The following is a 57,671-nucleotide window of genomic DNA, read 5'->3' as shown; positions in this document are numbered from 1 at the left end:
ACACCCGCAGCATCTTGCTCCGGCTCGGGTGACGCAGCTTGCGCAGCGCCTTCGACTCGATCTGCCGGATCCGCTCGCGCGTGACCGCGAACGACTGGCCGACCTCCTCGAGGGTGTGTTCGCTCCCGTCTCCGACGCCGAAACGCATCTTGAGGACCTTCTCCTCGCGCGGCGTGAGCGTCTTGAGGACGGACTGCGTCTGCTCGCGGAGGTTCACCTGGATCACGGCCTCCATCGGGGAGACCGCCGAGCGGTCCTCGATGAAGTCCTTCAGGTGCGAGTCCTCCTCCTCGCCGATCGGAGTCTCGAGCGAGATGGGCTCCTGGGCGATCTTGAGGACCTTGCGGACCTTCGCCACCGGGATCCCCATCTTGCGCGCGATCTCCTCGGGGGTCGGCTCGCGGCCGTACTCCTGGACGAGGCTGCGCTGCGTGCGGACGAGCTTGTTGATCGTCTCGATCATGTGCACCGGAATGCGGATCGTGCGCGCCTGGTCCGCGATCGCGCGCGTGATCGCCTGCCGGATCCACCAGGTCGCGTACGTCGAGAACTTGTAGCCGCGGCGGTACTCGAACTTGTCCACCGCCTTCATCAACCCGATGTTGCCTTCCTGGATCAGGTCGAGGAACTGCAGGCCGCGGTTCGTGTATTTCTTGGCGATCGACACGACCAGGCGCAGGTTGGCCTCGATCAGCTCGCTCTTGGCCTTCTTGGCCTCGCGCATCCCGCGGTGGATCGACTGCGCGACCGACGCGAGCTCCTCGCGCTCGCAGCCCATCTCCTCCTCGATCCCCTTGATGTCCGCGCGCAGCCCGTCGACCTTCCGGCGCACCTCGCGCTTGAGCGACGCGTCGCGGTACGACTTCGCGCGCGTGTTGAGCTCCTGGATCGAGCGGTGATGGCGGCGGATCTTCAGCTCCGCGTCGAGGACCGCCTTCGCCAGCGCGTCCACCTGCGACGGTGCGAGCTTGAGATTGCGGAACTCGCGGGCGACCTTCACGCGCAGGCGCGCGATCTTCCACTCGGCGTTCCGCCAGGCCTTGCCGCCCGGCTTCAGGCGGCGCCCCGCCTTCTGCGCGGCCTCGATCTGGCCGATGTGGCGCACGATCTTCGAGATCACGCCCTTGGCGCGCTCGAGGCGGACGCGGGACTTGTCCTCCTCGTCCTCCGCGCCGGTGAAGACGTTCGCCGAGACCTGGTTCTTCTTGATCCGCTCGCCGATCGCGCGAATCTCCGCCAGCACGTACGTCGAGCGGGAGAGGGCCTTGAGCACGAGCCGCTCGCCGCGCTCGATGCGGCGCGCGATCGACACCTCGCCTTCGCGCGTGAGCAGCGGGACGGTGCCCATCTCCCGGAGGTACATCCGGACCGGGTCGTTGGTCTTCTCGAGGGGGGACGCCACCGGCTCGTTCTTGCCGTCCTCCTCCTTCTCGGCGGGGACGTCCTTGGACGAGACCGCCTTGCGCTCGGTGTCCTCGCCCGTGGCGACCGCCTCGCGGCCGTCGGCGTCGACGAGGGTGATGCCGTGGGTCTCGAAGACGGTGAAGACCTCCTCGATCTCCTCGGGCGAGGAGCTGACCTCGTCCGGGAGAACCTCGTTGATCTCCTCGTACGTGAGGTACCCCTTTTCGCGGCCGTTGGCCACGAGCTGGCGCACCTCGTCGTACTTCTCCTCGACCGACGAGAGGCTCTCGCGCTTCTTCTTGTTGCTCATCGCTCCTCGCTCGTCCTATCTCTGCAACGCGTCGATCTCGCGGGCGAGGCGGAGCTTCGCCGCGAGAAGGTCGTCCACCGCGTCGGGCGCGGCGTCCTGGATCCTGCGGGCGACGTCGCGCCCCTCCCGCCGCAGGCGGCGGCGGCGAAGGGTCTCGAGGCACCCGGCGAATTCGTTGTCCGACGGCTCGGCCTCGTCGTGGAAGGCGATCCGCGCGACGAGATCGCGCAGGTCGTCCCGGTCGAGAGCGGCCATCACCGACGGTGGGTCCACCGAAGCTCCGGCCCCCTCGAGATCGAGGATGATCTGCACGATCGGGGCCACGCGATCCGCGTCGAGCTCGGAGGGGTCGAGCCCCTTTCGGGCCTGGTCCCGGCAGGCGGGGTCGCGGAGCAAAAGGGCGACGATCCGGGACTCCAGCGCCGACACGGCGGCCTGCGGCTCGGCCCGGTGCCGGATGGCGGCCTTTCCGTGGCGCAACGCGCCGCGTAGCTCCTGGAGGACGAGCTCGTCCTCGATTCCGAGGACCCCGGCGATCTTCCCGGCCCATGCGGCCCGCTCGATTGCGTTCGGAAGGCTCGCCAGGCGGGGAAGGAGGGCGTTCACCGCCTCGACCTTCCCGGCGACCGTCGCCACGTCGCGGGCGGCCGCCTCCCGGGCGATCAGGAAGTCGAGATACCCCGGCGCCTGGCGGACCAGCCGGTCGTAGGCTTCGAAACCCTCCTTACGGAGATAGTCGTCCGGGTCCATCCCCCCCGGAATCGCGGCGACCCGGACCTCGAACCCACGATCGAGGAAGGTGTCCAAGGAGCGCGCCGCGGCGGAGCCTCCGGCGGCATCGCCGTCGTAGGAAACCACGACCCGGTTCGCGTACCGTCCTAGGAGGCGGGCCTGGGACGGGGTCAGCGCGGTCCCGAGCGAGGCGACGGCGTGGCCGAACCCCGCCTGGTGGAGCGCGGCGAGGTCGAGGTACCCCTCGACCAGGATCGCGAAACCCTCCTTCCGGATCGCTTCCTTGGCGAGGTGGAGCCCGTAGAGGTGCTCCCCCTTCACGTAAGCGGGGGTCTCGGGGGAGTTCAGGTACTTCGGTTCCCCGGCCCCCAGAATGCGTCCTCCGAAGGCCACCGTCCGCCCCGAAACATCCCGGATCGGGAAGGTCAGGCGACCGCGAAAGCGGTCGTACGATCCGGTGCCGGTCTTCCGAGGCACCGAGAGACCACCCGCCAGGCACTCCTGTTCCGTGAAGCGCCGGGCCCGAAGGTGGTTCGACAACCCGTCCCAGCTGTCGGGGGCCCACCCGAGATCCAGGCGCTCGGCGGTGGCGTCGTCGATTCCCCGCTTGGCGAGGTAGGCCCGGCCCTCGCGACCATCGACCGGGTCGAGCAGCCGCTCCCGGAACCAGGCCGCGGCGGCATCGTTCATTTCGATGAGTCGGCGGCGGAGCCGGTCCTCGGGTGAATCGGTCTGCTCGGGGATCTTCACCCCGAAGCGGCGGGCGAGGAACTCGACGGAGCCGGGAAAATCCGTCTTTTCGTAGAGTTGGACGAACTTGAAGACGTCCCCCCCGGCCTGACACCCGAAACAGTAGAAGAGCTGCTGGTCGGGATCGACGGAGAACGAGGGGGTCTTTTCCTGATGGAAAGGGCAGAGACCTTTGAGGCGACGTCCCGCCTGCTTGAGGGGGACATAGTCCGAAACCAGCCGGACGATGTCCGCGGCGCTTCGGACGGTCGCGACGAAGTCCTTCGTCAAGGCCACGCCCAACGGGGCACCCACGAGCCGACGACAAGGGGCGGGACCTGCCGGTCCCGCCCCGAGCCGGACAAAGGGTCTAAGCGTTCTGGCGGCGTTCCTGTGCGAGACGCTTCAGAAGCTTCTTACGCGCGGCCAGCGCCTTGCGCTTACGCTTGACGCTCGGCTTCTCGTAATGCTGGCGCTTCTTGATCTCGGTAAGGATCCCCGACTTCTCGCACTTCCGCTTGAAGCGCTTCAAGGCGTTTTCGAGGCTCTCGTCCTCGCGCACCTTGATCAGCGGCATGTTCGAACTCACCCGCCTTTCCTACCAGAATGGATGCGTGGCAAACGCGCCATCCTAGTCTCGCCCCCACGGCACCGTCAAGCGAGCGGCCGGACCGGCAATGTGGGCTTTCACGCTTCGGGCTTTATATACGGGGGGTATTCGCCGCTGTCCACACCGAGGCGTGGGAATTGCGACGATTACGACGCGGAAATCCGGTGTCCGGACCGCCGGTTGCGGTTGATCAGGGAAGCGAGCACCCCGGCCCCGTAGCCGTTGTTGATGTTGACCACGGCCACCCCGGCCGAGCAACTGTTGAGCATCGCGAGCAGCGCGGCGTACCCCCCTGCCCCCGTACCGTAGCCGGTGCTGGTCGGCACGCCGACGATGGGACAGTCGACCAGGCCTGCGACCACGGACGGCAAGGCCCCCTCCATCCCCGCCACGACCACGATCACCCTCGCCGACTCGAGTGCCTTGCGGTGGCGGAAGAGCCGGTGGAGTCCGGCGACTCCCACGTCTTCGATGCGGTGCACGGATTCCCCGAGCAGTTCGGCGGTCAGCGCCGCTTCCTCGGCAATCGGAAGGTCGGAGGTCCCCGCGGTCATCACGACGACCCCCGGCCGTCCCTTCCTCCGCCGTCCCGCACGGAGCACGAGCGCCTGCGCCGCCGCGTGGTACTCCACCTCCGGGTGCGCGGCCGCGACCGCGGCGTGGACCTCGGGACCGACCCGGGTGACGAGGGCTGTCTGACCATGGTGCTTGAATCGCCCGACGATCGCGACGATCTGCTCGACCGACTTTCCCGCACCGTAGACCGCCTCGGGAATCCCGCGTCGCAATGCACGGTGCATGTCGAGTGTCGCGAAGCCGAGCTCGTCCGCCGGCATGCCGCGCAGCCGGTCGATCGCGTCCTCGACCTTCGTCGTCCCCGATCGAACCTTGAGGAGCAGTCGGCGCAGCGCGGCTTGGTCCATGGGGTCTCCGGAACCTCGTGCGGGAAGGCCGGAATTATCGCCCACCGTGCTACATTTCCGCGACCCGGAGGGGGGATTCCTTGAGCAAGCAACACGCCGAACGCCGTTCGCACGCGAGATTCCAGCGCTCGTTCGACATCGAGGGGCAGGACGGCGCGACGATCGCCCGAATGACCGCCAGCGACCTCTCGCTCGGCGGGCTCTACTGCTCCTCCACCCACGACTTCCCGGAGATGACCCGCCTTGCCGTCCGCATGTTGCTGCCCAACGGCGCCGGCCCGGAACCGGTCGATGCGGAAGCGGTCGTCGTCCGCAGGAAGAAGCTGAAGTCCCCGACGGGGAACGGCCCTCGCTTCGAGCTGGCGTTGTTCTTCACCCACGTCGACGACGCCGGGCGCGAGCGCCTCGCGCGCTTCCTCGCCGCCGGCGCGCACTGAAGTCGCGACCGCGTCGCGTGGAATCCCGCGTCCGGCGCGGGTTTTCGCGGGTTTCGATCTTGACACCTCCGCGCGCGAAAGCTGTAATGCGTTTGCCTTCGCGGGAGCGAAGAGACCATTACGGAAGGAGGTGAAATCGAATGAACAAGGCAACCCTGATCGCCAAGATCTCGGACGACGCCGGGATCACCCGCGCCGCCGCGGCGACCGCCGTCGAGAGCCTCATCGAGGGGATCACGACGACGCTCAAGAAGGGTCAGCGCGTGACGCTCGTCGGCTTCGGCACGTTCGGCGTCAGCAAGCGCAAGGCTCGTACGGGGCGCAACCCGCAGACCGGCGAGTCGATCAAGATCAAGGCGAAGACGATCGCTCGCTTCAAGGCGGGCGCCCAGCTCACCAAGAAGCTCAACAAGTAGTCGTTCGCCCAAGAGATCCTGAAAGAAATCCCACCCAAGGTCCGGAGGCGGCTCCAAGCCGCCTCCGCGGCCTGCTCAGGCCGCGGCCTTCCCCATCTCGCGAAGGAATCGATAATGCGCCGCGATCGCCGACGCGAACGTCGGATGCGCGGAGTAGCGCACGCCGAAGCGCCGGCTGACGTCCTCGACGATCTTCGCGATCTCGGGGTAGTGCACGTGGGAGACGCGGGGGAAGAGGTGGTGCTCGATCTGGAAGTTCAACCCGCCGGCGTACCAGGCGAGTAGCCGGCTGCCGCGCGCGAAGTCCACCGTCGTCTGGACCTGGTGGCGCGCCCAGTCGTCCGCGACGACCTGGGGCTCGGGCTGTCGCAGCGGATGTTCGGCCTCCCCGACGCTGTGCGCGAGCTGGAAGACGACCGCGAGCACGATGCCCACCGCCCCCATGACGGCGAGGTAGATCGCGAGTACGGCCCCGAACGGATGCAGGAGCGAGGGGACGCCGAACGCGACGCCGAAGAAGAAGACCTTCCCGACGATCAGCAGCGCGAGGTCCTTGCCTTTGGGACGCGGGAGCGGCTGCTCGCCGAGACGACCGCGCGCCACGCGGAAGAAGTCGTCGAAGAGCTGCCACTTCACGCCCATGACCGCATACAGCGGCCAGAGATAGAACTGCTGGAAGCGGTGGAAGGGCAGGCGGCGCTGCGCGGGCGAGAGCCGGCCGAGGATCCCGATCGAGATGTCGTCGTCGACCCCGGCGAGGTTCGTGTAGGTGTGGTGGTAGACGTTGTGCTTGTAGAACCAGATGTACGAGCTGCCGCCGATCGCGTCGAGGGCGTACCCCATCGCGCGGTTGACCCACGGACGTTCGGAGAAGGCGCCGTGGTTGGCGTCGTGCTGGATGTTGAACCCGACCGCGGCGATCGCGAGGGCGGTCGAGAGGGCGGCCAGGGCGATCGTGACGGGGCCGCTTGCGACGAACACGAGGGCGACGTAGCTGGCCGCCAGCCAGCAGGCGATGGTGCCGGTCTTCGTCCAAAGGCGTGAGCCCCCGCGCGGGGAAGCCCCGGCGCGCGCAAAATAGGCCTCTACCTTGGCTTTCAGCTCGGAATGGAACTCGCTCGCCGGTGCGAACTTGGGATGCAATCATGCCTCACGGGTTGGGGACCCGGAGGCACTGTACACCGGGCCGGTCCGATCGACCCCTCGAGCCGCAGCAATGCCCCCTTCCGAGCCAGCCCCCCCGCGTACCCCGTGAGCGACCCGTCCGCGCCGATCACCCGATGACACGGGACCACGATCGCGATCGGGTTCCTCCCGTTGGCCGCCCCGACCGCGCGCGAGGCCTTCGGATCGCCGACCCGACCGGCCAGCTCGCCGTACGAGAGGGTCGTCCCGAGGGGGATCGTCTCCAGCTCCCGCCAGACCCGGCGCTGGAAGTCCGTCCCCTTGGGAGCGAGCGGCAGTTCGAAGCGCTCGCGCCTCCCCTCGAAATACTGCCGGAGCTCCTCCACCGCCCGACGAAGCAACGGATCCTCGGTCGAGGTCGGCGGTCCGTCCACGAAGCGGATCGCCGTGATCGCGCCGGCCTCGGCTTCGATCTCGACCGTACCGATCGGGGAATGCATGCGCACGTTCATCGTTCCTCCTTGATCGACTGCCAGAGGTGCATGGCCGCGTAGGCCCGCCAGGGGCGCCACCCTTCCGCGCGGGTGAGCGCCTCGCGCGCCGCGACGCCGCCGAGCGCCCGGCGGAGGACGAGGTCCCCCTCGGGAAACGCGTCCGGCCATGCGAGGGTCCGCATCGCCAGGTACTGCGCGGTCCAGGGGCCGACTCCCGGAAGCGCCAGCAGGGAATCGAGCGTCGACGGAACGTCCGTACCCGGTTCGAGACGGATCCCCGACGCCGCGAGCGCGCGAATCGCATCGGCTCGGGCGCGGAGGATGCCGTGCGCCTCGATCGCGGCGTCCTTCAGGCGTGATGGAGTCGGGAAGATCGTGGTCAGCTCCGCGTGCGGCGTCTCGATGGATCGCCCGAACGCCGTGGCCACGCGTCCCGCGAGGGTGCTCGCCGCCTTGACGCTCACCTGCTGGCCGAGAATCGCGCGCACGGCGACCTCGAATCCGTCGAAGGCTCCGGGCACGCGCAGCCCCGGGCGCTTCGCGGCGAGCGACCCGAGCACCTTCGCAATCGCGTCGGGACGGGCCCCGAGGTCGAACAGTCGTTTCACGCGAACGAGGACCGCGGGGACCACGGGAGCGAGCGACGCGGACAGGGTCACGCGAAGGGCGTCGCGGCCACGCGCGTTCTCGACGCGCAGCCAGCCGTCGTGCCTGTCGATCGAGACCGTCCGGAGATACGTTCGTTTCTCGATCGCCTCGACCCCCGTGATCGCGCGGGCTCCGAGGAACTCGAGGATCTCGTTCCACGCGTACGGGGGTCGGTACGCCAGCTCGAGGACGAGCTCGGGGCCGCGGGTCCTCGCGGTGTCGCGGCGGAGCTCCGACGGCGCGAGTCGATAACGCTCCTTGAACGAGCTCTGGAAGCGGCGAAGGCTCCGAAACCCGCTCGCGTGGGCGACGTCGGTCACGGAGAGGCCCGTGTCGGTGAGGAGCCGCTTCGCGGAGAGCAGCCGCTGGGTCTGCGCGTACGCGACGGGGCTCACGCCGAACTCCGCGGTGAACACGCGCCGCAGGTGGCGGGAGGTGACGTCGAGTCGCCTCGCGAGCCGTTCGAGCGTCGCCGGGTTCCCCTCCTCGAGCCAAAGCGCCGCCGCGTAGGCGAGCCGGCGCGGGGCATCGGCCGGCGAGAAGCCGGGGGCGAGCTCCGGGCGGCAGCGCAGGCACGGCCGAAAACCCTCCGACTCCGCCGCGGCCGCGGAGGGGTGGAAGGTGCAGTGTTCGCGCTTGGGGGGCCGTGCGGGGCAGATCGGACGGCAATAGATGCGTGTCGACGTCACGCCGACGAAGAAACGCCCGTCGAACCGGGCGTCGTGGGTGCGCACCGCGCGCCAGCAGCTTTCGGGGTCGAGGGCGTTCATGCCCGGAAGCGTACGCGCGGGTCCCCGTCGTCGCACGCCGTTTTCGGACGTCGAACGAAAAGGGGCCAGGCCCCTTTTCGACCCCCGCTACTCGACGACCACGAGCTCCGCGCCGCTCTCTACGGTCTGCCCGGGCTTGACCGCCACGCGGGCGACCTTCCCGCCGCGTGGGGCGGTGATCTCGTTCTCCATCTTCATCGCCTCGAGCACGACGAGGCCGTGGCCGGGCTCGATCGTGTCCCCTTCCGAGACCATCACCCGCACGACCTTCCCCGGCATCGTCGCGGTGACGACCTCGGGGCCTTCGCCGGCGCGGTGCAGCTCGTCGCGCCCCTCACGCGCGGGATCGGTGAGGTGGACGACCTGTTCGGCGGAGCCGTGGCGGACGAAGTACTTCGTGCCGGCCGCTTCGATCGAGACCTCGTACGACTTTGCGCCGATGAGGATGGAGTAGAAGTCCGCGTCGAGCTTCTGCGCGTCGACCAGGTGCTCCACGCCGTCCACCACCACGAGGAACTGCCCCGCCTGCCGCTCGATGCGGACCTCGTGGACCGCCTCGCCCTTGCGCGCGGTGAGGTTCATGCGCGCCACCCCCTCCGGCCGCCCCAGCGCCACGACGAGCCTCCCGCCGCGGCGCTCGCGGTTCCCCCCTTCGCCGAGATCGCCTCGGCGTGTCGGAAGTGGGCGATCGCGGCGGCGATGACGGCGATCTCGTCGAGCCAGACGTCGTCGCCCGAGCCGAGCAGCTCGGGGTGCTCCGCGACGAATCCCGTGTGCAGGTCGCCGGCCTGGAAGGCGGCGTGCCGCATCACGTTGCGGTGGAAGCTGACGGAGGTCTTCAGGCCGTCGACGCGGTACTCGTCGAGGGCGCGGCCGATCCGGGCGATCGCTTCGTCGCGGTCGGCCCCCCAGGCGCACAGCTTCGCGAGCAGCGGATCGTAGTGCACGGGGATGTCGTACCCGGCGTAGGCGCCGCCGTCGTAGCGGATGCCCGGCCCCGTCGGGGCGCGCAGCGCCCGGACCTTCCCGGGCGCGGGCATGAAGTTCCGCGCCGGATCCTCCGCGATGATGCGGCACTCGATGGCGTGGCCGCGCGGGACGACGTCCTTCTGCTTCATCTTCAGGGGCTCGCCGGCCGCGACGTGGATCATCGCCTTGACCAGGTCGATCCCGTACACGAGCTCGGTCACGGGGTGCTCGACCTGCAGGCGCGTGTTCATCTCCATGAAGTAGAAGGAGCCGTCGGCGCCTCGAAGCATCTCGACGGTCCCGGCGCTCACGTAGCCGACCGCCTTCGCCGCCTTGACCGCGATCTCGCCGATCCGCGCACGGGTCGCGGCGTCCACGCAGGGGGACGGGGCCTCCTCGATCAGCTTCTGGTGGCGTCGCTGGATCGAACACTCGCGCTCACCGAGGTGGATCACGTTCCCGTGAGTGTCGCCGAGGACCTGCACCTCGATGTGTCGCGGCCGCTCGACGTACTTCTCCAGGAAAACCGTGTCGTCCCCGAAGCTCGAGGCGGCCTCTCCGCGGGCCTGCGCCAGCAGCGACGGCAGCTCCTTCGAGCTCGTGACGACCCGCATCCCCTTGCCGCCTCCTCCCGCCGACGCCTTGAGCAAGACGGGGTAACCGATCGCTTCGGCCTGGCGCGCGACCTCGAAGGGGTCCGGGGACAGGGGCGGCGTGCCGGGAACGACCGGCACCTTGGCCTTCTGCATGATCTCCCGGGCGCGGATCTTGTCCCCCATCGCCTCCATCGCCTCGGGGGGCGGCCCGATCCAGACGATCCCGGCGTCGCGAACCGCCCGCGCGAAGTCGTCGTTCTCGGCGAGGAAACCGTAGCCGGGGTGGATCGCCTGCGCGCCGGTCTTCTTCGCGGCCTCGAGGATGCGGTCGATGCGCAGGTAGGAATCGCGCGACGGGGGCGGCCCGATGAGGCAGGCCTCCATCGCGTAGCGGACGTGGAGGGCCTTGCGGTCCGCCTCGGAGTAGACGGCGACCGTTCGGATCCCCATCTCGTGACACGCCCGGATGATGCGAACCGCGATCTCCCCCCGGTTCGCGATGAGGATCTTCTCGAACGGCGGCTTGGTCACAGCGGGATGTTCCCGTGCTTGCGCGGCGGGTTGCTGTCGCGCTTGTTCTCGAGCAGGCGCAGCGCGGAGATCAGTTTCGCCCGCGTGAGGGCGGGCTCGATCACCTCGTCGACGTACCCCCGCTCGGCGGCGACCCACGGGTTCGCGAACTTCTCCCGGTACTCCGCGACGCGCTCGGAGCGAGCCGCCTCGGGCTCGGGGGACTTGTCGATCTCGTGGCGGAAGATGATGTTGACGGCCCCCTCGGGGCCCATGACCGCGATCTCCGCGGTCGGCCAGGCGAAATTGAAGTCGGCGCGGATGTGCTTCGAGGCCATGACGCAGTAGGCGCCGCCGTAGGCCTTGCGCGTGATGACGGTCACCTTCGGAACCGTCGCCTCCGCGAAGGCGTAGAGCAGCTTCGCGCCGTGGAGGATGATCCCGCCGAACTCCTGCTCGGTGCCGGGGAGGAACCCGGGCACGTCCTCGAAGACGACGAGCGGGATGTTGAAGCAGTCGCAGAACCGCACGAAGCGGGCGCCCTTGACCGACGCGTCGATGTCGAGGCAGCCCGCGAGGACCGCGGGCTGGTTGGCGACGATGCCGACGGACTTCCCGCCCAGGCGGGCGAACCCGACGACGATGTTCCGCGCGAAGTGCTCGTGCACCTCGAAGAAGCGACCGTCGTCGACGACGCCCTTGATGACCTTCTTGATGTCGTAGGGCTGGTTGGGGCTCGTCGGCACGAGCGAGTTCATCGTGGGGTCGGAACGGTCCTCGGGATCCTCGCACGGGGAGGCCGGCGGATCCTCCATGTTGTTCGAGGGGATGTACGAAAGGAGCTCCCGGACGAGCTGCAGGGCGTCGCGGTCGTCCTGCGCGGCGAAGTGCGCGACGCCCGAGACCGAGTTGTGCGTCATCGCCCCGCCGAGCTTCTCCTTCGTGACCTCCTCGTGCGTGACCGCCTTGATCACGTCGGGCCCGGTGATGAACATGTACGAAGTGTCCTTCACCATCACGGTGAAGTCCGTGATCGCCGGCGAGTAGACGGCCCCGCCCGCGCACGGCCCCATGATCAGCGAGATCTGCGGGACGACCCCCGACGACAGGGTGTTCCTCAGGAAGATGTCCGCATACCCCGCGAGCGAAACGACGCCCTCCTGGATCCGCGCGCCGCCGGAGTCGTTGATCCCGACGACCGGCGCCCCCGTCTTCATCGCGAGGTCCATGACCTTGCAGATCTTCGAGGCGAACGTCTCGCTGAGCGATCCGCCGAAGACCGTGAAATCCTGCGCGAAGACGAAGACGGGCCGCCCGTTGACGCGGCCGTGGCCGGTGACGACGCCGTCCCCGGGGATGCGCTGCTTGTCCATGCCGAAGTCCTGGCATCGGTGGACCACCAGCGCGTCGAGCTCCTGGAACGACCCCGGGTCGAGCAGCGCCTCGATGCGCTCGTGCGCCGTCAGCTTCCCCGCGGCGTGCTGCTTCGCCACGCGCTGCTCGCCGCCGCCCACGCGCGCGGCGTCGTAGCGCCGGCGCAGTTCCTTGAGACGGGTGTCCGGCACGGGTCCCCCTCGAACGACAAACAGGGACAGGCACCGTTTTCCGCGCGCAAGCGCGCAGAAGACGCTGCCTGTCCCTGTTTACTTCTTGAGCTTCTCCCAGTCGGCCAGGAACTTCTTGAGGCCGAGGTCCGTGAGCGGGTGCTCGTAGAGCTGCATCATGACCTTGAAGGGCATGGTGCCCACGTCCGCCCCCGCGAGCGCCGATTGCACCACGTGGATCGGGTGCCGGATCGACGCCGAGAGGATCTCGGTCGTGAAGCCGTAGTTGTCGTAGATCTGGCGGATCTGGGCGATGAGCTCCATCCCGTCGTGCGAGATGTCGTCGAGCCTCCCGACGAACGGGCTGATGTAGCTGGCGTCGCACTTCGCCGCGAGCAGGGCCTGCGTCGGCGAGAAGCAGAGCGTCACGTTGACCCGGATTCCCTGCGAGCGGAACGCCTTGCAGGCTTTCAGGCCTTCCTTCGTGAGCGGCACCTTGATCACGACGTTGTCGTGGATCTTGGCGAGCTCCTTTCCCTGCGCGAGCATGCTCGGCGCGTCGAGGGCGGTGACCTCGGCGGAGATCGGGCCGTCGACGATCGAGGCGATCTCGCGCACGACGTCGTGGAACGAGCGCCCCTCCTTCGCGACGAGACTCGGGTTGGTGGTCACGCCGTCGACGATCCCCAGCGACGCGGCTTCGCGGATCTCGTCGATGTTCGCGGTATCGATGAAGAACTTCATCCTTCCTCCTCCGTCTCGGCGCCGCCGACGTCGTCGGGGTCCGGCGCGGTCTGCAGAGGCGCGGAAGTGCCCTCTTCCTCGCGCTCCTCGGTGCGAATCGCGGCGACCACGCGGTCGCCCTCGTCGGTCTGGATGAGCCGCACGCCCTGCGTGGCGCGGCCGATGCGGCTGACGCCGTTCACGTTCATCCGGATGATCTTGCCGTTCGCGGTGATCATGAGCGCCTGGTCGTCCTCGGAGACGGCGGTCGCGGCGACGACGTCGCCGTTGCGGCTCGTCGTGCGCATGTTGATGATCCCGGAGCCGCCGCGGCCCTGCAGCCGGTACTCCTCCACGGCGGTGCGCTTGCCGTAGCCGTTGGCGGTGACGGAGAGGATGTCGGGGCGCCCGGCGAGCACGTCCATCTCGACGAGCTCGTCCCCCTCCGCGAGACGAATTCCGATCACGCCGCGCGCCGTGCGGCCCATCGGGCGCACGTCGGACTCCTTGAACCGGATCGCCTTGCCCTTCGACGTCGCGAGGAAGATCTCGGACTGACCGTCGGACAGCCCCACCCCGAGAACGTCGTCCCCCTCGTCGAGCGTCAGGGCGATGATCCCGGCCCGCCGGGGGTTCGAGAACGCGCTCAGCGCGGTCTTCTTGATCGTGCCTTTACGGGACACCATCACGACGTAGCGGTCCTCGGGGAACTCCCGCACCGCCACGACGTCGCGCACCTTCTCCTCCGGCTCGATCTGGATCAGGTTGACGACGGGTTTCCCGCGCCCGGCGGAGCTGACGTCCGGGATCTCGTGGACCTTGAGCCAGTGCATCCGCCCGCGGTTCGTGAACGCGAGGATGTAGTCGTGGGTGGAGGCCGTGAAGAGGTGCTGGACCACGTCCTCCTCGCGGGTCGTCATCCCGATCCGGCCCTTGCCGCCGCGGCGCTGCGACCGGTACGTCGACAGCGGCGTGCGCTTGATGTAGCCGGTGTGGGAGACGGTGATGACGACCTCTTCCTCCTGGATGAGGTCCTCGAGAGAGATCTCGTCGGCCTGCGCGACGATCTCGGTCCGGCGGCGGTCGCCGAACTGCTGCTTGAGCGCCTCGAGCTCCTCCACGACGATCCGGAGCTGGAGCGCCTCGGAGGCGAGGATCTGCTTGAGCCGCTCGATGAGCTTGAGGGTTTCTTCGTACTCGTCGACGATCTTCTGCCGCTCGAGCCCGGTGAGCCGCTGCAGGCGCATCTCGAGGATCGCCTGGGCCTGGAGATCCGAGAACTCGAAGCGGGAGATGAGCCCTTCCTTGGCCTCGGGCGGCGTCTTCGCGGCGCGGATCAGCGAGATCACCTCGTCGAGGTGGTCGATCGCCTTCTTGAGCCCCTCGAGGATGTGGGCCCGCTCTTCGGCCTTGCGAAGGTCGAACTGCGTCCGCCGGATGATCACCTCGCGGCGGAAGTCGACGAAGTGGCGGAGCAGCTCCTTGAGCGGGAGGACCTGGGGCCGGCCCTTCACGATCGCCAGCGCGTTCACGCCGAACGTCGTCTGGAGCTTGGTGAACTTGTACAGGTTGTTCAGGATGACGCTGGCGTTCTCGTCCTTCTTGAGCTCGAGCACCATGCGGATCCCGTCCCGGTCGGACTCGTCGCGGATGTCGCCGATCCCCTCGATGCGCTTGTCGCGCACGAGCCCGGCGATCTCCTCGATGAGCTGGGCCTTGTTCACCTGGTACGGAAGCTCGGTGATCACGATCGCGTAGCGGTCCTTGCGCTTGGGCAGCTCCTCGATCGACGCCTTGCCGCGCACGATGACGCGGCCGCGTCCGGTCGCGTACGCCTGGCGGATCCCCGAGACGCCGTAGATCGTCGCCGCGGTCGGGAAGTCCGGGCCGGGAAGGACGCCCATCAGCTCGTCGAGCTCGACGTCGTTGTTCTCGACGTAGAGCTTGATCGCCTCCACGACCTCGCCGAGGTTGTGCGGCGGCATGTTCGTCGCCATGCCGACGGCGATGCCCGAGGAGCCGTTGACCAGCAGGTTCGGGAGCGCCGCCGGAAGGACGAGCGGCTCGGTCTCCGAGCCGTCGTAGTTCGGCCCGAATTCGACCGTCTCCTTCTCGATGTCGCGCACCATCTCGTGCGCGATCTTGTCGAGCCGGATCTCCGTGTACCGCATCGCGGCCGGCGGGTCGCCGTCGACGGAGCCGAAGTTCCCCTGACCGTCCACGAGCATGTAGCGCATGGAGAAGTCCTGCGCGAGACGCACGATCGTGTCGTAGACGGCCTGGTCGCCGTGGGGGTGGTACTTGCCGATCACGGTGCCGACGGTGCGGGCCGACTTGCGGTACGGCTTGTCCGACGTGTTGCCGGTGTCGTACATCGCGTACAACACGCGGCGGTGGACCGGCTTCAGGCCGTCGCGGACGTCCGGGAGCGCGCGCCCGATGATCACGCTCATCGCGTAATCGAGATACGAGCGCCGCATCTCCTCCTCGATGTTGATCGGGATGCGGTTTTCGGCGTGTTCGCTCATCTAGATGTCCAGGTTCCGCACTTCGAGGGCGTTCTCCTCGATGAACTGGCGTCGCGGCTCGACGGCGTCCCCCATCAGGATCGAGAAGAGCCGGTCGGCCTCGACGGCATCCTCGACCCGGACCTCGAGCACGCTGCGCCGCTCCGGATCCATCGTGGTCTCCCAGAGCTGGTCGGGGTTCATCTCGCCCAGGCCCTTGTAGCGCTGGATGACGAGCCCGCGTTTTCCGGCCTCGAGCAGGTGCTCGAGCAGGGCCGACTTGTCGGGAAGCTCGACCGAATCGCCGTTGTGGCGCACGCGAAGCGGCGACCGCCCCAGGTCCGCGACGGAGGGCTGCAACCGGCGCAGCTGGCGCATCTCGACGGTCTGCCACAGCTCGAGGTTCACCTTGAACTCGCGCCGGCCGAGGTTCGCCGCGCGGACGTGCAGCTGAAGCAGGCCGTGCTCCTCGTCGGGGTCCGACGCGGAGACCTCGTGCCCCAGCTCCGCGATGCGCGCCCCCAGCGCGTCCATCTTCTCCCGGTCGCCGAAGTCGGCCTTGTCCGTGATGCCGCCGTCGAGCATCGACTCGACGGTCCGGCGGTCGATCCCCATGCGCTCGAGCGCCGTCAGGTACTGCTCCTGGTCGATCAGCGCCTGGAGGAGGTGGTGGAGGCTCGTGCCGTCCACGGACTTCCCGAGCGCGGGGATGTCGAGCACGCGCTCCTCGGTGGCCTTGCGGATGACGAAGGCGTTGAGCTCCTTGTCGTTGGCGAGGTAACGCTCTTCCTTGCCGCGTTTCACCTTGTAGAGCGGGGGCTGCGCGATGAAGACGTGTCCGCGGTCGATGAGCGGCCGCATCTGCCGGTAGAAGAACGTCAGGAGGAGCGTGCGGATGTGCGAGCCGTCCACGTCCGCGTCGGTCATGATCAGGATCTTGCCGTACCGCAGCTTCCCCGGATCGAACTCGTCCTCGCCGATGCCCGTCCCGAGCGCGGCGATGATCGTCCGGATCTCCTCGTGGGAGAGCATCTTGTCGAAGCGCGCCTTCTCGACGTTGAGGATCTTCCCTCGCAGCGGCAGGATCGCCTGGAACCGCCGGTCGCGCCCCTGCTTGGCGGAGCCTCCCGCCGAGTCGCCCTCGACGAGGTACAGCTCGCACAGCGCGGGGTCGCGCTCCTGGCAGTCGGCGAGCTTGCCGGGCAGCGATCCCGAGTCGAGCGCGCCCTTGCGCCGGGTCAGCTCGCGCGCCTTCCGCGCGGCTTCGCGGGCGCGCGCCGAATCCACGCTCTTCAGGATGATCGCCTTGGCGATCGACGGGTTCTGCTCGAAGAAGGCCCCGAGCTTGTCGTTGACGAGCGCCTCGACCTGCCCGCGAACCTCGGAGTTGCCGAGCTTGGTCTTGGTCTGGCCTTCGAACTGCGGCTTCGGGATCTTGACCGAGATGACCGCGGCGAGGCCTTCGCGGCAATCCTCGCCCTGCAGCTGGATGTCCTTGGCGTCCTTACCGAGATTGGCCTGCTGGAGGAAGTTGTTGATCGAGCGCGTCAGCGCCGCCTTGAAGCCGACGAGGTGCGTGCCGCCCTCGTGCGTGTTGATCGAGTTCGCGAAGGTGTAGATCGTCTCCTGGTAGGAGTCGTTCCACTGCATCGCGATCTCGAGGAAGACGCCTTCGGACTCCCCTTCGAGAGTGATCGGCTTCGGGTGGAGCGTCTGCTTCGTCTTGTTGAGGTGCTCGACGAACTCGACGATCCCGCCCTGGTAGTGGAAGACGCTCTCGCGCACCTTCTCGCCGCGATCGTCGCGCAGCTTGATCTCGACGCCCTTGTTGAGGAACGCGAGCTCGCGCAGCCGCTGCGACAGGGTGTCGTAGGAGTAGACGAGCTCCTCGAACACCTGCGCGTCGGGCTTGAAGGTGATCTTGGTGCCGCGCCGCTTGGTGGTCCCGACCTGTCGGAAATCGGACACGGGCTTGCCGCGCTCGAAGTCCTGCCGGTACGTGCCGCCGTCGCGCCAGATCTCGACTTCGAGGCGCTCGGAGAGCGCGTTCACGACCGACACGCCGACGCCGTGGAGGCCGCCCGACACCTTGTAGGCGTCGTTCTCGAACTTGCCGCCGGCGTGCAGGACGGTCAGCACGACCTCGGCCGCGGACTTCCCTTCGGTCGGGTGCATGTCGACCGGGATGCCCCGGCCGTCGTCGATGACGGTGACCGAGTTGTCCAGGTGGATCGCGACCTCGATGTGGCTGCAGTAGCCGGCCTGCGCCTCGTCCACCGAGTTGTCCACGACCTCGTAGACGAGGTGGTGGAGGCCCATGGCTCCCGTGGAGCCGATGTACATCGCGGGGCGCTTGCGGACCGCCTCGAGCCCCTCGAGGACCTTGATGCTGCTGGCGTCGTAAACCTGATTCGTGGTGGGATCGTCGGCCATGAACCCTTTCCATGCCCGCCTTGCCTCCCATCGAGGACCCCCTCGGGTCCCTCGCGGGCGACCATGTGCGGACTCGAACGGCCCGGCTCGCGAGGCTCAGTTCTTCGAGGCCTCGCCGTTCTCCATCCGGATCCTGAGCGACGGCACCACCAGGTTGCCCGCCAACCCTTCCTTGGCCGTGACGAGCACCGCCTGGAAGCTCCCGCCGTGCAGGTACTCGGCCAGGGCGGCGCCGCGCGGCTCGTCGAGATCCGAATCGAAATCGTCCATCAGGAACAGCGGAGACTCGCCCCGCAATTCCTTCAGGAAACCGAGCTTGGCGACGCTCAAGGCTACCATGGCGGCGCGAACCTGCCCACCGGATCCGAACCGGCGGAGGTCGCTCCCGTCGAGCTCGAGGGCGAAGTCGTCGCGATGCGGCCCCGAGCCGGTGAAGCCCAGCGCGAGGTCGCGCCCCCGATCGCGATCGAGTCGCTCGAGGTAGAGCTCCGGAAAGCGGATCGGATCTTCCTCGACGACGGCCTCCGGCGACGGAAGGTAACGCAGCGTGAAGGTCTCGCCGTCCGGGAACAGCGCCCGCTCGACCTCGCCGAGCCTCGCCGCCAGCGCGGTCGCGTAGGCGCGGCGCTCCCGGTGGAGTCGCGCGGCGCTGCCGGCCAGCCTCTCGTCCCAGGCCGCCAGCTCCCGCCGCCGGGAGGCGTCGTCGCGCCCGCGGGCCTTGAGCAGGGCGTTGCGCTCGGCAAGGGTGCGCCGGTATTCCCCCAGCGCCCGTAGGAACCCGGGCTGCACGCCGACGAGCCCGCTGTCGAGGAAACGACGGCGACCGTCGGGACCTTCACGCAGCACGCGCGGCGCGTCCCCGGGGAGCGCGACGAGGTCGAGCCTTCCCAGGAAACGCTCGAGGTCGCATTCGCCGCCGCCGGCGAGCAGCCGGCGTTCGTTCCGCTCGAGCACGACGGCGAGCCGCTCCTCGCCGGTGCGGCGGGAGATCTCCCCCCCCACGCGCAACGGGCCCCCGTCCCGGGCGATGAGCTCTTCCAGGCGCCGCGTGCGGAACGAATGCCCCGTGCCGAGCAGATAGACCGCCTCGAGCAGGCTCGTCTTGCCCATGCCGTTGCGCCCCGTGACGACGGTGAGCCCCGAGGCGAGATCGACGGATATGGCCTTGAGGTTACGAAGGCGATCCGCCGTGAGTCGACGCAGCCACAAAGGCGGGGACGATCACAGATCCCGAGGCATCACGATGTAGCGGTACTCGAGCTCGCCCGGGGGCTCGGGCTGGAACTGCCCGGGCTTGTCCCCCGCCTTGCGCTTCGAGTCGTCCTCCCCGGGTCGCTTCGGATCGAGCTCCATGCGCACGCGATCCGTCGAGACGACGGAGAGGAAGTCGAGCAGGTACCTCGCGTTGAACCCGATGGTCTTCTCGTCGCCGGCGTAGTCGACCGGGAGCTCCTCGTGGGCTTCCCCGAGTTCGGTCTCGCTCGACAGCTCGAGTCGCCCCTGGGAGAGGGCGAAGCGGACCGCCTTGCCGAACCGGTCGCTCGCGAGCAACGAGACGCGCCGCACGGCGTCCGTCAGCTCGGCCGTGGACAGGCTCACGCTGGTCGCGCACTGCTTGGGCATCACTTCCTCGTACTTCGGGAAGGCGCCCTCGGGAACGGTGGTCGTGAGGACGTGGCCGCCCACGGCGAAGAAGATGTGCTCGCCGCTGCGACCGAGCGTGACGAACTCCCCCTCCGGAAGCTCCGCCGCCAGCTTGGATACCTCGGCCAGGGCCTTCCTCGGAACGACCAGGCGCGTCTCCCCCGCGCCCTTCGGGGTCTCGATCGTGCGACGGACGTAGGCGAGACGGTAACCGTCGGTCGCGACCAGGGTCAGGTTGCCTTCGTGGAGCAGGAGCAACGCCCCGCGCAGCGAGTAGCGGGGATCCTCGGTCGTGATCGCGAAGCTCACGCGGTCGATCATCTCGCGAAGGGCCGCGGCGGGGAGGCGCACGCCCTTGGTCACGTCCACGTCCGGGAACTTCGGGAACTCGTCTCGCGACTGCCCGGCGATCTTGTAGCGGGTCCTGTCGCAGACGATGGCCATCTGGCTGCGGTCGCCGAGCTTGAACTGGACTTCCGAGTCCGGCAGCGAGCGCGCGATCTCGTAGAGCTTGGCCGCGGGCAGGGTCACGCTCCCGGGCTTGCGCACCGTGGCCTTGGTGGTCCCGCGCACGGTGACCTCGAGATCGCTCGCTCCGACCTCGAGCCCGTTGGGGCCTGCCTCGAGCAGGAGGTTCGCGAGGATGGGGAGCGTCGCACGCTTCTCCACGACCCCGGTCACGGTCTGCAGCTCGCGAACCAGATCTTCCCGACGAATCACGAACTCCATGGGTTTCCTCGCCTTGGTTTCCTACTCGAACGATTTCTTCGAGAAAGAGAAATCGTAGTTCCAGCACTAGGGGACGCCGAATTGTGGATCGCGGCGCAACCCCAGTGTTTGCCTTCGCTTCAACCGTACGCGGCGGTGTGGAAACCGCCCTGCTCCTCCTTCAGGCTCCTGTGCCCGGCCATGATGAACCGGGTGGCCGCGTCCCGTCCACAGGCCCACCGCTGTGGACGCCTGCGGAAAACCGTGCAACTACCGCAGGGCCGTGGAGAAGTGTTCGATCAACCTGTCGAATTCCTTCTCCTTCGCCCGCTTGCCCTCGATCTTCTGGATCGCGTGGATCACCGTCGAGTGATGCTTGCCCCCGAAGCGCCGGCCGATCTCCGGGAGCGAGCACGGCGTCATCTGCTTGCAGAGGTACATCGCGATCTGGCGCGGGAAGGCGATCGTCTGGCTGTTGTTCTTCGACCGGAGCTCGGACACCCGGATGTTGAAGTGATTGGCGATGGTCTTCTGGATGGCTTCGACCGTGACGCCCGGAGCCTCCGTCGGACGCACGTCCTTCAACGTGTCCTTGGCGAGGTCGAGCGAGATCTCCCGACCCGACATCGACGCGTACGCGACGACGCGGATGAGCGATCCTTCGAGCTCGCGGATGTTCGACTTCGTGCTCGAGGCGATGTAGAGGGCGACGTCGTCCGGCAGCCGCGACCCCTCCGCCTCCGCCTTCTTGCGGAGGATCGCCACCTTCGTCTCCAGATCCGGCGGCTGGATGTCCGCGATGAGCCCCCACTCGAACCGGGACCGAAGTCGGTCCTCGAGCGTGGGGATCTCCCGAGGCGGGCAGTCGCTCGTGATCACGATCTGCTTCTGGGCGTCGTAGAGCGCGTTGAAGGTGTGGAAGAACTCCTCCTGCGTGCGTTCCTTTCCCGCGAGGAACTGGATGTCGTCGATGAGCAGCAGGTCGACGGAACGGTAGCGTTCCTTGAACTCGAGCGTCTTCTCGAAGCGGATCGCGTTGATCAGCTCGTTCATGAAATGTTCGGTCGAGATGTACCGCATGCGCACGTTGCGGCGCTTGGTCGCGAGGTGGTTTCCGATCGCCTGCATCAGGTGCGTCTTGCCGAGGCCGACGCCGCCGTAGACGTAGAGCGGGTTGTACGTGCGCGTCGGCTGCTCGGACACCGCCATCGCCGCCGCGTGCGCGAACTGATTACACGACGACACGACGAACTTCTCGAACGTGTAGCGCGGATTGAACGCGGGAGTCGCGTGCTCGACGGCCGGGGCGGTCATCGCGGCGGGTTGCGGCGCGGAGGGGGCCGCCGAAGGTTCCCTTTCCGGAACGACGAACTGCACCGCGACGCCGGAACGCTGCATCTCGCGCAGCGTGTCGTGGATCAGCGCCAGGTAGTTCGTGCGGAGCCACTCCGCGAACCAGGCGTTCGGCACCCGGACGCGGAGGTGCTCGCCGTCCTCGCTCAGCAGCGAGGTCGGCTTGAACCAGGTCGTGTAGGAGTGGGGGTTCACCTTCCCGTGCAACTTCGCGAGGACCCGTTCCCAGGTGTTGCCGTTCAAGGTCTCCACGGCCACGCTCCCCCCTTGGGCACCTATCTCTGCACAGGTTTTCCACACGTGTGGAAATCGCGGTGCAGGTCTAAGTGCCATGGCTCCAGGGGGTTCCGGACAGTGCTCACAGAAGGCGCATGAACATTATGTAAACTGAGCGCCGGCTGCCCCCTAAGTCTAACATTTTCAGACATTTGACCCGTGCTCCCCCCACCTTCCCGAGACCCGCCGAGGGTAGGCCCGGCCGACAACACCCCTCAGGGTGAGCGTGCTCTCGAATTGGCGGTTGGATCGCGGCCGGACCGTACCACAGGGTCGAAGACGCGGGCAACGGAAACGGCGGCGAAAGGGGCGGGAAGGAGGGGGCGATCGGCCGCTTGACACCCCCGGGGGTGTTCCCTACCATGCCCGCTTTTGCGAGCGAGCTTCGAGGGATCGACGTCATGAAGCGCACGTTTCAGCCCAACAACCGCCGGCGAAAGAAGACGCACGGTTTCCGTGCCCGCATGGCCACCAAGGGAGGCCGCGGTGTCCTCTCCCGGCGCCGCCAGAAGGGCCGCAAGCGCCTCGCCGCCTGACGCTCCGCCGGCGGATCGGTCGTTTCCGTCGACCGTTCGCCTGCTTGCCCGGCGGGAGTTCCTGCGCGTGTACGACCGCGGCCAGCGCGCCGCGGGCCCGTCGATCGTGGTCTTCGCCTCGCCCAACGAGCTCGCCTGGTCCCGTCTGGGGCTGACGGTGAGCAGGAAGTTCGGCGGCGCCGTGGCTCGCAACCTCATGAAACGAAGACTCCGCGAGATCTTCCGGCTGCGCCGCGGCACGTTGCCGGCCGGACTCGATCTCGTCGTGAACGTCCGTCAGGGGGCGGGGTCGACGCCGTTCGCCCGACTGGACGCGGAGTTCTGCGACCAGGTTCGCGCCGTCGCCCTCCGGTTCAAGTCGTGAAGCCGCGCGTCGTGCTCGTCGGGCTGCTGCGTGGCTACAAGAGGTTCGTGTCCCCGCTGTTGCCCCCGGCCTGTCGCTTCCATCCGAGTTGTTCCGTGTACGCCGCCGAAGCCATCGATCGGCACGGCGTGGTGCGCGGCGGATGGATGGCCGCGCGACGGCTGTCCCGTTGCCACCCCTGGAACGAGGGCGGGTTCGATCCCGTCCCCGAAGTCGTCTCGCGCACCCGAAAGGGTCGCGTCGAGCGGAGCCTGAGATGACCGATCCCCTTCGCCCCGACGAGCCCGGACTCGAGCGGCGCTTCATCGTCGCCCTCGGACTCTCCGTCCTGATCCTCGTGGGATGGGGCTTCCTCTTCCCGACGAAGGCGCCGGCACCGACCCCCTCGGCCGAGCCGGTCGCGGCGGCGCCCGCGCCCGCCCCGAACAGCCCGGCCGACGCCCCCACCGTGCCCCCCGCCGCGTCGTCGCCGGCGACGGAACCGGCGGCGGCTTCGCCCGTCGCGGCGACGGGGGAGGAACGGATCGAGATCAACACCGCGCTCTTCGACGTCGCGCTCACCAACGAGGGGGGCCGGGTCCTCGCGTGGAAGGTGAAGGGCAACGGGGCGAACGACGGCGCGACCGTGAATCTCGTCCCGGCGGCGGCACGCGCGTCGGGTCGGCTTCCCCTCGCGTTCGACGTCGACGATGCCGCCCTGAGCGAAACGCTCAACAAGGCGCTCTTCAAGGTGGAGCGCTCGAGGGCCGGCGACGTCGATCGCGTCGCGTTCTCCTGGTCCGATGCGAGCGGCCTCTCGGCGACGAAGGTGCTCGAGTTCCGGCCCGACAGCCCGCTCGTCGACCTGCAGGTCGACGTCGTCGATCGGGGGCGCAGGGTCCCCGTGCGCCTGGCGTGGGGGCCGGGCCTCGAGGCCGACGACGCCGTGACCGGGGGGTACATCCACTACACCGGTCAGGCGGTTTATCGCGTTCCCGGAGCGTTGCCCAAGCGACTGCGCCGCGACAAGGTCGACGAGACCCTCGCGCTGCCCGCCGCCGCGGGGACGACCTGGGCCGGGCTGGAAGAGCAGTACTTCGCGGCGCTGTTCCTTCCATCGGTGCCGGGGGACGTCGTGATCCGGCGCGCCGACGTCGCACCCGCCGCCGAGGCCGGGACCACCGAAGCGCCGAAGGCCGTGCCGCAACTGGTCGCTGCGGTGGGTTTCCCCGACGGCAAGGGGCAGCTGTTCGTCGGCGCCAAGCAGTTCCACTCCCTGCGCGCGCTCGGCCACGGGCTCGAGGACGTGGTCTGGTTCTCCGACTACGGGCTCATCTACATCTGCGCGAAGTACCTCTTCCTCGCGCTGGCGTGGATCCACTCGAACACGGTCGCGAACTGGGGCGTGGCGATCATCCTCGCGACCGTCCTGCTGCGCGTCGTCTTCTTCCCGTTGAACCAGTACTCGATGGTCAAGATGAAGAAGACCGGCCTGCAGATGCAGCGGGTCCAGCCGAAGATGAAGGCGATCCAGGCGAAGTGGAAGAAGTCGAAGGACCCGCAGTCGCGTCAGAAGATGAACGAGGAGGTGATGGCCCTCTACAAGAAGGAGGGCGTGAATCCCTTCGGCGGCGTCTCGGGGTGCCTGCCGATGCTGATCCAGTTCCCGATTCTCATCGCCTTCTACAACATGCTGACGGTCGCGGTCGAGCTGCGCGGCGCACCGTTTTTCGGCTGGATCCAGGACCTCACGCAGCGCGATCCGTATTACATCACCCCGCTGCTGATGGGCGCGACGATGTTCATCCAGCAGAAGATGACCCCGGCCTCCGGAATGGACCCCGCGCAGCAGCGGATGCTGCTCCTGATGCCGATCGTCTTCACCGTCATGTTCCTCAACCTGCCGAGCGGACTCGTTCTGTACTGGTTCGTCAACAATCTCCTCGGGATCGGGCAGCAGTGGCTCGTGAACCGTCACGTCGCGAGGCTCCAGGCCGCCGCGCCGTCGCAGGGCTGAGCGATGAACGCGCGCGAATTCGAAGGCAACGACCTCGACGAAGCGCTCGGCGCCGCGAGCTCCGCCCTCGGTCGCCCGGTGGACGAGCTCGCCTGGGAGCTCGTCGACGAAGGGCGCCGCGGCGTGTTCGGCCTCGGCGCGCGCCAGGTGCGCGTGCGCGTCGCGACGGGGGAAACACACGCGACGTCCGTCCCCCCCGCGGAACCGACGTCGATCGCCGCGCCCGCGCCCGCGCCGCGCGTCTCGCCCCCCGCCGGCCTCGAGAGCACCGCCAACCGGATGTTGTCGCTGATGGGGCTGCGCGCGAGCGCAAGCGCCGTCGCGCACGCCTCCGGGTGGACGCTGCGCATCGACGGCCCCGACCTCAAGCCGCTGCTGCGCAACGACGGGGAGGTGCTCGAAGCCCTCGAGTTCCTGCTGCAGCGCATGGGCCGCCGGTCATGGCCGGAGGCGGGCTCGGTACGCGTGGAGTGCGCCGGGTTCCGCGACCGCCGCGACGAGGAGCTCGTCGCGCTCGCGCGCGAGACCGCGCTCGCGGTGTCGCGAACGGGGAAAAGCGAGGTTCTCGACGAGCTCAACCCCTACGAGCGGCGCCTCGTGCACCTGACCGTTCGAGAGACCCAGGGGGTCGTCTCTCGCTCCGAGGGCGAGGGCTTCCTCAAACGCGTGCGCATCGAGCGTGGGTCGGACTGAGCTCGTGCCGCGATGCTGGACCTCGAGCGGACCGTCGCTGCCGTAGCGACTCCCGCGGGCCGCGGCGGGATCGGCGCCGTGCGCCTGAGCGGACCCGACGCCCATCGGCAGGCGCTCGCGCGGTTCCGCGCCCGCCGCGAGGGTGCTCGCCCCCTTCCGGGGGGCCGACCGGTGTTCGGGACGTTCCTCGACGGGGACGGCCGGGCGATCGACCACGGCTTCCTCGTCTTGTTCGCCGCGTCGTCGTCGTTCACCGGCGAGCCCGCCGCGGAGCTGTGGACCCACGGGAGCCCGCCGGTGCTGCGGGCGTTGCTCGACGCGGCGCTGCGCGGCGGGTGCGCGGCGGCCGGCCCGGGTGAGTTCAGCTATCGCGCCGTTCGGAACGGTCGCCTCGATCTGCCGCGAGCCGAGGCCGTACGCGACCTGATCGAGGCGCGTACGGCCTATCAGGCCCGCGTCGCGCTCGCCCAGGCCGAGGGGGCGATCTCGGCGCGGATCCGGCCGCTGAGCGAGCGGTTGCTCGACCTCGTGGCCCGGGCCGAGGCCGCCGTCGAGTTCGTGGAGGAGTCGGAGGTGCACCTCCCGCCGCGGGCGCTCGAAGAGAGCCTCGCGTCGCTCCTCGCGGAGGCCTCGTCGCTGCTGGCTTCGTACCGCACCGGCCGGCTGGTCCGCGAGGGGGCGACCGTCGCCCTCACCGGGCGTCCCAACGCCGGCAAGTCCTCGCTGTTCAACGCGCTCCTCGCTCGCGAACGGGCGATCGTCTCCCCGGTTCCGGGCACGACGCGGGACACGCTCGAGGAGACCCTCGACGTCGACGGGATCCCGGCGAGGCTCGTGGACACGGCGGGTCTGCGGGACGACGCCGACCCCGTGGAGCGCGAGGGGGTCCGGCGCGCGCGGGAGGCCGTGGCCGGCGCCGACGTCGTGATCCTGGTCCTCGACCGGACGCGTGCTCCGGGCGAGGTCGAGCGGGAGGTCCTGGCACGGAACGGTCCGGCGATCCTCGCGTGGAACAAGTGCGACCTGCCCGGGGGCGACGCGCAACCTCCCGAGGGGGCGGTGCCGGTCTCGGCGGTGACCGGCTCGGGGCTCGACGCCTTGCGCGCGGCGCTCGGCGCCGCGCTCGCGGGCAGCCGGCCCGCCGAGGACGCGCTCGTCACCGACGCCCGCCACGCGGAGGCGATCCGCTCGGGGGTGGAGGCGATGGAGCGCGCCGCTTCGGCGCTGTCCTCGGGCCTCTCGGAAGAGCTCGCGATCGAGGACCTGAGGGAGGCGCAAGCGAGCCTCGCGGAGATCGTGGGCGAGCTCGCGCACGACGCGCTGTACGATCGGATCTTCTCCACGTTCTGCATCGGGAAGTGAGCGTGCACCGGTTCGACGTGGTGGTCGTGGGCGCGGGGCACGCCGGATGCGAGGCGGCGCTGGCGTCGGCGCGCATGGGGCGCGCGACCGCGCTCGTCACCTTGCGCCCGTCTTCGGTCGCAAGGATGTCCTGCAATCCCGCGATCGGAGGGCTGGCCAAGGGGCATCTCGTCGCAGAGATCGACGCGCTGGGCGGCGCGATGGCGCGCGTCGCGGATGCGTGCGGGATCCAGTTCCGGCTTCTCAATCGCTCGCGCGGGCCCGCGGTCCGTGGGCCGCGCGCCCAGCAGGACAAGGAGATCTACCACCGGACGATGCTGGCGACGGTACGGGAGTGCCCCGGGCTCACGCTCCTCGAGGGCGAGGTCACCCGCCTCGTCGTGGAGGGGGGCGTGGCGCGCGGCGTGGAGCTCGCGGACGGGAGGAACTGCCTCGCCGAACGCGTGGTCGTCACGACGGGGACGTTCCTGCGGGGCCTGCTGCACGTGGGGCTCGAGCAGGCCCCCGGCGGGCGCGTCGGCGAGGAGCCGGCGAACGCGCTGTCGGAGTCTCTCCGCGGGCTCGGGTTCCGGATGGGGCGGTTCAAGACCGGCACGCCGCCGCGGCTGCGCCGGTCGAGCGTCGACCTGGATCGATTCCCTTCGCAGCCCGGCGACGTGGAGCCCAGCTTCTTCTCGTCCCGCACCACGGCACCGACGTTGCCGCAGGTCCCCTGCCACATCGCCTTCACCAACGAGCGCGTCCATCGGACCGTCGCCTCCAACCTCGACCGCAGCCCGCTGTTCAGCGGGGCGATCCGCGCCCGGGGGCCGCGGTATTGCCCATCCCTCGAGGACAAGGTCGTGCGGTTCTCCGACCGGGACCGACATCAGCTCTTCCTCGAGCCGGAAGGGCTGGACAGCGACCTGCTCTACGTGAACGGGTTCTCGACGTCGCTGCCCCCGGACGTGCAGCTGGAGATGGTGCACGCCGTCGAGGGGCTCGAGTCCGCCGAGATCATCCGGCCGGGATACGCCGTCGAGTACGACTACGTCGACCCCACGGAGCTGCATCCCACCCTCGAGACGAAACGCGTGCGCGGCCTGTACCTCGCCGGCCAGATCAACGGGACGACGGGGTACGAGGAGGCGGCCGGGCTCGGCCTGATGGCGGGGATCAACGCGGCCCTCGCCGCCGCGGGGGCACCTCCCCTGGTCCTCGGCCGCGAGGAGGCCTACCTCGGCGTCCTCGTCGACGATCTCGTCACTCGCGGCACGAGCGAGCCGTACCGGATGTTCACCTCGAGGGCCGAGTACCGGCTCCTGCTCGGCGTCGAGTCCGCGCCGCGACGACTCCATCCGCACGGACGGCGGCTGGGTCTCGTCGGGAAGGCGGTCGCGGAGCGGGAAGCGGCGCGCGGCGCGATGCTCGACGCCGCGTGCGCGGCGGCGGAACGAGAGCGCCGCGAGGGGTCGCTCACCACCGCGGACCTCCTGCGCCGGCCCGACGGCGACGTCGGGTCGGTGTGCGCCGGGAGCCCGTCGCTCGCTCGATTGTCTTCGCGCGATCGCGAGGCGGTGGCCGACCGGATCCGGTACGCGGGTTATGTCGAACGGCAGCGGCGCGAGGCCGAACGGGTCCGCCGATCGGGGTCGCGGCGCATTCCGGAGGACATGCGCTTCCGGGGGCTGCCCGGCCTCTCGCACGAGATCGTCGAGAAACTCGAGCGGATCCGACCCGAAACGATCGGCCGCGCCGGTCGCATCGACGGCATGACCCCTCCCGCGCTCGCCTTGCTCGCCGCCTACGTCGAGCGCGAGTGCGCGCGGTGAGCCTGTTCGACGCCTTCGACCTCGAGGGGGCGATCGACCGCGTCGGGGCCGAGGTGGGCGTGCCCCTGACGTCGGAGCAGGTCGCCGCGCTCGCCGCCCACGCCCGCGCCGTGGACGGCTGCAACGAGAGACTTCATCTCACCGCAATCCGCGATCCGAAGGCATTCGTCCAACGGCACGTCAGCGAGTCGCTGGTCGGCGCTGCGCTGCTCGACGCGACCCTGGGCGGGACCCTCGTCGACCTCGGCAGCGGCAACGGCTACCCGGGAATCCCCCTCGCGCTGGCCAGGCCCGGGTTGATCCCGGTATTGGTGGAAAGCTCCCCGCGGAAGGCGGAGTTTCTTTCTCGGGCTCTGAGCGTTTCGGGCCTCGGCGGAGGACGGGTCCTTCAATCGAACGTGCAGCGCCCGTCGGATCTCGAACCCGTCGGGCCGATCGCGGTGCTCGCGACGCGGGCGATGGGGGGGTGGGAGCGGTTGCTCCCGAAGCTCGCTTCGGTGGTCTCGAAGGAGGGTTGCCTGCTGGTCTGGGCTGGGGACGGGATCGACGAGATCGCCCGACGCTCGTCGTGGGACCGATGGCGCAGGGTGGCGGAGCGCCCCCTCCCCTCCCTCGAGCGGGGACGGGTCGTCCAGTTCGCCCCCGCATGTTTTTTTGGCTGGCCAAAATCTGAAGTTTGAAGTATCTCTAAGTCGTGCTTTCTGTGATCGATCCACGCGTCGCCTTGCTGACGTTCGTCCTCGTCGCGGTCGTGATCGTGTTGTTGCTGTGGCCTCGACGGGGAGGTCCGACCCGTGCGCGGTCGCCCCGGCGGTCGGAACAGGTCCTGATCGAGGACGCCCTCAAGCACCTGTTTCACGCCACGGCGGACGGCCAGCCGGCCCACGCGGACACCCTGGCCGGTGCTCTCGAGATCCGTCGGGAGCGCGCCTTGGAGATCCTCACCCGCCTCCAGGACCGCGCCCTCGCCCGAGCCGAAGGGGCGGGGGTCGTGCTCACCGAGGAGGGACGCGCCTACGCGCTGCGGATCGTACGGAGCCACCGCCTCCTCGAGCGGTACCTCGCCGATCGCACGGGAGTGGAGCCCGAGGAATGGCACGCCCTCGCCGACGCCAGGGAGCACGAACTTTCCCGCGAAGAGGTCGAGGCGCTCGCCGCCCGGATGGGCCACCCCCGGTTCGATCCACACGGGGATCCGATTCCGACCGCGGACGGCGAGCTCCCGCCGTCCCGCGGGGTGGCGCTTTCGGCGCTCGCGCCGGGAGACGGGGGGCGGGTGGTCCATCTCGAGGACGAGCCTCCCGAGGCGTTCGAGCGCCTCCGATCGGCCGGTCTCCACGTGGGTTCGCTCGTGCGGCTGCGTGAGTCGACCCCGTCGACGGTGCGTGTCGAGATCGAAGGTCGGGTCACCGAGCTGGCCCGCGTGCTGGCGCCGGCGATCACGGTGTTTCCCACGACCGAGCTCGAAGCGCCGGGGGTTCGCACCCTCGCGGGCCTCGCGGCGGGCAGGAGCGGTAGGGTCCGGCGTCTCTCCCCCGCCTGCCAGGGGGCACAGCGGCGCCGGCTCCTCGACCTCGGGATCGTCCCGGGCACCTCGATCCGTGCGGAATTCGCGAGCCTGGGCGGCGACCCCGTCGCCTACCGCGTACGCGGCGCCCTGATCGCGCTCCGCCGAGCCCAGGCGGAGTGGATCGAGCTCGATCCCGTCGAGACCGCATCCGAAGCGGTGTCCTCGTGATCGGCGTCGGCCGCGCTCCGAAACTCGTCCAGATCGACGCCCGCCCGGAGCGGTTCGACTTCGTCGTCGCCCTCGCGGGGAACCCGAACACCGGCAAGAGCACGGTGTTCAACGCCCTCACCGGCATGCGCCAGCACACCGGGAACTGGCCCGGGAAGACCGTGTCACGCGCCGAGGGTCGCTTCGAGCAGGAGGGGAAGCGATTCAAGATCGTCGACCTCCCCGGAACGTACAGCCTGCAGGCGGGGAGCACCGACGAGGAGGTCGCGCGCGACTTCCTGCTGTTCGGGCGCCCCGACGTGACCGTCGTCGTGCTGGACGCGACCCGCCTCGAGCGGAATCTGAACCTCGCGCTCCAGGTCCTGGAGGTGACGGACCGCGTCGTCCTCTGCCTCAATCTCATGGACGAGGCGCGACGCCACGGCATCGGCATCGATCCGGAGGCTCTCTCCCGCGAGCTCGGTGTACCGGTGATCGCGGCATCCGCGCGGAAAGGCGAAGGCATCGATGCGCTGCGCGAGGCGATCGCGCGCATGGCCCGCGGCGAGCAGCCGACGCGGCCGTTTCGCATCCTCCGCCACGCCGTCGAGATCGAATCGCGGATCGCGACCGTTGCGGATGCGGTGGAGGCGGCGATCCCGGGGCTGCCGAATGCCCGCTGGGTCGCGTTGCGCCTGCTGAACGCCGACGAACGCGTCGCCCGTGCCGTGCGCCAGCGGGAGCTGGGCGCGCTGGCCGCGGACGTCGCGGGCGGTTCGAGGCCATCGGAGCGGGACGAAGCCGATCCGCCGGACCATCCGGAGGGCGTGCGGATCCTCGCGGTCGCCCGAGACGAGCGCTGGAAGCTCCCTCCCGACTTTCACGACCGGATCACCGAGGCCATCTTCGCCGCCGCCGAGCGGATCGCGGCGAAGGTCCAGCTCTCCGGACTGCGCCGGGCCCGCTTCGACCTCGATCGGACCCTCGACCGCCTGCTGACCAGCCGCCTCTGGGGTTTCCCCGTCATGTTGCTGATGCTCGCGGTCGTCTTCTGGCTGACGATCGCCGGGGCGAACGTCCCCTCCTCGATGCTCGCGACCGCGCTCGTCGACCACGGCCACGGCTGGGTGCGCGCGGCGCTCGTGGCCGTCGGCTCGCCGTCGTGGCTCACCGGTCTGCTGGCCGACGGGGTCTACCTGGCCACCGCGTGGGTCATCGCGGTCATGTTGCCTCCGATGGCGATCTTCTTCCCGCTCTTCACCCTCCTCGAGGACTTCGGATACCTCCCCCGCGTCGCCTTCAACCTCGATCCCCTGTTCCGTCGAGCCGGCGCCCACGGAAAGCAGGCGCTCACGATGTGCATGGGGTTCGGCTGCAACGCGGCGGGCGTCGTCGCGACGCGAGTCATCGACAGCCCCCGCGAACGGCTCGTCGCGATCCTCACCAACAACTTCTCGTTGTGCAACGGGCGATGGCCGACGCAGATCCTCGTCGCGACGATCTTCCTCGGCTCCGTCGCTCCGGCGGGGCTCGCCGGGCTCGTCGCCGCGGGCGCGGTGGTGGCGGTGACGTTGCTCGGGGTCGCCGCCGCGCTGGTCTCGTCCTGGTTTCTCACCCGAACCGCGCTTCGCGGCGAGCCGACGACCTTCAGCCTCGAGCTGCCCCCCTACCGTCCTCCCCGGATCCTGAGCACGCTCTATACCTCGCTCGTCGACCGGACACTGATCGTCCTGTGGCGTGCGGTCGTCTTCGCGGCTCCCGCGGGGGCGGCGATCTGGCTCGTCGGCAACATCCACCTCGGCGGACAGACGCTCGCGCACGTGCTCGTCGATTGGCTCGATCCCGTGGGGTTGCTGATCGGTCTGAACGGGGTGATCCTCCTCGCCTACGTCGTCGCGATCCCCGCCAACGAGATCGTGATCCCCACGATCCTGATGCTGACCGTGCTGACCCGGGGCATCGTCGGCGTCGGAGCCGGGGCCGGCGTGATGTTCGAGCTCGACCAGGCGCAGGAGGTCGAGGTCCTGCTGCGCGGCGCGGGCTGGACGGCGTTGACGGGTGTGAACCTCATGCTCTTCAGCCTCTTTCACAACCCGTGCTCCACGACGATCTACACGATCTACAAGGAGACGGGCTCGATGAAGTGGACGACGGTCTCCGTCGCCCTTCCGCTCGTGCTTGGGTTCTCGATCTGTTTCGTCGTCGCCCAGATCGGGCGCTGGGTCGCCGGGTTCTGAAGTCCGTCGGCCGTTCGTCGCGGCCACCGTGGCCGGCGACATGTCGGCCCGCTCCACCCTCCTCAAACTTTAAGAATTAAAAGAAAAACATGAGCGGCCTCGGCAGCGGCTCGCGTGGCGTGCCGACGTTCCACGTGGAACTCCCCGCCTCGAGCACGCGGGTCCCGTGTTCCACGTGGAACGCCGTGCTCGTGCTAGATTCCGCGGCCCGGGAGCGTCGTTGGGCAAAGTCATCGCGATCGTCAATCAGAAAGGCGGGGTCGGGAAGACCACGACGGCGGTGAGCCTCGCCGCCGCCCTCGCGATCGCCGAGCGCCGGACTCTCCTGGTGGATGCCGATCCCCAGGCCAACTCCACCCGCGCGCTGGGTTTCCCGGAAGACGCCGAGCGGGCGTCGCTCTACGACGCGCTTGTCGGCGACGCCGAACTGGCCTCGCTGGCCGTTCCCGTTCCCGGTCTCCCCTGCCTCGCCCTCGTCCCGTCGGACCGACACCTCATCGGAGCGGAGGTGGAGCTCGTGGACGCCGAGCGACGGGAGTACCGGCTGCGTGGTTCGCTCGGAGGCGTTCGGGACGCCTACGATCACGTCTTCCTGGATTGCCCTCCGTCCCTCGGATTGCTGACGGTGAATGCGCTGACGGCGGCGGATGCGGTCCTCATTCCCGTCCAGTGCGAATACCTCGCCCTCGAGGGGATCGCGCAGCTGATGGATACGCTGGATCGAATCCGAGAGGTCCTGAATCCGGCCCTCACGGTGGGGGGTGTCCTCATGACGATGTACGACGAGCGGACCAACCTCTCGAGACAAGTCGTCGACGAAGTTCGGGCGGTCTTCGGCGATCGCGTCTTTCGCACGGTGGTCCCTCGCAACATCCGTCTGGGCGAGGCGCCGAGCCACGGCAAGCCGATCTTCCTGTACGACATCCGCTCCAAAGGGGCGGAGGCGTACCTGAATCTCGCCAAGGAGTTCCTCGAACATGAAGCGCAAGGCATTGGGGAAGGGCCTCGGTAGCCTCATCCCCCAAGCACCACGTCCCGCCCCCCCGACACCGGGCGTTCCGGCTGCCGCGGCCCCCGACACGAAGACCCGTGGGGTCCCCTCCGGCGAGAGCCACATCGACATCGATCGGATCCACCCCAACCCCAGACAGCCTCGTCAGGATTTCGACGAGGAGGCGCTGGCCGAGCTCACGCAGTCCCTCAAGTCCCAAGGGCTGATCCAGCCGGTCGTCGTCCGACCCCGTGGCGATGGGCACTTCGAGCTGATCGCCGGCGAGCGACGCTGGCGGGCCGCCCAGCGCGCGGGGCTGCACCGGATCCCCGCCGTCGTGCGGGATGTCCCGGACGCGCGGCTCCTCGAGCTGGCCTTGATCGAGAACGTCCAGCGCGCGGAGCTCAATGCGATCGAGGAGGCGCAGGCGTACCAGGTGCTCCTTCAGGACCTCGGGTTGACGCAGGAGGCGGTCGCGGACCGCGTGGGGAAGAGCCGGGTCACGGTCACGAACGTGCTCCGGCTCCTGCAGCTGCCCCGGCAGGTCCAGGAACGCGTTCGACGGGGAAAACTCTCGATGGGGCAGGCGAGAGCGATCCTGGGTCTCGCGACGCCCAACGCGCAGATCGAGCTCGCCGAGCGGGTCGAAAAGGAAGGCTGGTCCGTTCGCCAGGTGGAAGCGTGGGTCACCCGCCAGAGCCGCGAAGGGGCGGCTTCGGCGAGGAAGACCGTCGCGACGCGGAAAGACCCGAACGTCGCCGCGGCCGAGCAGAAGCTCGAGCGCGTCCTCGGCACCCGCGTCCGGATCGTGGGGCGGGGGAAGGGGGGTCGGCTCGAGCTGCACTATTTCGGGCCGGAAGAGCTCGATCGTCTCTACAACCTCCTCTTCGACGCCGGCCGCCGCCGCAATCCACCGTCGGCGTGACTCGCCGACAGAATGGTCGGCAAATGCAATCTGCCGACAATTATGTCTGCTAGTGAAGTATGCCGACACAAATGTCGGCGCATAGGTGTCGCCGACAATTTCGTCGGCTGAAGTCAGACACTACAATTCCGTGACCGATCGCCCCGGGCCGTAAGCCGCACCGAGATAAAGCCGATTCCCTCAATCGAATTCCCTGGTACGCATCTGGCAACGCAGTACGGCATGCTCGGACGAAAGACCCGGAACGAAGCGGCTCCCGACGAGATCCTCGGCTTCCTCGGCGAAGGCACCCTCCTCGAGGGCGACCTGAACGTCCGAGGAGTCCTTCGCGTCGACGGCGAGATTCGCGGCAAGATCGAATCGTCTTCCGCGCTCATCGTCGGACCGCACGGCGTGATCGAGTCGCAGGAGCTTCGCGTGGCGACGTTGTGCGTCGCCGGCGTCGTTCGCGGAACGCTCCACGTCCGCGAGCGTCTCGAGATCCAGCCGGGAGGACGGGTCATCGGGCACGTCGTGCTCGAGACCAAGGGCTTGGTCATCGCCCCCGGCGGACAGTTCGAAGGCACCGTCGAGATGCCGGAGGACGCAGCCGCCTCGGCTTGACCCTCGAAAAGCCGCCGTGCTACTTTCCCCGCTCTTTTGCAGCGATTTAGGCACGGCTGCCCTCGGTTACGACCTGCCGAGCGCCACCGCCACCTGGGGCTTCGATGAAGGATCGCAATCTCGCGGCGCGCTACGCCCGGGCCCTCCTCGCCGCGCTTCCCGACGAACGCGCCGCCGAGGCGGCGGACACGTTCCTCAGCGCCCTGGCGGAGGCCTTCGAAACCTCCCCGGAGCTTCGCGACGTGTTCCTCAATCCCGCGGTCGGCCGCGAGCAGCGCAAGCAGATCCTCGCCGCGTTGACCGAGGGGCGCGGGGTCGTGCGTGAGGTGCGGAACTTCCTCTTCACCGTGGCGGATCACGGGAGGCTCTCGGCGATCCCGACCATCGCCGTGATGTTCCGGGAGGCGCGGGAGCGGTACATCGGGGTGGTTCCGGCGGTCGTGACCACCGCCTCGGGGATGGCCCCGGACCTCCTCGAGCGCCTCTCGACCTCCCTCGACAGACTCTCCGGGCGCAAGGTGCGCCTCGAAATGAAGGTGGACCCCGCGGTGCTCGGAGGGGCCGTCACCCAGGTCGGATCGACGATTTACGACGGAAGCGTTCGAACCCAGCTCAGCCGCCTGCGCCGCAGGATGGCCGAGGAGTAGCCACGCATGCAGATCAAGGTCGACGAGATCAGCAAGATCATCCGGCAGCAGATCGAGGGGTACGACCGGCAGACCGACCTCGCGGAGGTCGGCACCATCGTGACCGTGGGTGACGGCATCGGCCGCATCTACGGCCTCGAGAAGTGCATGTCCGGCGAGCTCCTGGAGCTTCCGCACGGCGTGATGGGCATGGCCCTGAACCTCGAAGAGGACTCGGTCGGAGCCGTGCTGCTCGGAGAGACCACCCTGATCAAGGAGGGGGACCAGGTCCGTCGCACGGGCAAGATCATGCAGGTCCCTGCGGGCGAGGCCCTGGTCGGGCGCGTGGTCACCCCCCTGGGCGTTCCCATCGACGGCAAGGGCGCGATCCCGACGACGATGGCGATGCCGATCGAGCGGATCGCTCCCGGCGTCGTCGATCGCACCCCGGTCAAGGAGCCCCTGCAGACCGGGCTCAAGGCGATCGACGGCATGATCCCGATCGGCCGCGGCCAGCGCGAGCTCATCATCGGGGACCGGCAGACCGGAAAGACCGCGATCGCCCTCGACACGATCATCAACCAGAAGGGCAAGGACGTCGTCTGCATCTACGTCGCCATCGGCCAGAAGCAGTCGACGATCGCCCAGGTGGTCCGGACGCTCGAAGAGAACGGCGCGATGGACTACACCATCGTGGTCGCCGCTCCCGCCGCCTCTCCCGCGCCGATGCAGTTCCTCGCCCCCTACGGCGGCTGCGCGATGGGGGAGTACTTCCAGTTCCACGGCAAGGACGGCAAGCCCGCCTCCAGGACGAATCCGGGCCGCGCCGTGCTGTGCATCTACGACGACCTCTCGAAGCAGGCGGCGGCCTACCGGGAGATCTCGCTGCTCCTTCGTCGTCCGCCCGGCCGCGAGGCGTACCCGGGAGACGTCTTCTACCTGCACTCGCGCCTGCTCGAGCGCGCCGCGAAGCTCAACGACGACGGCGGCGGCGGTTCGCTGACCGCGCTTCCGATCATCGAGACGCAGGCCGGCGACATCTCGGCGTACATCCCCACGAACGTGATCTCGATCACCGACGGCCAGATCTTCCTGGAATCGGACCTCTTCTACTCGGGGGTGCGCCCCGCGGTGAACGTCGGACTGTCCGTCAGCCGCGTCGGCGGCAACGCGCAGATCAAGGCGATGAAGCAGGTCGCCGGAACGCTGCGCCTGGCCCTCGCGCAGTACCGGGAGCTCGCCGCGTTCGCGCAGTTCGGCTCGGACCTCGACAAGGCCACGCAGGCCCAGCTCGCCCGCGGCCGTCGCCTCGTCGAGATCCTTAAGCAGCCGCAGTACGCGCCGCTGCCGGTCGAGAAGCAGGTCGTCATCATCTACGCCGGGACGAGCGGACTGCTCGACGACGTCGACGTGGCCGACCTGCAGGCCTTCGAGGCCGGCCTCTACAAGCACCTCGACCTCCACCACAAGGACCTGCTGCAGGACCTCGTGAAGAAGGGATCGCTCGACGACGCGATCCGCGAGCGCATCGGCAAGGCCGTGCAGGCCCACAAGGCCGAGTTCCTCGCGCAGCGGACCGTGGCGGGCTGATCGATGGCGAAGACCCAGCACCTCAAGCGCCGCATCCGTTCGGTCAAGAACACGATGCAGGTGACGCGCGCGATGAAGATGGTCTCGGCGGCGCGTCTGCGGCGCGCCCAGGACCGCATCATCGCGGCGCGCCCGTACGCCCGGCGCATGAACGAGGTGTTGCACTCGCTCGCGGCGAACGCGAATCGTGAGATGCACCCGCTCCTCGCGGTCCGGCCGGAGGAGCGGATCGACGTCGTCGTCATCGCGTCGGACCGGGGCCTCTGCGGCTCGTTCAACGGCACGATCATGAAGACGGGCGCCGCCTTCCTGGACCGGCAGACCGGCAAGGACGCCGGCGTCTTCCCCGTCGGACGCAAGTCCCGGGAGTTCTTCCGGAAACGCGGGACGAAGATCCGCCACGAGTGGTCCGACGTCCTCCGGAAGCTCGATTACCCCGTCGCGCAGGAGATCGCGAATCTCCTGATGGACCGGTTCGAGAGCGGCGCGACGGACGCCGTCTACGTCGTCTACAACGAGTTCCGCTCCGCGATCGTGCAGAAGCCGGTGGTCGAGCGCCTGCTTCCGATCGAAGGACCGGATCTCGGCAAGGTCGCGACGGCGACGGGCTCGGAGGAACACCTCTTCGAGCCGTCCGCGCAGCAGCTCTTCGAGGCGCTGCTGCCGCTGCACGTCACGACGCAGGTTTATCGCGCGCTGATGGAGTCCGCCGCCGCCGAGCACGGCGCGCGCATGACCGCGATGGACTCGGCCACGAAGAACGCGAAAGAGCTGATCGATCGCCTGACGCTGCGCATGAACCGGGTGCGCCAGGCTTCGATCACCACGGAGATCATCGAGGTCGTCTCCGGCGCGCAGGCGCTGGGTTGACGACGGGGAGCTTGGTCCGATGAGCAATTTCGGCAAGGTCGTTCAGGTCATCGGCCCGGTGGTGGACGTCGAGTTCGGCGAAGACCACCTTCCGTCCATCTACAACGCCGTCCGGATCGTGGACGACGGCACCGGGACGGGGATCAAGATCGACGTGACCTGCGAAGTCGAGCAGCACCTCGGCCAGAACCGGGTCCGATGCGTCTCGATGGAGCCCACCGACGGCATGGTGCGCGGCATGAAGGCCGAGGACCTCGGGCAGCCGATCTCGGTGCCGGTGGGCGAGGCCACCCTCGGTCGCGTCATCAACGTGATCGGGAACCCCGTCGACAAGCTCGGCCCCGTGGCGTCGAGCGAGCGCTGGCCGATCCACCGCGAGCCGCCGACCTTCGAGGAACAGTCCACCAAGATCGAGATGTTCGAGACGGGCATCAAGGTCGTCGACCTTCTCGAGCCGTACATGAAGGGCGGCAAGGTCGGCCTGTTCGGCGGCGCGGGCGTCGGCAAGACGGTGCTGATCATGGAGCTGATTAACAACGTCGCCATGAAGCACGGCGGCTACTCCGTGTTCGCCGGCGTCGGAGAGCGCACCCGCGAGGGGAACGACCTCTGGCTCGAGATGCAGGAGTCCGGCGTCATCAACACGTCGGACCGCTCGAAGTCCAAGGTGTCGCTGATCTACGGCCAGATGACCGAGCCGCCCGGGGCGCGGCTCCGGGTCGCCCTCACCGGTCTCACGGTCGCCGAGTACTTCCGCGACGTGAACCACCAGGACGTGCTGCTGTTCATCGACAACATCTTCCGCTTCACGCAGGCGGGCTCGGAAGTGTCGGCGCTGCTCGGCCGCATGCCGAGCGCCGTCGGGTATCAGCCCAACCTCGCGACCGAGATGGGCGAGCTCCAGGAGCGGATCACCTCGACCACCAAGGGCTCGATCACCTCCGTGCAGGCGATCTACGTTCCCGCCGACGATTACACGGACCCCGCGCCGGCGACGACGTTCGCCCACCTCGACGCGTCGACCAACCTCTCGCGGCAGATCTCCGAGCTGGGCATCTACCCCGCGGTGGATCCGCTCGCGTCGACCTCGCGCATCCTCGACCCGCGCATCGTCGGCGACGAGCACTACGGCGTCGCCCGCGCGGTCCAGGGGGTCCTCCAGCGCTACAAGGACCTCCAGGACATCATCGCGATCCTCGGGATGGACGAGCTGTCGGACGACGACAAGCTCACCGTCGCCCGCGCGCGCAAGCTGCAGCGGTTCCTCTCGCAGCCCTTCTACGTCGCCGAGCAGTTCACCGGAATGGAAGGCCGCTACGTGAAGGTGGCCGACACGATCAAGGGCTTCCGCGAAATCGTCGAAGGCAAACACGACGACCTCCCCGAGCAGGCGTTCCTCTACGTGGGCACGATCGAAGAGGCGCGCGAGAAGGCCGAGAAACTCAAGGCGGGCGTCGCGTGATCACCCTCGAGGTCGTCACGCCCGAGCGGCTCGTCCTCTCCGAGCCGGTCGACGAGGCGGTGCTCCCCGGGGCCGAGGGTTATTTCGGCGTCCTGCCGGGCCACGCGCCGCTGCTGGCGGCGCTCGGCACGGGGGAGCTCGAGTACCGCAAGGGGGCCGCGAAGCGCTGGCTGGCGGTCGCGGGCGGCTTCGTCGAGGTTCTCTCCGACCGCATCAGCGTGATGGCGGAGAACTGCGAGCCGGCCGAGGAGATCGACGCGGCCCGCGCGCGCGAGGACCTGCGCCGCGCGGAGGAGGCCTTGAAGAACAAGGACGTCTCGGACCGCGACCGCGCGCGCTCCGAGCACCGCCTCCGCAAGGCCGCAGCCCGACTGCAGGTCGCCGGACGCGTGCGGAGCGAGTGAGGAAGGCCGTCGCTCTTCCGCTCGCGCTCGCGGCTCTCGCCGCCGGTGCGTGCTCGCGCGAGGTCCGTGTGGCCGCCGTCATCTCCACGACGGGGGCGGCCTCCTCGTACGGCGAGAAGGTGGCCCGAGGCATCGAGCTCGCGCGCCGGGAGCTCGACGCGGAGGCCGGCTGGTTCGGCCGCCGCTTCGTGGTGCTCTCCGACGACGACCGGACCCTGCCCTCGCACGGCGTCGAGGTCCTTCGCGCGCGCATCGAACGCGACGGCGTGCGACTGGCCATCGGCGCGGTGACGTCTCCCGTGTCGCTGGCCCTGGCCGAAACCTGCGAGTCGCGCGGGGTGGTCCTCGTGTCGCCCTCCGCCTCGGCGCCGGAGCTCTCCCAGGCGGGGGAGTTCGTCTTCCGCGTCGCGCCGTCGGACACACTCGAGGGAAACGCGATGGCGGAGTTCGCCCGGGACCTCGGCCTGTCGAGGGTCGCCGTCCTCGCCGTCGCGGGAGCCTACGGCGACGGACTTCGCTCGACCTTCAGGCGCCGCTTCGAAGGCCCGCGCCGTCGCATCGTTGCGGGGATCTCGTTCACCGAGGTCGACGCGGCGGTGCTCGACGCGATGGCGGCGGAGGTCGTCGCGGCGCGTCCCGACGGCGTCTACCTGGGCGCCTACGAGGCGGAGGCGGCCGCCATCACGCGCCGGCTGCGGGAGGCGGGCTTCCGCGGCGTGATCCTGGCGAGCTCCGCGATCGGCGCCGAGTTCGCGGCGCGGGCCGGGTCCGCGGCCGAGGGGACGGTTTTTCCGCGGTTCGACTTCGATCCGGAGTCGACCGAGCTCCCCACGCGCGAGTTCGTCGAGCATTACCGGGCCGAATACGGCGAGACCCCGGGTCCGGAGGCGGCCCAGGGATACGACGCCATGCGCGTCCTCGCGAAGGCGGTTCACGACGCGGGATCGTCGGACCCGGACGCGGTTCGTCTCGCCCTCTCGGCGATGCGCGACCACGTCGGCGCGACGGGTCGCATCGCGTTCGACGCCAACGGCGACGTCCAGCGCTACCCCCGCCTTTACGTGATCCGTCGCGGCACGCCCGTGCCGTACGAGCTCTTCATCGAGCAGGGGGGGGCGATCCCGGGGAGCGTTCCATGAATCCGGAGCCGGCGGGCCGGCCCTTCCTGACGGTCGTGGTGCCCGCGTACAACGAGGAGCGGCGGCTCGGGGCGTCGCTCGAGCGCATCGCCGGGTGGCTGGAGTCCCGCGGCATCGACGGCGAGCTCGTGGTCGTCGACGACGGCTCCTCCGACGGGACCGCCCGAGTGGCCGCCGACCAGCTCAAGGGCCGTCGGGGCCGCGTGCTCCGGCAGCCCGAGAATCGCGGGAAGGGCGCCGCGGTCCGGCGAGGCGTGCTCGAGGCCCACGGCCGATGGGTGCTCCTCAGCGATGCGGACCTCTCGTCGCCGATCGAGGAGTACGACACGCTCGCCGCCGCCGCGCGCGAGCGCGACGCGGACGTCGCCATCGGCTCGCGCGGGCTTCCGGAGTCGAAGGTCGAGGTCCGCCAGAACCTCGTCCGCCAGACGATGGGCAAGACCTTCAACCTCGCGATCCGCACCATGACGGGTCTTCCCTTCCGCGACACCCAGTGCGGTTTCAAGCTGATGGATCGGGAGCGCGTGCGCCCGCTGTTCGAGAAGATGGTCGTGGACCGGTTCGCCTTCGACGTCGAGTTCCTGTTCCTGTGCCGGAAGTTCGGCCTCGCCGTCGTCGAGGTCCCGGTCGTCTGGCGCAACGCGCCGGGCTCGAAGGTCAGCATCTTCCGCGACCCGCTCAACATGCTGGCGGACGTCGCCCGCGTGCGGTGGCGCTTCCGTCGCGGTCGGTACAACCCCGAAGCGACCGCTCCCCGGGCCTGAGGGCGCGGGTCCGTTCCGATGGACGCGGCGCACGCGCTGTTCGCTCCGCTCGTCGGAGATCCGACCTTCCTCGAGATCGAGCGGCGGCTGGCCTCGCGCGCGCCGCGAACGGCGGTGGCGGGGCTCGTGGAGGGGGCCCGTGCGGTCGTGCTCGCGCTGCTTCGCGCGCGCGCCGGACGGCAACTCCTCGTGGTCGTCCCGGACGACGCGGCGGCGGAGAGCTGGCGCCGCGACCTCGCGGCGGCCTTTACGCTCGCGGCGGGGGAGAGCTCCGCGGTCGCGATGTTCCCCGCCTTCGACGCGGATCCGTGGGACGACATCGCGCCTCACCCCGAGGTCGGCCGGGAGCGGGTCATCGCGTTGTCGAGGCTCGCCCGGCGCGAGATCGGCGTCCTCCTGGTTCCGGCCCGCGCCCTGCTGGATCCGCTTCCGGCTCCGGAGGAGATCGCGGCGCGGGTGCGCGTCCTGCGCGTCGGGGACGCGCTCGCCCCCGATCGGTTCGTCCTCCAGGCGATCCGCTGGGGGTACCGGCGGGTCGACGTCGTGGCCGCGCCCGGGGAGGTCAGCCGCCGCGGCGGCATCGTGGACATCTTCCCCGTGGAGTCCGAGGAGCCGGTCCGGATCGAGCTGTTCGGCGAGACGATCGAGTCGCTGCGGCGGTTCGACACGGACCACCAGCGCTCGACGGGCGCGCTCGACCGCGCCGTCGTCGGCGCCGTCATCGAGAGCCCGGCCACCGACGAGGCGGTGGAGCGTCTCGCGCGGTGGATCGAGGACGCCGCCGCGCGGGCCCGCAGCGCCGATGCGCCCGTGCTCCCCCTGCGGGAACGGCTCGAGATCCTCCGCACCGAGGGGTACTTCCCCGGGCTCGAGGCGCTCGCCGCGCTCACCGCGTCGCGCCCGACCGACCTGTTCGAGCACGCGCCCGGCTTCGCGCTCGTCGTCGACGAGCCCGAGCGCGTCGCCGAGGAGATCGCACGCTCCGCGCACGAGCGCCGCGTGGCCTACGAGCAGGCGGGCACGCGGATCCTCCCTCCGCCCGACGTCCTCGCACTCGACCCACGACGCGTGCTGGCGCGGCTGGACGCGTGGGACCTGGCGCTCCAGGAGCTTCGCGGCGATCCGCCGGCGGGGGTGGAGGCGGCGCTCGAGCTCCCGGGCCGCGGCGCGCGATCCTACGCCGGGCGCCTGGGCGAGCTCGCCGGCGCGGTCGGCGCGGAGGTGCGCCGGGGCGTGCGCGTCGTGTGCGTGATGCGCACCGCCGGGAGCGCCAGGCGGCTCGCCGAGGTGTTCGGCGAGTACGCGCTGCCGCACGCCCTCGCCGCCGACGACGGTGCGATCCCGGCCGAGGCCTGGGCCCCGGGCGGACTGTTCGTCGTCGTCGGCGGGTTGCGCCACGGCTTCGAGCTGCCGGCCCAGGCGCTCGTGGTGCTGTCGGAGCGCGAGATCTTCGGCGAGGAGGCCCGCCCCGCGGAGCGCCGGACGCGCTCGAAGGCGGCGTTCGTCTCCGACTTCCGCGACCTCAGGATCGGGGATCTCGTGGTCCACGTGGACCACGGCGTCGCGCGGTACACCGGACTGGGACGTCCCAAGGGCGGGTCGCTCAACCGCGACTTCATGGTCCTCGAATTCTCGGGAGGCGACCGCCTCTTCGTCCCCGTCGATCGCCTCGACCTCGTGCAGAAGTACAGCGGCGTCGCGGGGTCGACGCCGACCCTCGACAAGCTCGGCGGCCCGGGGTGGGAGCGGGTCAAGTCCAGGGTCCGCAAGTCGGTCGAGTCGATGGCGAAGGAGCTCCTCGAGCTTTACGCACGCAGGCGCGCCGCCACGGGCCATGCGTTTTCGCCCGACACGACGTGGCAGGGGGAGCTCGAGGCGTCGTTCCCGTACGCCCTGACGCCGGACCAGGTGCGCGCGCTCGCCGAGGTGAAGGCCGACATGGAGTCGCCGCACCCGATGGATCGCCTGCTCGTCGGCGACGTCGGCTTCGGGAAGACCGAGGTCGCGGTGCGCGCGGCGTTCAAGGCGGTGATGGACGGCCGCCAGGTCGCCCTCCTCGCGCCGACCACCGTGCTCGCCGCCCAGCACCACGAGACGCTGCGCGAACGCTTCGCGCCGTTTCCCGTGAAGGTGGGGATGGTCTCGCGGTTCCGGTCGAGCGGAGAGGTGCGCGAGTCCCTCCGGGCCCTGTCGACCGGAGAGCTGGACGTCGTCGTCGGCACGCACCGCCTCCTGTCGAAGGACGTCTCCTTCCGCAACCTGGGCCTGCTCGTCGTCGACGAGGAGCAGCGGTTCGGCGTGGCCGACAAGGAGCGGCTCAAGCGCCTGTCGCTGGGAATCGACGTGCTCTCCATGACGGCGACCCCGATTCCCAGGACCCTCCAGATGTCGCTCGCGGGCGTGCGCGACCTCTCCATCATCGAAACCCCGCCGCCGGGCCGGTCGGCGATTCAGACCTACCTGATCCCGTTCCGCAAGAACGTGGTGGCGCAGGCCATCCGCCAGGAGCTCCGGCGCCAGGGCCAGGTCTACTTCGTGCACAACCGCGTCGAGACGATCCCGGCGCTGGTCCGCGCGCTGCGCGAGATGGTGCCCGAGGCGCGCATCGTGGTCGGGCACGGCCAGATGAACGACCGGGAGCTCGAGCGCGTGATGCTCCAGTTCATCCACCACGAGGCGGACGTCTTCGTCTCGACGACGATCGTGGAGAACGGGCTCGACATTCCCGCGGCCAACACGATCGTGGTGAACCGCGCCGACCGCTTCGGGCTGGCCCAGCTCTACCAGCTGCGCGGCCGGGTGGGCCGCTCCGAGCAGCGCGCGTACGCCTATTTCCTCATCCCCGGCCGGCACGTCCTGACCGAGGTGGCCCGGCGACGGCTTCGTGCCCTCCAGGAGTTCAGCGACCTCGGCTCCGGATTCCGGCTGGCCGCGGCCGACCTCGAGATCCGCGGAGCGGGGGAGTTCCTCGGCGCGCGCCAGCACGGACATATCGCGAGCCTTGGATTCGATCTCTACACGCAGATGCTCGAGCGGGCGGTTTCGGAGCTGCGCGGCGAGGCGGCTCCCGAGCGAGCGCCCGCCACCCTCCATCTCGGCATCGACATCAAGATCCCGGAGAGCTTCATCCCCGACGTGGGGGACCGGCTCGCATTGTACAAGCGGCTCTCGGCCGCGCGGGCGGAGGCCGACGTCGACACGCTGCAGGCCGACACGGAGGACCGTCGGGGGCACCTTCCCGCCGCCGGGAAACACCTGTTCGACCTCGCGCGCCTGCGCCTGGTCGCCGACCGGCTCGGCGTCCGGAGCGTGGACCTCGTCGAGGGCCGATTCCAGATCCGATTCCACGATGCCGCGCAGCTGGACCCCGCGCGGCTCGTCGATCTGCTCGCACGGGAGCGCGGGACCTGGACCTCTTCGGGCATGATGATCGTCCCGGCTCCCTCCGGGGCGGGGGAGCGCATCCGGGCCGCCCGCGAGATGCTCGAGCGGCTCGGGGAGGCGGCAGCATGATCGCAGCGCGCGTCGGCCTCGTCTCGGTGGTGTTTCTCGCCGCATGCGGATCGCCCGCGACCCCACCGGCCGCCGGACCCCCGGCCGCGCCGTCGCCGCCCCCCGCGGACGCCATCCTCGTGATCGACGGCCGGGGCGTCCCCACCGAACACTTCGACGCCTACGTCGCGGCGAACTTCGATCCGTCCGAGCTGGAGGAGCCGCTCGCTCCGGCGGACGACGCCCGGGTACGCAGCCGCCTGTTCGACGATTTCGTCTCGGAGGAGACGCTGCTGGCGGAGGCGGAAGCCCGGGGAATCCGCGTGGGGGAGGTGGAGGTCCGGGCCTGGCTCTCGGGGGAGGCCCCGGAGGAGGACGGGCCCCAGGCGGCCCAGCGGCGCGAGCGGGCCCGGCGCGAGTTGACCCTGCGCCGGCTGCTCGACGACCTCGTGCTCGAGAATCCCGGCAAGGACGAGCGGACGATCCGGCGCGAGGTCGCGAGCCGCCACCGCGTGGAGCCCCGGCCGGATCGGCTCCCGTTCCCCTATCGCCCGGAGGGGTCGTGAGCGCGGCGTTCCCTCGGCTGTTAGACTCCGGGCACTCGGGTTTCCGATTCCACGCTGGAGGTACTCGGATGGGTCGATCCCGCAATCGGGCGGTCGCGGCTTGCCTCTTCACGCTGGCGCTCGCGATGCCGGGCGTCATCGCCGGCGAGGTTCTCGAGGAGGTCGTCGCGAAGGTGAACGACGACGTCATCACCAAGTCCGACCTCGAGGATCGCGAGCAGCAGGTCCTGGCGGAGTTGTACCGGGCATTCACCGGCCCCGAGCTCGACGCCAGGGTGGCCGAGGCGAAGGCGCTCGTGCTCCAGCGCATGATCGACGACAAGGTCCTGCTCCACCGGGCGCAGAAGCTGTTCGACATGACCAAGGTCGGCGACATGTACCTGAAGATGTTCAAGGAGCAGCAGAACCTGTCGGACGAGGACCTCGCCAAGGCGCTGGCCGCCGAGGGGATCACCGCCGACGAGCTCAAGAAACGCCTCGTGGAGATGTCCGCGCCGTCCGAGGTGATCCGCTTCGAGGTGTCCGACCGCATCTCGATCGCCGACCGGGACGTCGAGACCTACTACGCGGCCCACCCCGAAGCATTCAGCCTCCCCGCCCAGGCCACGGTCCGGGAGATCGTCCTGCTCGCCGAGGGGGACAAGAAGGAGGCGCGCCGGGCCGACGCGGAGGCGATCCGGGCCCGCGCCGCGGCGCCCGACGCCGACTTCGCCGCGATCGCCGCGGAGGTCTCCGACGCGGGCACGAAGGAGAAGGGGGGGCTTCTCGGGACGGTCACGAAAGGGGACCTCGCGGAGGCGCTGGATACGGCGAGCTTCACCCTCCCCGTCGGCGGGGTCAGCGGCGTCATGGAGACGCCCTACGGCTTTCACATCCTGAAGGTCGAGGAGCGGACCGACGCACGGATCCGGTCGCTCGACGAGGTACGCGAGGAAGTCCGCCAGAAGCTCTCGAACGAGAAGTTCGAGGCCGGGTACAATGCGTTCATCGTGCGCGCCCGAAGCGAGGCCACCATCGTCGTGATGCCGAAATATCAGAACCGCGTGTCCCAGGTCACGCGGTGAGACATAAGGGTTGCACTTTTTGAAACCTACGGGTAACATCCCGACAGCTTCCAACGCCCGAACCTTCCGCCACCATCGACGGAGACGAATTGGGCGGTGACGTCCGGAAGCGAGTGCGTCGAGCGTTTTTGATGGATCCGGCCCCTGGAGAGGCGCGATGGTCAATCGCAAGCTCGTTCGTCCCAACCTCGCCGAGCTGAAAGAGAAGTTCAACGCACCCGTTCGGCCGGCGATGAGCCCCAACGGGGTGGCCACCGCCCCGCCGATCCCAGGAGGTCCCGCCCCCTCCGCGCCTGCGCGTGAGACCCCGGCCGGCCCGCCGGGACGTCCCGACCACGGCCCGCGGCGCCGACCCGTTCCTCCGGATTCGACGAGCGCCGAAGCGTTCTATTACGTCAAACAGATGAACGCGCGGACCCCGATGGTGGTCGTGCTCGACAGTGGCGAGCAGCTGCGCGGCCACATCGAGTGGTACGACCGGAACTGCATCAAGGTCAACCGCGAGGACGCCCCCAACCTGCTCGTCTTCAAACACGCGATCAAATACGTGTACAAGCAGGAAGAGGAAGGCGGAAAACCGGAGACTCCGCAGGCCGAAGCGTAGGAGCGCCTACCCTCGGACGGCTGCGCGGTCGATCGCTCCCGTCAACTCCACCCACCACAAGACGGCGGCGGCCGCCGCTCCCTTGGCCCCCGCACCGGCGCGCAGCGGAGCCCGACGCACGTCCCCGGCGACGTTCGGAAGCGCCACCCCTTCGTCGGCGAGCACGAGGGTTCCCTCGCCGCACCGTGAGAAGGTCCCCGAGCGGGCGAGCTCGCGAGCGCCGTCGTCGGAGGCGACGAGCACGGCGTCGGGAGTCTCGATCCCGGTGTAGTCGATCGGGTGCGGGCTGAGGATCAGCTCGGACAGCGAGAACCCGCTCCCCTGCGTGATGGGGTTGTCGTTCTTCTGCGAGACGTGGAGTCCGCAGGCGAGGGCGGCCTTCGCGAGCGAGGTGGCCGCGGACTGGACCCTTTCGCCGGCGGTTCCCGCCAGCACCACGCCGTACCGGCGATCGAGCTTCGCCGTGAACGTGGCGACCGCAGCGGGGGCGCCACCCTCCTCCGCGGACTCTTCCGCCGCGCGCTCGAGGGGATGCGGCCGCTCCTCGTCGCGGAGAACCCCCAGCGCGTATCCGGCCTCGGCGACGATCTCCTTCATGCGCGACGCCCCGAGCGGGTTGCGTCGCGAGCCGTGCGCGGTGCACAGCTCCAGCACCTCGACGACCGCGAACCCCGGGTGCGCGATCGCGCGCCGGAGAATCGACGGCAGCTCGCCGTCGGTGGCGAAGGCGCGCGCGACGAACGGCGCCCGAGCGGCGGCGAGCAGCGCGCCCAGATCGAGCGGGGGCACGCGGTTCCCCTCGCGCGTCGTCGCCGTCACGAAGCCCATGGGGGAGAAGGCGGAGTGCTGGCCCCCGGTCATCCCGAACAGGAAGTTGTTGTGAACGACCACGGTGACGTCGGCGTTGATCGACGCGGCGAACACGAGATGGTTCAGTCCGATCATCGATCCGCCGTCGCCGATCATCACGAGCGTCTTGAGGCGGCCGGCGCCGAGCACGGCGTCCGCGAGCGCGATGCCGGTGGCGAACGCGGTCGATCGCCCGTGGGTGGTGTGCACCGTGTGCGGCCGGTCGATCTGCGCGTCGGCGAGCCCCACGCACCCGATGTCGGTCACGACGCACAGGTCGCGCGCGGGGAGCTCGAGGGCGTCGAGGGCCGCGTCGATCGCGCGGAGCACGTGGGCGTGGCCGCACCCCTTGCAGTAGGGGAGCGCGGCGTCGGGCTTGAGGAATCCGCTGTCGCTCATGCGCCCTCCACCGCCTCGACGATCGCGGAGGGGGGGATCATGGCCCCGATCGCGTTGACCCGTTCGACGCGAACGCCGGGCAGATGGCGCTCGAGCACGGCGGCGTACAGGCCGGTGAGGTTCTCCTCGGCGACCACGACCCGGCTCGCGCCGGCCGCCGCGCGCGCGAGCGCGGCCTCGGGGACCGGGAACAACGTCCGAACCTGCAGGAACGAGACGCGGCGCCCCGCGGCGCGAAGCCGGCCGACCGCCTCCCGGGCCGCGCGCGTGGTGATCCCCCAGCTCAACACGAGCGTCTCGGCCCCGGGCTGCAGGTCTTCCCCGACGAGCTCCATCTCTCCGGCGTGCGCCTCGATCTTCCGTTGCAGGCTCCGGAGCAGGGACAACACCTCCGCGGAGTTCTTCTTCAACCGTCCCTCGGCGTCGTGCGCGGAGCCGGTCGCCACGACCTTGAGATCGCCGCCGACCGGCACGAAGGGGGGCGGCTCCTCGGCGCACGGCCGGCCGTAGGGGGCGTACTTGGCGTCGCCCCCTTCGAACGCACGCCGTGCGACGACCTCGACGCGGTCGAGGGCGCCGACCTCCACCCCCTCGAGGGTCATCCCGACCTCCTTGTCGGAGAGAAGCACGACGGGGGTTCTCAGCCGCTCGGCCCAGGCGAACGCCGTCTGCGTCAGGGTGAAACACTCGGCTGCCGTGGCGGGGGCGAAGACCGGAACGGTGTATCCCCCCGACGTGCAGTGTTCGGCGAGCAGGACGTCCCCCTGCCCCCCCTGCGTCGCTCCCCCCGTGGACGGTCCGAGACGCTGAACGAACGCGACCACGACCGGGGTCTCGGTCATCACGGCGTATTGCATCGTCTCGGTCATGAGGCAGAACCCCGGCCCCGACGTCGCGGTCATCGCCCGGTGCCCCACCATCGACGCGCCGACGCAGGCGCAAAGGGCGGTGATCTCGTCCGGAGACGCCACGGCGAGCCCGCCGCGGCGCGGCAGCTCCTCCATCATCGTCTGATAGATCTCGCTCGAAGGCGTGATCGGGTAACCGGCGAAGAACCGGCATCCCGCCTCGATCGCACCGAGGGCGGTCAGGCGATTGCCGGAGACCAGTTCGGGAAGGTTCATGGGCATGAGCGAAGGGTAGGACGACCGGTCGCCGGGCGCGACAGACCGGGGTCAATTCCCGGTGCCGCCTTGACCGGCCGCCCCGGGACCCTAAGTTTCGTCGCCGGAGGGGTCGACCATGCTCGGTTCCGCGATGGGGTTGGTGGCGTTTGGCGCGCTCCTGGGGTTCGTCGCCTTCGTGGGCTCGGTCTGGCTCATCGTGGTGGCCTTCCGGAAGGGGGGACCGCTCTGGGGGTTCCTCACCCTGCTCGTTCCCTTCGCGAACATCGTCTTCGCCGTCAAGTTCTGGCCCGACGCCAAGAAGCCGTTCCTCACGAGCTTCGTCCCGGCGGTCGCATCGGGCCTCTGTTTCGTCGTCGCCGGCACGATGGCGGCGAGCGCGGTCGGCGGCGAGATGGCCCGCCGGATGCAGGAAGAAATGAAGCAGGAGCAGGCCCGCATGAGTCGGGACGGCGGGGCGTCGCATGAGGAGCCCGCGCCTTCGGCTTCCCCCCTCCACGAAGCGGAAAGCCCGTCGCCCGCCCCCTTCGTGCTCAACACCCTCCCGCACCCGTCCCTTCCGAAGTCCGAGTTCGACCCCGAGACGGTCACGCGGGACGGCTACGCCCCGGTCCCCTTCGCGGACGCGAAGCAATACGTCGGCCGCGCGGCGAAGATCCTGACGAAGAACGGCCGCACGCACCGGGGGACGATCACGGCCGCCCGGCCCGGGTCGGTCGAGCTCGAGCAGTACATCGGAGCCGGTTCGATCTCGGTCGAGTTCGGCGCCCGCGAGACCGAAACGGTCCTGGTCGACGCCCGCTGAGCCGTCGATAAGGGCCGTTCACCGCATTCCCCGGAGGTCGACCCTCAACCTCGGTACACTCGCTGCGTACTGAGGTTCGGAGGGTCGGGCCTCGATGAAACGCAAGGTGTGGGTCGGGGTCGGGGTGTTGCTCGGCGTCGCGGTGGCGACCGGTTTCGTGGTGTCGCGCCGGGGACCGAAGCCGGCGGCGGTCGTCTTCGCCAAGGTGGCACGCGAGGACCTTCAGGCCAAGGTGAGCGCGAACGGTCGCGTCCAGGCCCAGAAGAAAGTCGATATCTCCGCGACCGTCGCGGGGCAGGTCACCCAACTGGCCGTGCGGGAGGGGGACGCCGTCCGGAAGGGACAGTTCCTGCTCCAGATCGACGCGGCCAACTCCCGGGCGCAGGCCCGCAGCAGCGAGTTCTCGATGCAGGCCCTGCTCGAGGACCTCGACGCCGCGCGGCACGCCCTCACGCTCGCCAGCGCGGACGCGGCCCGCGCCGAGGAGAACTTCCGCGCCGGGATCCTCCCCGAGGCCGAGCGGCAGCGGGCGAGAACCGAGGAGGCGACCCGCCGTGCGGCCCTCCTCGGCGCGGAGCGCCGGGTCGACCAGGCGCGCGCCTCCCTCGAGGGGGTCCGCGACACGCTTTCCAAGACCACGATCCGCTCCCCGATGGACGGCATCGTCACCGCGAGGCGCATCGAGGAGGGGGAGGTCGCGGTCATCGGCGTGCAGAACCAGCCGGGGACCGTGCTCCTGACCATCTCGGACATGTCCGTCGTCGAGGCGGAAATGGAGATCGACGAGACCTCGATCCCGTCGGTGGCCCTCGGCCAGAAGGCGCGGGTGCACATCGACGCCTACCCCAACCGGACCTTCGACGGCACGGTCACCGAGGTCGGCAACTCCCCGATCACCGCGACGGCCGGGGGAACCGAGGCGATCAAGTTCAAGGTGAAGGTGCGCATCGACAACCCGCCGGACGGGATCAAGCCCGGGCTCTCCGTGCAGGCGGACATCCTCACGGGGTTCCGCGAGAAGGTCGTCACCGTCCCGATCCAGGCGCTCGTCGTTCGCGAGGACGAACGGCGCGAGGAGACGGAAGGGGTGTACGTCGTCGACGGCGGCAAAGTCGCGTTCCGTCCGCTGAAGACGGGACTGCTCGGCGAGCTCGCCGTCGAGGTGCTCGACGGGGTGAAGGAAGGGGAGACGATCGTCACCGGCCCGTTCCGGGAGCTGCGCGCGTTGAAGCCCGGCGACGGCGTGCGCGAGGCGCCCCCCGAAGGGGCCGCGAAGGAGGGCTGACGCCGTGGTCCTGCGGGAGCTCGCTCGCGCGGCGTTCGAGTCGATCCGAGCGCACGCGCTTCGCAGCGCGCTCACTCTCCTCGGCGTCGTCATCGGCGTGACCACGATCGTGGGCGTCGCCTCGGTCATCGCGGGGCTCGACGCCTTCGTCCGCGAGAAGGTGATCCTGCTCTCCCCGGACGTCTTCGTCGTCACCAAGTTCGGGGTGATCACCTCGCGCGAGGAGTTCTTCGAGGCCCTGAAGCGTCCGGACCTCACGTTGCGCGACTTCGACGTGCTGGCGTCGCGTCTCACGCGGGCCGAGGCGCTCGCCGCGGACGTGACGACCCAGGTCGCCGCCAAGCGGGGCGACCGGCGCCTCGGCGGGGTGACGGCGCACGGCACGACCGCCAACTACGGCGCCCTGATGAACCTCGATCTCGCCGCCGGCCGCTACTTCGCCGAGGTCGACGACACCGCCGCGCAGCGCATCGCGGTCATCGGCTGGGACGTCAAGGACGAGCTGTTCGGGGGCCTCGATCCGGTGGGACGCGACCTCACCCTCAACGGCGTCGCGTTCCGGGTCGTCGGGGTCCTCGCGAAACAGGGGCGCTCCCTCGGACCCAGCCTCGACGACCAGGCCTTCGTCCCGTTGCGCGCGTTCCGGCAGACGTGGGGCACGCGCAACACGGTCGATTTCCTCGTGAAGGCGCGCGGCGGCGTTCCGGGGGTCGCGACCGCCTCCGACGAGGTCCGGTCGGTCCTTCGCGCCCTGCGGCACACGCCGTTCCGGGATCCCGACCCCTTCGGCGTCGTCACCGCGGAGGGGCTGCAGACGTTGTGGCGGCAGATCTCCACCGCCGCGTTCCTGCTGACGATGCTCATTTCCGGCGTCTCCCTCGGCGTCGGCGGCATCGTGATCGCCAACATCATGCTCGTGGGCGTCGTGGAGCGGACGAAGGAGATTGGCGTCCGGCTCGCGCTCGGCGCGCGCAAGCGGGACATCCGCCGCCAGTTCCTCCTCGAGGCCACGCTCCTGGCGGCGGGGGGCGGTGCGGCGGGGTTGGCGCTGGGCGCGGGCGCCGCGTTCGGCGTGCAGGCGGCCCTCGATTTCCCGGTCCGGGTCACCCCGATCATCCTCGGGTCCGCCTTCGGGCTGGCGGTCGCCGTCGGTCTCACCGCCGGTTATTTCCCGGCCCGCAACGCCTCGAATCTCGTCGTCGTCGACGCGCTGAGGGACGAGGCATGAAGCCGCGCGGCGTCGGGTCGGGATGGCTCGAGAACGTCCGATTCGCGCTCGGCGCGATGCGCGAGCAGAAGCTGCGCAGTTTCCTCACCGTCCTCGGCGTGATGGCGGGGGTCGCGACCGTCATCATGATGGTCAGCTTCGTCGTCGGCTTCGACCGCCAGGTCACGGCCTCGTTCACCGCCTTCGGCACGCACCTCGTCCAGTTCCAGAAGTTCGAGCCGCGTTTCGGGCACGGCGAGATCCCCGACGAGCATCGGAACCGGCGCGACCTCACGATCGAGGACGCCGAGGCGATCGCGCGGCTGAGCCCCTCCGTGAAGGCGGTCTCCGCCGAGCGCTGGATCACCGACGGCCGCGCGACCGCGCGCGCGGGTCGTTACGAGGCCAACGGCGCCGTCGTCGCCGGCATCGTCCCCGGTTACCAGGAAGCCAACACCCACTTCGTCGAGGACGGCCGGTTCGTCACGGACGCCGACGTGCGCCTCGCCAATCGCGTCTGCGTGATCGGCCCGGACCTCGTGACCGCGCTGTTCCCCCTGCAGGACCCTATGGACCGGGAGCTTCTGCTCAACGGGCGCGGGTATCGCGTGGTCGGCGTCTTCGAGCCCAAGGGGGGATTCTTCGACGGCAGCGTCGACAACTACATCGCGATCCCGATCACCGCGTTCGACGATCAGTTCCCCGAGATCAAGAACGGCGGCGGCGACACGATCCACATCGCGACGGTCCCGCGAAGCCCGGAGCTCGTGGACGAGCTCATCGAGGAGGGGACCGCGGTCCTGCGTCAGCGCCGGGGCCTTCGCGCCGACCAGGAGAACGACTTCGCGGTCTGGACGAGCGCGGGACGCCTCGAGCAGTTCAAGCAGATCACGAACGGCGTCGCGGCGGCGATGCTCGTCGTCGCGGGTATCGCGCTCGTCGTCGGCGGCGTGGGAGTCATGAACATCATGCTCGTCAACGTCACCCAGCGGACGCGCGAGATCGGGCTGCGGAAGGCGCTCGGCGCCACCCGCCGGGACATCGCGTCGCAGTTCCTCGTGGAGGCGGTCACCCTCACCGGGGTCGGGGGGATCGTCGGGATCGCCTTCGGTCTCTCGGCCGCCTTCCTCGTCCGCGCCCTGCTGCACTTCCAGGCCGCCGCGCCGTGGTGGTCGGTCGTGCTCGGGTTCGGGGTGTCGACGACCGTCGGGCTCGTCTTCGGGATGTGGCCCGCCGTGAAGGCCGCGCGGCAGGATCCGATCGAGGCCCTGCGGTACGAGTAGCTTCTATTTCCTCTGATTCGGCGAGGGGGCCGGACGGACGGGCAAGCACCTCGGACGCGAGGTCATGTCCCATGACCCCGGGGCAGGGTACTTTCCGTGATGGGGAGGAGTTCGATCCGAACGGATCCCCGAAAGGAGAGACGATGCAGGCCCCCTCCGTCCCGTTCCAGGAGATCAAGGCACGCCAGCAGGCCATGTGGGCCTCCGGCGACTTCTCCGTCATCGGCACGACCCTTCAGGTCGTCGGCGAGACGCTCTGCGAAGCCGCCGACCTCCGCGCCGGCTCGCGCGTGCTCGACGTCGCGTGCGGCAACGGCAATGCCTCGCTCGCGGCGGCCCGTCGCTTCTGCGACGTGGTCGGCGTCGACTACGTCCCGTCGCTCGTGCAGCGCGCCCGCGACCGCGCGACCGGCGAGCGACTCGACGTCGCCTTCCACGAGGGGGACGCGGAGGACCTCCCGTTCGAGGACGGTTCGTTCGACGCCGTCCTGTCCACGTTCGGCGTGATGTTCGCGCCCGATCAGGCGCGTGCCGCGGCCGAGCTCGCGCGCGTCTGCCGCCCCGGCGGGGTGATCGCGCTCGCGAACTGGACTCCCGAGGGGTTCATCGGCGAGTTGTTCCGCGTCGTCGGCCGTCACGTCCCCCCCCCGCCGGGACTGCGGTCGCCCGCCTACTGGGGGACCGCCGACGGGCTGCGCGAGCTGTTCGGCGGCACGGTCACCGAGATCGGGACGACGCGCCGTCACTTCGTCTTCCGTTACCGGTCGGCCGGGCACTGGATCGACGTGTTCCGTCGCTGGTACGGACCGGTGCATCGCGCCTTCGCGGCGCTCGACGCGGACGGCCAGGCCGCGCTCGACCGCGACCTGCGGGAGCTGCTCGCCCGGCACGATCGGTCGGGAGGAACGTCGCTCGTGGTTCCCGGGGAGTACCTGGAGGTGGTCGTCCGCCGTTGACGGGGGCGCTGGTAGAATCTCCGGCCCGGAGAAACCAGCATGTCCAAGCCCCCGATCAACCCCGATGCCCGAACCCTCGAAGACGCCTTCTTCGCTCAGGAGAACGCCAAGCTCCTGGAGGAGATGCGCAGGAAAGCGGAGCTGCAGGAGCGTCGCGACAGCCTGCGCCACGTGATCAAGGGCGCCGACGACGCGTTGCTCGATCACCTGCTCGCCCTGGGGATCGGCGCGGAGACCGTGCTCGCGATGACGCTGCTGCCCCTCGCCCGCGTGGCGTGGGCGGACGGGGTGATCGACGCGAAGGAACGCCAGGCGATCCTGAAGGCGGCGGAGGATCGGGGCGTCCTCCCCGGGACCCCCAGCCGCGACCTTCTCGAGGCGTGGCTCGACCACAAACCCGGTCCTTCGATCTGCACCGCGTGGGCGAAGTACATGGAGAGCTTCTGGCCGCAGCTGACCGAGCACGAGCGGGGGGAGCTGCGCGAGCGGATGCGCCGGATCACCCGCGGCGTGGCCGAGGCGGCCGGAGGGTTCCTGGGCCTGGGCTCGAAGATCTCCGCCGCCGAGCAGGCGGTGCTGGACGAGATCGAGGCCGCGCTGAAGTAGGCGCCGCGCCACGGCAGAAAAATCTCCGCCCGAACCCGTGTGCGCGATGCGCGTCGGCGCTATGGTGCGTGCGTTCACGGGTGATTCCGGGTTTACGCGAGAGCGGCCATGCAACACCGAGCCGCCCGCCCCTCGAAGCGGATCCGGGCGCCGCGCGCGCGGGCGCCGCCGGGAATCCGCACCTCGAGGAACCCCTCCCAACTCAACGCTTCGTCCGTTTCACGGTTTCGCCGTTTCGCCTTTCGTGATCTGGAGGGTTCGACGATGTCCACGGTCAAGGAGAAGGAAGTGCGCGAGATGCTCCCCGTCGAGCAGCTCGAGCGGATGCTCCCCAACATCGCGTGGAACTACTGGGTGGAGCTGAACAAGCTCCGCAACGAGGCGGTGCAGGCGCTTCACCTGCACGCCACGATCGTCGACAAGCCGGGCATGCACATCAACGTCGGGGAGCGGTTCAAGGTCGAGTTCACCCTCTGGCTCGGGCCGCTTCCGAACTGCCCGACCGAGGAGCTGGGCCTGCCGCTCTACCGCGACGTCACCGCCACCATCAAGGGCACGACGTACGCCAAGCCGGTCACCGGGACCACGATCGCCGTTCCCATGACCAACGTCCTCACCCCCGGCATGCCGGTCGTGAGGAAGACCATCGAGTTCGAGGCCCTGAAGGCGTTCCCCGGCGATCCTGCGACGCCGGAGATCTACGTCGAGACCCGGCTCGAGGCCGACTTCGACATCGCGCGTTTCTTCCACGTCGTCAACAACCAGGTGTTCACCACGAACATCTTCACGACGTAGGCACCGCGGGGGTCGAGCCCGTTCCCGGGGCCCGGCCCCCGTTCCGCGCCCGCCGCGCCGCGGCACGAACAAAACGCCAAACAACGGTCAAGGACGCGTTGGGTCCGTGATGTCGGTCCGTATTGTCTTCGCGAGGGGCCCCGAACCACGATGGACGCGTCCGCCCGCGACGACCGACTCCTCGACCTCGCGCGTCGACTGCTCGACGGTGAAGCGATCGACTGGGCTGCCGAAGGGATCGAGGAGTCCGAGGTCCGCGAGGGCCTGAAGCGGCTCCAGCCGATGCTGCGGATGGCGGACGGGACGGAGACCGCCACCGGCAAGGTGGTGGTGGACCAGCCCGGCGATCGCACCATCGGGGACTTCCGGCTCGTCCGCAAGTTGGGCGAAGGCGGGATGGGGGTCGTCTACGAGGCGGAGCAGCAGCATCCGCACCGGCCGGTCGCGTTGAAGGTGATCCGGGGCGGCGCGCACGTCTCCTCCGACACGCTGCGGCTGTTCCAGCGCGAGGTCCAGACCCTCGCCCTCCTTCGTCACCCCGGCATCGCGGCCCTTTACGAAACGGGAGCGACGAAGGACGGACTCCACTACTTCGCGATGGAGCTCGTCCGCGGCCTGACGCTGTCCGAATGGCTTCGCAAGCGCCCCCCCGGCCCGATGATTCCCGAGGAGCTGAAGTTCCGGC

Annotated in this window: 52 protein-coding genes (1 of these 52 running past the window's edge); 34 read left to right on the top strand and 18 right to left on the bottom strand. The window is 69.5% G+C overall.

The window, feature by feature from the left end:
- The 4 genes from rpoD to larB all read right to left on the bottom strand — a co-directional run.
- Positions 1 to 1,714, bottom strand: the 5' portion of a protein-coding gene (gene rpoD / locus VF139_16865; protein HEX6853070.1) for an RNA polymerase sigma factor RpoD. 23 nt of this gene lie to the left of the window's left edge; 1,714 of the gene's 1,737 nt are visible here — the first part of the coding sequence; its start codon is at positions 1,712 to 1,714; the stop codon falls past the left edge of the window.
- Between the two features lie 15 nt (positions 1,715 to 1,729).
- Complete coding sequence (dnaG, locus tag VF139_16860; GenBank protein ID HEX6853069.1) at positions 1,730 to 3,490, bottom strand: DNA primase; 1,761 nt, start codon at positions 3,488 to 3,490, stop codon at positions 1,730 to 1,732.
- Positions 3,491 to 3,545: 55 nt separating this feature from the next.
- Positions 3,546 to 3,752 (bottom strand): 30S ribosomal protein S21, encoded by a 207-nt coding sequence (rpsU, locus tag VF139_16855; protein HEX6853068.1) that lies wholly within the window; start codon positions 3,750 to 3,752, stop codon positions 3,546 to 3,548.
- Positions 3,753 to 3,931: 179 nt separating this feature from the next.
- Positions 3,932 to 4,708, bottom strand: coding sequence for a nickel pincer cofactor biosynthesis protein LarB (gene larB, locus VF139_16850; GenBank protein HEX6853067.1), 777 nt, complete (start codon positions 4,706 to 4,708; stop codon positions 3,932 to 3,934).
- 80 nt (positions 4,709 to 4,788) lie between these two features.
- Between larB and VF139_16845 the strand changes: the two genes are divergently transcribed.
- Together VF139_16845 and VF139_16840 are read left to right on the top strand one after the other, a co-directional pair.
- Positions 4,789 to 5,145 (top strand): PilZ domain-containing protein, encoded by a 357-nt coding sequence (locus VF139_16845; GenBank protein ID HEX6853066.1) that lies wholly within the window; start codon positions 4,789 to 4,791, stop codon positions 5,143 to 5,145.
- Between the two features lie 140 nt (positions 5,146 to 5,285).
- Positions 5,286 to 5,561: an HU family DNA-binding protein gene (locus tag VF139_16840; protein ID HEX6853065.1), complete on the top strand. Its 276-nt coding sequence runs from the start codon at positions 5,286 to 5,288 to the stop codon at positions 5,559 to 5,561.
- Positions 5,562 to 5,636: 75 nt separating this feature from the next.
- On the opposite strand, the gene VF139_16835 is transcribed toward VF139_16840, so the two are convergent.
- The 12 genes from VF139_16835 to dnaA form a co-directional block, all read right to left on the bottom strand.
- A complete protein-coding gene (locus tag VF139_16835) occupies positions 5,637 to 6,704 on the bottom strand; it encodes an acyl-CoA desaturase (protein ID HEX6853064.1) in 1,068 nt (355 codons plus the stop codon).
- Positions 6,659 to 7,198: a methylated-DNA--[protein]-cysteine S-methyltransferase gene (locus VF139_16830; protein HEX6853063.1), complete on the bottom strand. Its 540-nt coding sequence runs from the start codon at positions 7,196 to 7,198 to the stop codon at positions 6,659 to 6,661. The genes VF139_16835 and VF139_16830 overlap by 46 nt, the downstream gene beginning before the upstream one ends.
- Positions 7,195 to 8,598, bottom strand: coding sequence for an AlkA N-terminal domain-containing protein (locus tag VF139_16825; protein HEX6853062.1), 1,404 nt, complete (start codon positions 8,596 to 8,598; stop codon positions 7,195 to 7,197). Before VF139_16825 ends, VF139_16830 begins: the two co-directional genes overlap by 4 nt.
- An 87-nt stretch (positions 8,599 to 8,685) precedes the next feature.
- Positions 8,686 to 9,213, bottom strand: coding sequence for a biotin/lipoyl-containing protein (locus tag VF139_16820; protein ID HEX6853061.1), 528 nt, complete (start codon positions 9,211 to 9,213; stop codon positions 8,686 to 8,688).
- Entirely contained in the window at positions 9,177 to 10,694 is a 1,518-nt protein-coding gene (gene accC, locus VF139_16815) for an acetyl-CoA carboxylase biotin carboxylase subunit (protein ID HEX6853060.1), read from the bottom strand. The genes VF139_16820 and accC overlap by 37 nt, the downstream gene beginning before the upstream one ends.
- The gene (locus VF139_16810) at positions 10,691 to 12,238 is read right to left on the bottom strand and encodes an acyl-CoA carboxylase subunit beta (GenBank protein HEX6853059.1); all 1,548 of its coding nucleotides are present in this window, start codon (positions 12,236 to 12,238) and stop codon (positions 10,691 to 10,693) included. Before VF139_16810 ends, accC begins: the two co-directional genes overlap by 4 nt.
- A 78-nt stretch (positions 12,239 to 12,316) precedes the next feature.
- Positions 12,317 to 12,961, bottom strand: coding sequence for a fructose-6-phosphate aldolase (fsa, locus tag VF139_16805; GenBank protein HEX6853058.1), 645 nt, complete (start codon positions 12,959 to 12,961; stop codon positions 12,317 to 12,319).
- Positions 12,958 to 15,468, bottom strand: a complete 2,511-nt coding sequence (gene gyrA / locus VF139_16800) for a DNA gyrase subunit A (GenBank protein HEX6853057.1) — start codon at positions 15,466 to 15,468, stop codon at positions 12,958 to 12,960. Before gyrA ends, fsa begins: the two co-directional genes overlap by 4 nt.
- Positions 15,469 to 17,880: a DNA topoisomerase (ATP-hydrolyzing) subunit B gene (gene gyrB, locus VF139_16795; protein ID HEX6853056.1), complete on the bottom strand. Its 2,412-nt coding sequence runs from the start codon at positions 17,878 to 17,880 to the stop codon at positions 15,469 to 15,471. It abuts the gene before it with no gap.
- A 96-nt stretch (positions 17,881 to 17,976) separates the two neighbouring features.
- Positions 17,977 to 19,089, bottom strand: a complete 1,113-nt coding sequence (recF, locus tag VF139_16790) for a DNA replication and repair protein RecF (protein ID HEX6853055.1) — start codon at positions 19,087 to 19,089, stop codon at positions 17,977 to 17,979.
- 12 nt (positions 19,090 to 19,101) lie between these two features.
- Positions 19,102 to 20,253, bottom strand: coding sequence for a DNA polymerase III subunit beta (gene dnaN, locus VF139_16785; protein HEX6853054.1), 1,152 nt, complete (start codon positions 20,251 to 20,253; stop codon positions 19,102 to 19,104).
- A 249-nt stretch (positions 20,254 to 20,502) separates the two neighbouring features.
- Positions 20,503 to 21,843: a chromosomal replication initiator protein DnaA gene (gene dnaA, locus VF139_16780; protein HEX6853053.1), complete on the bottom strand. Its 1,341-nt coding sequence runs from the start codon at positions 21,841 to 21,843 to the stop codon at positions 20,503 to 20,505.
- 419 nt (positions 21,844 to 22,262) lie between these two features.
- Here dnaA and rpmH point away from each other — a divergent pair, with 419 nt between their 5' ends.
- The 24 genes from rpmH to VF139_16660 all read left to right on the top strand — a co-directional run bounded on the left by rpmH (position 22,263) and on the right by VF139_16660 (position 47,677).
- Complete coding sequence (gene rpmH, locus VF139_16775) at positions 22,263 to 22,397, top strand: 50S ribosomal protein L34 (GenBank protein HEX6853052.1); 135 nt, start codon at positions 22,263 to 22,265, stop codon at positions 22,395 to 22,397.
- The gene (gene rnpA, locus VF139_16770; protein HEX6853051.1) at positions 22,348 to 22,761 is read left to right on the top strand and encodes a ribonuclease P protein component; all 414 of its coding nucleotides are present in this window, start codon (positions 22,348 to 22,350) and stop codon (positions 22,759 to 22,761) included. Before rpmH ends, rnpA begins: the two co-directional genes overlap by 50 nt.
- Positions 22,758 to 23,021, top strand: coding sequence for a membrane protein insertion efficiency factor YidD (yidD, locus tag VF139_16765; GenBank protein ID HEX6853050.1), 264 nt, complete (start codon positions 22,758 to 22,760; stop codon positions 23,019 to 23,021). The genes rnpA and yidD overlap by 4 nt, the downstream gene beginning before the upstream one ends.
- The gene (yidC, locus tag VF139_16760; protein HEX6853049.1) at positions 23,018 to 24,757 is read left to right on the top strand and encodes a membrane protein insertase YidC; all 1,740 of its coding nucleotides are present in this window, start codon (positions 23,018 to 23,020) and stop codon (positions 24,755 to 24,757) included. The genes yidD and yidC overlap by 4 nt, the downstream gene beginning before the upstream one ends.
- A gap of 3 nt (positions 24,758 to 24,760) precedes the next feature.
- On the top strand, positions 24,761 to 25,450 hold the full coding sequence (locus tag VF139_16755; GenBank protein ID HEX6853048.1) for a Jag N-terminal domain-containing protein: 690 nt from the start codon (positions 24,761 to 24,763) through the stop codon (positions 25,448 to 25,450).
- Positions 25,451 to 25,462: 12 nt separating this feature from the next.
- Positions 25,463 to 26,812, top strand: coding sequence for a tRNA uridine-5-carboxymethylaminomethyl(34) synthesis GTPase MnmE (gene mnmE / locus VF139_16750; GenBank protein HEX6853047.1), 1,350 nt, complete (start codon positions 25,463 to 25,465; stop codon positions 26,810 to 26,812).
- A gap of 2 nt (positions 26,813 to 26,814) precedes the next feature.
- Positions 26,815 to 28,623, top strand: coding sequence for a tRNA uridine-5-carboxymethylaminomethyl(34) synthesis enzyme MnmG (gene mnmG, locus VF139_16745; GenBank protein HEX6853046.1), 1,809 nt, complete (start codon positions 26,815 to 26,817; stop codon positions 28,621 to 28,623).
- The gene (locus tag VF139_16740) at positions 28,620 to 29,303 is read left to right on the top strand and encodes an RsmG family class I SAM-dependent methyltransferase (protein HEX6853045.1); all 684 of its coding nucleotides are present in this window, start codon (positions 28,620 to 28,622) and stop codon (positions 29,301 to 29,303) included. Before mnmG ends, VF139_16740 begins: the two co-directional genes overlap by 4 nt.
- Before the next feature lie 14 nt (positions 29,304 to 29,317).
- Entirely contained in the window at positions 29,318 to 30,361 is a 1,044-nt protein-coding gene (locus VF139_16735; protein HEX6853044.1) for an iron dependent repressor, metal binding and dimerization domain protein, read from the top strand.
- Positions 30,358 to 32,577 (top strand): ferrous iron transport protein B, encoded by a 2,220-nt coding sequence (gene feoB / locus VF139_16730; protein HEX6853043.1) that lies wholly within the window; start codon positions 30,358 to 30,360, stop codon positions 32,575 to 32,577. Before VF139_16735 ends, feoB begins: the two co-directional genes overlap by 4 nt.
- Positions 32,578 to 32,797: 220 nt before the next feature.
- Positions 32,798 to 33,589, top strand: a complete 792-nt coding sequence (locus VF139_16725) for a ParA family protein (protein HEX6853042.1) — start codon at positions 32,798 to 32,800, stop codon at positions 33,587 to 33,589.
- A complete protein-coding gene (locus VF139_16720) occupies positions 33,555 to 34,493 on the top strand; it encodes a ParB/RepB/Spo0J family partition protein (GenBank protein HEX6853041.1) in 939 nt (312 codons plus the stop codon). The genes VF139_16725 and VF139_16720 overlap by 35 nt, the downstream gene beginning before the upstream one ends.
- Before the next feature lie 222 nt (positions 34,494 to 34,715).
- A complete protein-coding gene (locus VF139_16715; protein ID HEX6853040.1) occupies positions 34,716 to 35,096 on the top strand; it encodes a polymer-forming cytoskeletal protein in 381 nt (126 codons plus the stop codon).
- Positions 35,097 to 35,200: 104 nt separating this feature from the next.
- Positions 35,201 to 35,743: an ATP synthase F1 subunit delta gene (atpH, locus tag VF139_16710; protein ID HEX6853039.1), complete on the top strand. Its 543-nt coding sequence runs from the start codon at positions 35,201 to 35,203 to the stop codon at positions 35,741 to 35,743.
- Between the two features lie 6 nt (positions 35,744 to 35,749).
- A complete protein-coding gene (atpA, locus tag VF139_16705; protein HEX6853038.1) occupies positions 35,750 to 37,312 on the top strand; it encodes a F0F1 ATP synthase subunit alpha in 1,563 nt (520 codons plus the stop codon).
- Positions 37,313 to 37,315: 3 nt separating this feature from the next.
- Positions 37,316 to 38,182, top strand: coding sequence for an ATP synthase F1 subunit gamma (gene atpG / locus VF139_16700; protein HEX6853037.1), 867 nt, complete (start codon positions 37,316 to 37,318; stop codon positions 38,180 to 38,182).
- Between the two features lie 19 nt (positions 38,183 to 38,201).
- Complete coding sequence (gene atpD, locus VF139_16695) at positions 38,202 to 39,644, top strand: F0F1 ATP synthase subunit beta (protein HEX6853036.1); 1,443 nt, start codon at positions 38,202 to 38,204, stop codon at positions 39,642 to 39,644.
- A complete protein-coding gene (locus VF139_16690; GenBank protein HEX6853035.1) occupies positions 39,641 to 40,048 on the top strand; it encodes a F0F1 ATP synthase subunit epsilon in 408 nt (135 codons plus the stop codon). Before atpD ends, VF139_16690 begins: the two co-directional genes overlap by 4 nt.
- Positions 40,045 to 41,187, top strand: a complete 1,143-nt coding sequence (locus VF139_16685) for an ABC transporter substrate-binding protein (protein HEX6853034.1) — start codon at positions 40,045 to 40,047, stop codon at positions 41,185 to 41,187. Before VF139_16690 ends, VF139_16685 begins: the two co-directional genes overlap by 4 nt.
- Positions 41,184 to 41,951, top strand: coding sequence for a dolichyl-phosphate beta-glucosyltransferase (locus VF139_16680; protein HEX6853033.1), 768 nt, complete (start codon positions 41,184 to 41,186; stop codon positions 41,949 to 41,951). The genes VF139_16685 and VF139_16680 overlap by 4 nt, the downstream gene beginning before the upstream one ends.
- An 18-nt stretch (positions 41,952 to 41,969) precedes the next feature.
- On the top strand, positions 41,970 to 45,464 hold the full coding sequence (mfd, locus tag VF139_16675) for a transcription-repair coupling factor (protein ID HEX6853032.1): 3,495 nt from the start codon (positions 41,970 to 41,972) through the stop codon (positions 45,462 to 45,464).
- Entirely contained in the window at positions 45,461 to 46,009 is a 549-nt protein-coding gene (locus tag VF139_16670; protein HEX6853031.1) for a hypothetical protein, read from the top strand. Before mfd ends, VF139_16670 begins: the two co-directional genes overlap by 4 nt.
- A 68-nt stretch (positions 46,010 to 46,077) precedes the next feature.
- The gene (locus VF139_16665) at positions 46,078 to 47,073 is read left to right on the top strand and encodes a peptidyl-prolyl cis-trans isomerase (GenBank protein HEX6853030.1); all 996 of its coding nucleotides are present in this window, start codon (positions 46,078 to 46,080) and stop codon (positions 47,071 to 47,073) included.
- Between the two features lie 403 nt (positions 47,074 to 47,476).
- Entirely contained in the window at positions 47,477 to 47,677 is a 201-nt protein-coding gene (locus tag VF139_16660; GenBank protein ID HEX6853029.1) for an RNA chaperone Hfq, read from the top strand.
- A gap of 6 nt (positions 47,678 to 47,683) precedes the next feature.
- Here the strand turns inward: VF139_16660 and VF139_16655 are convergent, their stop codons facing one another.
- On the bottom strand, positions 47,684 to 48,925 hold the full coding sequence (locus tag VF139_16655; GenBank protein HEX6853028.1) for a thiamine pyrophosphate-dependent enzyme: 1,242 nt from the start codon (positions 48,923 to 48,925) through the stop codon (positions 47,684 to 47,686).
- Positions 48,922 to 50,049 (bottom strand): transketolase C-terminal domain-containing protein, encoded by a 1,128-nt coding sequence (locus tag VF139_16650; GenBank protein ID HEX6853027.1) that lies wholly within the window; start codon positions 50,047 to 50,049, stop codon positions 48,922 to 48,924. The genes VF139_16655 and VF139_16650 overlap by 4 nt, the downstream gene beginning before the upstream one ends.
- A gap of 118 nt (positions 50,050 to 50,167) precedes the next feature.
- Between VF139_16650 and VF139_16645 the strand changes: the two genes are divergently transcribed.
- The 8 genes from VF139_16645 to VF139_16610 all read left to right on the top strand — a co-directional run.
- A complete protein-coding gene (locus tag VF139_16645) occupies positions 50,168 to 50,854 on the top strand; it encodes a hypothetical protein (GenBank protein HEX6853026.1) in 687 nt (228 codons plus the stop codon).
- A 94-nt stretch (positions 50,855 to 50,948) separates the two neighbouring features.
- Complete coding sequence (locus VF139_16640) at positions 50,949 to 52,139, top strand: efflux RND transporter periplasmic adaptor subunit (GenBank protein HEX6853025.1); 1,191 nt, start codon at positions 50,949 to 50,951, stop codon at positions 52,137 to 52,139.
- 4 nt (positions 52,140 to 52,143) lie between these two features.
- Positions 52,144 to 53,367, top strand: coding sequence for an ABC transporter permease (locus tag VF139_16635; protein HEX6853024.1), 1,224 nt, complete (start codon positions 52,144 to 52,146; stop codon positions 53,365 to 53,367).
- Entirely contained in the window at positions 53,364 to 54,629 is a 1,266-nt protein-coding gene (locus VF139_16630; GenBank protein ID HEX6853023.1) for an ABC transporter permease, read from the top strand. Before VF139_16635 ends, VF139_16630 begins: the two co-directional genes overlap by 4 nt.
- 143 nt (positions 54,630 to 54,772) lie before the next feature.
- Positions 54,773 to 55,585, top strand: a complete 813-nt coding sequence (locus tag VF139_16625) for a class I SAM-dependent methyltransferase (protein HEX6853022.1) — start codon at positions 54,773 to 54,775, stop codon at positions 55,583 to 55,585.
- 39 nt (positions 55,586 to 55,624) lie between these two features.
- Positions 55,625 to 56,191: a hypothetical protein gene (locus tag VF139_16620; protein HEX6853021.1), complete on the top strand. Its 567-nt coding sequence runs from the start codon at positions 55,625 to 55,627 to the stop codon at positions 56,189 to 56,191.
- A gap of 264 nt (positions 56,192 to 56,455) precedes the next feature.
- Complete coding sequence (locus tag VF139_16615; protein HEX6853020.1) at positions 56,456 to 56,986, top strand: hypothetical protein; 531 nt, start codon at positions 56,456 to 56,458, stop codon at positions 56,984 to 56,986.
- 150 nt (positions 56,987 to 57,136) lie between these two features.
- Positions 57,137 to 57,671 (top strand): protein kinase (locus VF139_16610; GenBank protein HEX6853019.1); only part of this gene is annotated, 535 nt, incomplete at its 3' end.

This window comes from Candidatus Polarisedimenticolaceae bacterium (assembly GCA_036376135.1).
Taxonomy (GTDB): domain Bacteria; phylum Acidobacteriota; class Polarisedimenticolia; order Polarisedimenticolales; family DASRJG01; genus DASVAW01.
The sequence above is the reverse complement of the archived record's forward strand: the minus strand, read 5'-3'. Positions and strand labels throughout refer to the sequence as shown.

What these genes read in the sequence shown, in the direction of transcription:
- VF139_16830 (HEX6853063.1), bottom strand. Translation starts at nt 7,198, where the DNA reads ATGAACGTGCGCATGCATTCCCCGATCGGTACGGTCGAGATCGAAGCC.
- VF139_16655 (HEX6853028.1), bottom strand. Translation starts at nt 48,925, where the DNA reads ATGAGCGACAGCGGATTCCTCAAGCCCGACGCCGCGCTCCCCTACTGC.
- VF139_16670 (HEX6853031.1), top strand. Translation starts at nt 45,461, where the DNA reads ATGATCGCAGCGCGCGTCGGCCTCGTCTCGGTGGTGTTTCTCGCCGCA.
- VF139_16665 (HEX6853030.1), top strand. Translation starts at nt 46,078, where the DNA reads ATGGGTCGATCCCGCAATCGGGCGGTCGCGGCTTGCCTCTTCACGCTG.
- gyrA (HEX6853057.1), bottom strand. Translation starts at nt 15,468, where the DNA reads ATGAGCGAACACGCCGAAAACCGCATCCCGATCAACATCGAGGAGGAG.
- yidC (HEX6853049.1), top strand. Translation starts at nt 23,018, where the DNA reads ATGACCGATCCCCTTCGCCCCGACGAGCCCGGACTCGAGCGGCGCTTC.
- VF139_16825 (HEX6853062.1), bottom strand. Translation starts at nt 8,598, where the DNA reads ATGAACGCCCTCGACCCCGAAAGCTGCTGGCGCGCGGTGCGCACCCAC.
- larB (HEX6853067.1), bottom strand. Translation starts at nt 4,708, where the DNA reads ATGGACCAAGCCGCGCTGCGCCGACTGCTCCTCAAGGTTCGATCGGGG.
- VF139_16650 (HEX6853027.1), bottom strand. Translation starts at nt 50,049, where the DNA reads ATGAACCTTCCCGAACTGGTCTCCGGCAATCGCCTGACCGCCCTCGGT.
- VF139_16840 (HEX6853065.1), top strand. Translation starts at nt 5,286, where the DNA reads ATGAACAAGGCAACCCTGATCGCCAAGATCTCGGACGACGCCGGGATC.
- atpG (HEX6853037.1), top strand. Translation starts at nt 37,316, where the DNA reads ATGGCGAAGACCCAGCACCTCAAGCGCCGCATCCGTTCGGTCAAGAAC.
- VF139_16680 (HEX6853033.1), top strand. Translation starts at nt 41,184, where the DNA reads ATGAATCCGGAGCCGGCGGGCCGGCCCTTCCTGACGGTCGTGGTGCCC.
- VF139_16715 (HEX6853040.1), top strand. Translation starts at nt 34,716, where the DNA reads ATGCTCGGACGAAAGACCCGGAACGAAGCGGCTCCCGACGAGATCCTC.
- VF139_16755 (HEX6853048.1), top strand. Translation starts at nt 24,761, where the DNA reads ATGAACGCGCGCGAATTCGAAGGCAACGACCTCGACGAAGCGCTCGGC.
- rpmH (HEX6853052.1), top strand. Translation starts at nt 22,263, where the DNA reads ATGAAGCGCACGTTTCAGCCCAACAACCGCCGGCGAAAGAAGACGCAC.
- fsa (HEX6853058.1), bottom strand. Translation starts at nt 12,961, where the DNA reads ATGAAGTTCTTCATCGATACCGCGAACATCGACGAGATCCGCGAAGCC.
- VF139_16720 (HEX6853041.1), top strand. Translation starts at nt 33,555, where the DNA reads ATGAAGCGCAAGGCATTGGGGAAGGGCCTCGGTAGCCTCATCCCCCAA.
- VF139_16625 (HEX6853022.1), top strand. Translation starts at nt 54,773, where the DNA reads ATGCAGGCCCCCTCCGTCCCGTTCCAGGAGATCAAGGCACGCCAGCAG.
- VF139_16645 (HEX6853026.1), top strand. Translation starts at nt 50,168, where the DNA reads ATGCTCGGTTCCGCGATGGGGTTGGTGGCGTTTGGCGCGCTCCTGGGG.
- VF139_16640 (HEX6853025.1), top strand. Translation starts at nt 50,949, where the DNA reads ATGAAACGCAAGGTGTGGGTCGGGGTCGGGGTGTTGCTCGGCGTCGCG.
- atpD (HEX6853036.1), top strand. Translation starts at nt 38,202, where the DNA reads ATGAGCAATTTCGGCAAGGTCGTTCAGGTCATCGGCCCGGTGGTGGAC.
- gyrB (HEX6853056.1), bottom strand. Translation starts at nt 17,880, where the DNA reads ATGGCCGACGATCCCACCACGAATCAGGTTTACGACGCCAGCAGCATC.
- mnmE (HEX6853047.1), top strand. Translation starts at nt 25,463, where the DNA reads ATGCTGGACCTCGAGCGGACCGTCGCTGCCGTAGCGACTCCCGCGGGC.
- VF139_16660 (HEX6853029.1), top strand. Translation starts at nt 47,477, where the DNA reads ATGAACGCGCGGACCCCGATGGTGGTCGTGCTCGACAGTGGCGAGCAG.
- VF139_16630 (HEX6853023.1), top strand. Translation starts at nt 53,364, where the DNA reads ATGAAGCCGCGCGGCGTCGGGTCGGGATGGCTCGAGAACGTCCGATTC.
- VF139_16615 (HEX6853020.1), top strand. Translation starts at nt 56,456, where the DNA reads ATGTCCACGGTCAAGGAGAAGGAAGTGCGCGAGATGCTCCCCGTCGAG.
- mfd (HEX6853032.1), top strand. Translation starts at nt 41,970, where the DNA reads ATGGACGCGGCGCACGCGCTGTTCGCTCCGCTCGTCGGAGATCCGACC.
- dnaN (HEX6853054.1), bottom strand. Translation starts at nt 20,253, where the DNA reads ATGGAGTTCGTGATTCGTCGGGAAGATCTGGTTCGCGAGCTGCAGACC.
- VF139_16620 (HEX6853021.1), top strand. Translation starts at nt 55,625, where the DNA reads ATGTCCAAGCCCCCGATCAACCCCGATGCCCGAACCCTCGAAGACGCC.
- atpA (HEX6853038.1), top strand. Translation starts at nt 35,750, where the DNA reads ATGCAGATCAAGGTCGACGAGATCAGCAAGATCATCCGGCAGCAGATC.
- atpH (HEX6853039.1), top strand. Translation starts at nt 35,201, where the DNA reads ATGAAGGATCGCAATCTCGCGGCGCGCTACGCCCGGGCCCTCCTCGCC.
- rpsU (HEX6853068.1), bottom strand. Translation starts at nt 3,752, where the DNA reads ATGCCGCTGATCAAGGTGCGCGAGGACGAGAGCCTCGAAAACGCCTTG.